At 62.4% G+C, this 53,716-nt stretch carries 54 protein-coding genes and 1 other RNA gene; 27 read left to right on the top strand and 28 right to left on the bottom strand.

Going from position 1 to position 53,716, the window contains the following annotated elements; all coding sequences use genetic code 11:
- Window positions 1–237 (bottom strand): hypothetical protein (locus GGD53_RS31490; RefSeq protein ID WP_210303370.1); only part of this gene is annotated, 237 nt, incomplete at its 3' end.
- Window positions 238–311: 74 nt separating this feature from the next.
- Here GGD53_RS31490 and GGD53_RS28115 point away from each other — a divergent pair.
- Window positions 312–977, top strand: a complete 666-nt coding sequence (locus GGD53_RS28115) for an OmpA family protein (RefSeq protein ID WP_064694663.1) — start codon at window positions 312–314, stop codon at window positions 975–977.
- Window positions 978–1,047: 70 nt separating this feature from the next.
- Here GGD53_RS28115 and GGD53_RS28110 read toward each other — a convergent pair whose 3' ends face one another.
- Window positions 1,048–1,455, bottom strand: a complete 408-nt coding sequence (locus tag GGD53_RS28110) for a DUF2000 family protein (RefSeq protein WP_184459991.1) — start codon at window positions 1,453–1,455, stop codon at window positions 1,048–1,050.
- Between the two features lie 32 nt (window positions 1,456–1,487).
- Between GGD53_RS28110 and GGD53_RS28105 the strand changes: the two genes are divergently transcribed.
- Complete coding sequence (locus tag GGD53_RS28105) at window positions 1,488–2,402, top strand: AraC family transcriptional regulator (RefSeq protein ID WP_184459990.1); 915 nt, start codon at window positions 1,488–1,490, stop codon at window positions 2,400–2,402.
- Here the strand turns inward: GGD53_RS28105 and GGD53_RS28100 are convergent.
- Together GGD53_RS28100 and GGD53_RS28095 are read right to left on the bottom strand one after the other, a co-directional pair.
- Window positions 2,362–3,456, bottom strand: coding sequence for an AbrB family transcriptional regulator (locus GGD53_RS28100; protein ID WP_184459989.1), 1,095 nt, complete (start codon window positions 3,454–3,456; stop codon window positions 2,362–2,364). The two genes, GGD53_RS28105 and GGD53_RS28100, sit on opposite strands and share 41 nt — an antisense overlap.
- A gap of 212 nt (window positions 3,457–3,668) precedes the next feature.
- Complete coding sequence (locus GGD53_RS28095) at window positions 3,669–4,571, bottom strand: LysR family transcriptional regulator (protein WP_184459988.1); 903 nt, start codon at window positions 4,569–4,571, stop codon at window positions 3,669–3,671.
- A gap of 90 nt (window positions 4,572–4,661) precedes the next feature.
- Between GGD53_RS28095 and GGD53_RS28090 the strand changes: the two genes are divergently transcribed.
- The 3 genes from GGD53_RS28090 (at window position 4,662) to GGD53_RS28080 (ending at window position 11,195) form a co-directional block, all read left to right on the top strand.
- A complete protein-coding gene (locus GGD53_RS28090; RefSeq protein WP_184459987.1) occupies window positions 4,662–5,696 on the top strand; it encodes an aldo/keto reductase in 1,035 nt (344 codons plus the stop codon).
- A gap of 262 nt (window positions 5,697–5,958) precedes the next feature.
- On the top strand, window positions 5,959–7,371 hold the full coding sequence (locus GGD53_RS28085) for an FAD-binding oxidoreductase (RefSeq protein WP_184459986.1): 1,413 nt from the start codon (window positions 5,959–5,961) through the stop codon (window positions 7,369–7,371).
- 113 nt (window positions 7,372–7,484) lie between these two features.
- On the top strand, window positions 7,485–11,195 hold the full coding sequence (locus GGD53_RS28080; protein WP_184459985.1) for an AsmA family protein: 3,711 nt from the start codon (window positions 7,485–7,487) through the stop codon (window positions 11,193–11,195).
- A gap of 58 nt (window positions 11,196–11,253) precedes the next feature.
- Here the strand turns inward: GGD53_RS28080 and GGD53_RS28075 are convergent, their stop codons facing one another.
- The 4 genes from GGD53_RS28075 to ssrA form a co-directional block, all read right to left on the bottom strand.
- The gene (locus GGD53_RS28075) at window positions 11,254–11,478 is read right to left on the bottom strand and encodes a ribbon-helix-helix domain-containing protein (protein WP_183701857.1); all 225 of its coding nucleotides are present in this window, start codon (window positions 11,476–11,478) and stop codon (window positions 11,254–11,256) included.
- A 103-nt stretch (window positions 11,479–11,581) separates the two neighbouring features.
- A complete protein-coding gene (locus GGD53_RS28070) occupies window positions 11,582–11,776 on the bottom strand; it encodes a DUF4169 family protein (RefSeq protein WP_011652756.1) in 195 nt (64 codons plus the stop codon).
- 50 nt (window positions 11,777–11,826) lie between these two features.
- Entirely contained in the window at window positions 11,827–12,342 is a 516-nt protein-coding gene (locus tag GGD53_RS28065) for an SspB family protein (protein WP_064803733.1), read from the bottom strand.
- Between the two features lie 126 nt (window positions 12,343–12,468).
- Window positions 12,469–12,831: a transfer-messenger RNA gene (ssrA, locus tag GGD53_RS28060) on the bottom strand.
- A 111-nt stretch (window positions 12,832–12,942) separates the two neighbouring features.
- Between ssrA and GGD53_RS28055 the strand changes: the two genes are divergently transcribed.
- The 5 genes from GGD53_RS28055 (at window position 12,943) to GGD53_RS28035 (ending at window position 18,700) form a co-directional block, all read left to right on the top strand.
- Window positions 12,943–13,737, top strand: a complete 795-nt coding sequence (locus GGD53_RS28055; RefSeq protein WP_184459984.1) for a thymidylate synthase — start codon at window positions 12,943–12,945, stop codon at window positions 13,735–13,737.
- 107 nt (window positions 13,738–13,844) lie between these two features.
- A complete protein-coding gene (locus GGD53_RS28050; RefSeq protein WP_184459983.1) occupies window positions 13,845–14,567 on the top strand; it encodes a dihydrofolate reductase in 723 nt (240 codons plus the stop codon).
- Between the two features lie 165 nt (window positions 14,568–14,732).
- Window positions 14,733–15,821 (top strand): FtsH protease activity modulator HflK, encoded by a 1,089-nt coding sequence (gene hflK, locus GGD53_RS28045; RefSeq protein ID WP_184459982.1) that lies wholly within the window; start codon window positions 14,733–14,735, stop codon window positions 15,819–15,821.
- A 5-nt stretch (window positions 15,822–15,826) separates the two neighbouring features.
- Window positions 15,827–16,786: a protease modulator HflC gene (gene hflC, locus GGD53_RS28040; RefSeq protein WP_184459981.1), complete on the top strand. Its 960-nt coding sequence runs from the start codon at window positions 15,827–15,829 to the stop codon at window positions 16,784–16,786.
- 201 nt (window positions 16,787–16,987) lie between these two features.
- Window positions 16,988–18,700 (top strand): DegQ family serine endoprotease, encoded by a 1,713-nt coding sequence (locus GGD53_RS28035; RefSeq protein WP_184459980.1) that lies wholly within the window; start codon window positions 16,988–16,990, stop codon window positions 18,698–18,700.
- Between the two features lie 148 nt (window positions 18,701–18,848).
- Here the strand turns inward: GGD53_RS28035 and serB are convergent, their stop codons facing one another.
- Window positions 18,849–19,739, bottom strand: coding sequence for a phosphoserine phosphatase SerB (gene serB / locus GGD53_RS28030; RefSeq protein ID WP_184459979.1), 891 nt, complete (start codon window positions 19,737–19,739; stop codon window positions 18,849–18,851).
- On the opposite strand from serB, the gene miaA reads away from it, so the two are divergent.
- On the top strand, window positions 19,738–20,634 hold the full coding sequence (gene miaA, locus GGD53_RS28025; RefSeq protein WP_184459978.1) for a tRNA (adenosine(37)-N6)-dimethylallyltransferase MiaA: 897 nt from the start codon (window positions 19,738–19,740) through the stop codon (window positions 20,632–20,634). The genes serB and miaA overlap by 2 nt on opposite strands.
- 3 nt (window positions 20,635–20,637) lie before the next feature.
- Here the strand turns inward: miaA and GGD53_RS28020 are convergent, their stop codons facing one another.
- Complete coding sequence (locus tag GGD53_RS28020; protein WP_184459977.1) at window positions 20,638–22,143, bottom strand: PLP-dependent aminotransferase family protein; 1,506 nt, start codon at window positions 22,141–22,143, stop codon at window positions 20,638–20,640.
- A gap of 94 nt (window positions 22,144–22,237) precedes the next feature.
- Between GGD53_RS28020 and GGD53_RS28015 the strand changes: the two genes are divergently transcribed.
- Window positions 22,238–22,852: a LysE family translocator gene (locus tag GGD53_RS28015; protein WP_184459976.1), complete on the top strand. Its 615-nt coding sequence runs from the start codon at window positions 22,238–22,240 to the stop codon at window positions 22,850–22,852.
- An 18-nt stretch (window positions 22,853–22,870) separates the two neighbouring features.
- Window positions 22,871–23,785: a dihydrodipicolinate synthase family protein gene (locus tag GGD53_RS28010; RefSeq protein ID WP_184459994.1), complete on the top strand. Its 915-nt coding sequence runs from the start codon at window positions 22,871–22,873 to the stop codon at window positions 23,783–23,785.
- On the opposite strand, the gene GGD53_RS28005 is transcribed toward GGD53_RS28010, so the two are convergent.
- Complete coding sequence (locus GGD53_RS28005) at window positions 23,770–25,794, bottom strand: ATP-binding protein (protein WP_184459975.1); 2,025 nt, start codon at window positions 25,792–25,794, stop codon at window positions 23,770–23,772. The two genes, GGD53_RS28010 and GGD53_RS28005, sit on opposite strands and share 16 nt — an antisense overlap.
- A 321-nt stretch (window positions 25,795–26,115) precedes the next feature.
- Here GGD53_RS28005 and GGD53_RS28000 point away from each other — a divergent pair, with 321 nt between their 5' ends.
- Complete coding sequence (locus tag GGD53_RS28000) at window positions 26,116–27,906, top strand: acetolactate synthase 3 large subunit (RefSeq protein WP_184459974.1); 1,791 nt, start codon at window positions 26,116–26,118, stop codon at window positions 27,904–27,906.
- An 80-nt stretch (window positions 27,907–27,986) separates the two neighbouring features.
- Window positions 27,987–28,559: an acetolactate synthase small subunit gene (gene ilvN / locus GGD53_RS27995; protein WP_011426035.1), complete on the top strand. Its 573-nt coding sequence runs from the start codon at window positions 27,987–27,989 to the stop codon at window positions 28,557–28,559.
- Window positions 28,560–28,725: 166 nt separating this feature from the next.
- On the opposite strand, the gene GGD53_RS27990 is transcribed toward ilvN, so the two are convergent.
- Entirely contained in the window at window positions 28,726–29,574 is an 849-nt protein-coding gene (locus GGD53_RS27990) for an aldo/keto reductase (RefSeq protein WP_184459973.1), read from the bottom strand.
- Between the two features lie 152 nt (window positions 29,575–29,726).
- On the opposite strand from GGD53_RS27990, the gene GGD53_RS27985 reads away from it, so the two are divergent.
- Entirely contained in the window at window positions 29,727–30,320 is a 594-nt protein-coding gene (locus GGD53_RS27985) for a LysE family translocator (RefSeq protein WP_184459972.1), read from the top strand.
- Here the strand turns inward: GGD53_RS27985 and GGD53_RS27980 are convergent.
- Window positions 30,312–30,788 carry a DUF2269 family protein gene (locus GGD53_RS27980; RefSeq protein ID WP_184459971.1) on the bottom strand — a complete coding sequence of 159 codons (477 nt, stop codon included), beginning with the start codon at window positions 30,786–30,788 and terminating at the stop codon, window positions 30,312–30,314. The two genes, GGD53_RS27985 and GGD53_RS27980, sit on opposite strands and share 9 nt — an antisense overlap.
- Window positions 30,788–32,059, bottom strand: coding sequence for an SDR family oxidoreductase (locus tag GGD53_RS27975; protein WP_184459970.1), 1,272 nt, complete (start codon window positions 32,057–32,059; stop codon window positions 30,788–30,790). The genes GGD53_RS27980 and GGD53_RS27975 overlap by 1 nt, the downstream gene beginning before the upstream one ends.
- A gap of 362 nt (window positions 32,060–32,421) precedes the next feature.
- Between GGD53_RS27975 and nthA the strand changes: the two genes are divergently transcribed.
- From nthA to GGD53_RS27960, 3 genes are read left to right on the top strand one after another with little or no spacing between them, the layout of a single operon-like run.
- On the top strand, window positions 32,422–32,997 hold the full coding sequence (nthA, locus tag GGD53_RS27970; RefSeq protein WP_246717904.1) for a nitrile hydratase subunit alpha: 576 nt from the start codon (window positions 32,422–32,424) through the stop codon (window positions 32,995–32,997).
- Window positions 32,994–33,653 carry a nitrile hydratase subunit beta gene (gene nthB / locus GGD53_RS27965; protein WP_184459968.1) on the top strand — a complete coding sequence of 220 codons (660 nt, stop codon included), beginning with the start codon at window positions 32,994–32,996 and terminating at the stop codon, window positions 33,651–33,653. Before nthA ends, nthB begins: the two co-directional genes overlap by 4 nt.
- Window positions 33,640–34,011: a nitrile hydratase accessory protein gene (locus GGD53_RS27960; RefSeq protein WP_184459967.1), complete on the top strand. Its 372-nt coding sequence runs from the start codon at window positions 33,640–33,642 to the stop codon at window positions 34,009–34,011. Before nthB ends, GGD53_RS27960 begins: the two co-directional genes overlap by 14 nt.
- A gap of 3 nt (window positions 34,012–34,014) precedes the next feature.
- Here GGD53_RS27960 and GGD53_RS27955 read toward each other — a convergent pair whose 3' ends face one another.
- The 3 genes from GGD53_RS27955 to GGD53_RS27945 are packed head-to-tail and all read right to left on the bottom strand — an operon-like array spanning window position 34,015 to window position 35,721.
- On the bottom strand, window positions 34,015–34,797 hold the full coding sequence (locus GGD53_RS27955; protein ID WP_184459966.1) for an anti-sigma factor family protein: 783 nt from the start codon (window positions 34,795–34,797) through the stop codon (window positions 34,015–34,017).
- Complete coding sequence (locus GGD53_RS27950) at window positions 34,794–35,309, bottom strand: sigma-70 family RNA polymerase sigma factor (RefSeq protein WP_184459965.1); 516 nt, start codon at window positions 35,307–35,309, stop codon at window positions 34,794–34,796. The genes GGD53_RS27955 and GGD53_RS27950 overlap by 4 nt, the downstream gene beginning before the upstream one ends.
- Window positions 35,310–35,340: 31 nt before the next feature.
- On the bottom strand, window positions 35,341–35,721 hold the full coding sequence (locus GGD53_RS27945; protein WP_184459964.1) for a COG4315 family predicted lipoprotein: 381 nt from the start codon (window positions 35,719–35,721) through the stop codon (window positions 35,341–35,343).
- Window positions 35,722–36,158: 437 nt separating this feature from the next.
- Here GGD53_RS27945 and GGD53_RS27940 point away from each other — a divergent pair, with 437 nt between their 5' ends.
- The gene (locus GGD53_RS27940) at window positions 36,159–36,647 is read left to right on the top strand and encodes an RrF2 family transcriptional regulator (protein WP_184459963.1); all 489 of its coding nucleotides are present in this window, start codon (window positions 36,159–36,161) and stop codon (window positions 36,645–36,647) included.
- Here GGD53_RS27940 and GGD53_RS27935 read toward each other — a convergent pair whose 3' ends face one another.
- The 4 genes from GGD53_RS27935 to GGD53_RS27920 all read right to left on the bottom strand — a co-directional run bounded on the left by GGD53_RS27935 (window position 36,648) and on the right by GGD53_RS27920 (window position 40,007).
- A complete protein-coding gene (locus tag GGD53_RS27935; RefSeq protein WP_184459962.1) occupies window positions 36,648–38,129 on the bottom strand; it encodes a cyclic nucleotide-binding domain-containing protein in 1,482 nt (493 codons plus the stop codon).
- Between the two features lie 95 nt (window positions 38,130–38,224).
- The gene (locus tag GGD53_RS27930) at window positions 38,225–38,635 is read right to left on the bottom strand and encodes a cupin domain-containing protein (protein WP_184459993.1); all 411 of its coding nucleotides are present in this window, start codon (window positions 38,633–38,635) and stop codon (window positions 38,225–38,227) included.
- Between the two features lie 69 nt (window positions 38,636–38,704).
- Window positions 38,705–39,460 (bottom strand): SDR family oxidoreductase, encoded by a 756-nt coding sequence (locus tag GGD53_RS27925; protein WP_184459961.1) that lies wholly within the window; start codon window positions 39,458–39,460, stop codon window positions 38,705–38,707.
- 67 nt (window positions 39,461–39,527) lie between these two features.
- Window positions 39,528–40,007, bottom strand: a complete 480-nt coding sequence (locus GGD53_RS27920) for a carboxymuconolactone decarboxylase family protein (RefSeq protein WP_085778718.1) — start codon at window positions 40,005–40,007, stop codon at window positions 39,528–39,530.
- 131 nt (window positions 40,008–40,138) lie between these two features.
- Here GGD53_RS27920 and GGD53_RS27915 point away from each other — a divergent pair, with 131 nt between their 5' ends.
- Window positions 40,139–41,065 carry a LysR family transcriptional regulator gene (locus tag GGD53_RS27915; RefSeq protein ID WP_184459960.1) on the top strand — a complete coding sequence of 309 codons (927 nt, stop codon included), beginning with the start codon at window positions 40,139–40,141 and terminating at the stop codon, window positions 41,063–41,065.
- A gap of 83 nt (window positions 41,066–41,148) precedes the next feature.
- On the top strand, window positions 41,149–42,276 hold the full coding sequence (locus GGD53_RS27910) for an ATP-dependent DNA helicase (RefSeq protein ID WP_088391568.1): 1,128 nt from the start codon (window positions 41,149–41,151) through the stop codon (window positions 42,274–42,276).
- 73 nt (window positions 42,277–42,349) lie between these two features.
- On the opposite strand, the gene GGD53_RS27905 is transcribed toward GGD53_RS27910, so the two are convergent.
- Window positions 42,350–43,042: a MerR family transcriptional regulator gene (locus GGD53_RS27905; protein ID WP_184459959.1), complete on the bottom strand. Its 693-nt coding sequence runs from the start codon at window positions 43,040–43,042 to the stop codon at window positions 42,350–42,352.
- 430 nt (window positions 43,043–43,472) lie between these two features.
- Between GGD53_RS27905 and GGD53_RS27900 the strand changes: the two genes are divergently transcribed.
- On the top strand, window positions 43,473–44,225 hold the full coding sequence (locus tag GGD53_RS27900; protein ID WP_184459958.1) for a pyridoxine 5'-phosphate synthase: 753 nt from the start codon (window positions 43,473–43,475) through the stop codon (window positions 44,223–44,225).
- Window positions 44,226–44,635: 410 nt separating this feature from the next.
- On the opposite strand, the gene GGD53_RS27895 is transcribed toward GGD53_RS27900, so the two are convergent.
- Window positions 44,636–45,544 carry an SDR family oxidoreductase gene (locus GGD53_RS27895; RefSeq protein WP_184459957.1) on the bottom strand — a complete coding sequence of 303 codons (909 nt, stop codon included), beginning with the start codon at window positions 45,542–45,544 and terminating at the stop codon, window positions 44,636–44,638.
- A 122-nt stretch (window positions 45,545–45,666) separates the two neighbouring features.
- Between GGD53_RS27895 and GGD53_RS27890 the strand changes: the two genes are divergently transcribed.
- Window positions 45,667–46,083 carry a winged helix-turn-helix transcriptional regulator gene (locus tag GGD53_RS27890; protein ID WP_184459956.1) on the top strand — a complete coding sequence of 139 codons (417 nt, stop codon included), beginning with the start codon at window positions 45,667–45,669 and terminating at the stop codon, window positions 46,081–46,083.
- 99 nt (window positions 46,084–46,182) lie between these two features.
- On the opposite strand, the gene GGD53_RS27885 is transcribed toward GGD53_RS27890, so the two are convergent.
- From GGD53_RS27885 to GGD53_RS27870, 4 genes are all read right to left on the bottom strand, one after another.
- On the bottom strand, window positions 46,183–47,397 hold the full coding sequence (locus GGD53_RS27885) for an MFS transporter (RefSeq protein WP_184459955.1): 1,215 nt from the start codon (window positions 47,395–47,397) through the stop codon (window positions 46,183–46,185).
- 108 nt (window positions 47,398–47,505) lie between these two features.
- Window positions 47,506–48,129, bottom strand: a complete 624-nt coding sequence (locus GGD53_RS27880) for a TetR/AcrR family transcriptional regulator (protein WP_184459954.1) — start codon at window positions 48,127–48,129, stop codon at window positions 47,506–47,508.
- Between the two features lie 60 nt (window positions 48,130–48,189).
- The gene (locus GGD53_RS27875; protein ID WP_184459992.1) at window positions 48,190–49,107 is read right to left on the bottom strand and encodes a bifunctional helix-turn-helix transcriptional regulator/GNAT family N-acetyltransferase; all 918 of its coding nucleotides are present in this window, start codon (window positions 49,105–49,107) and stop codon (window positions 48,190–48,192) included.
- 236 nt (window positions 49,108–49,343) lie between these two features.
- A complete protein-coding gene (locus GGD53_RS27870; protein ID WP_184459953.1) occupies window positions 49,344–50,063 on the bottom strand; it encodes an aspartate/glutamate racemase family protein in 720 nt (239 codons plus the stop codon).
- A gap of 155 nt (window positions 50,064–50,218) precedes the next feature.
- Here GGD53_RS27870 and GGD53_RS27865 point away from each other — a divergent pair, with 155 nt between their 5' ends.
- The 3 genes from GGD53_RS27865 to GGD53_RS27855 all read left to right on the top strand — a co-directional run bounded on the left by GGD53_RS27865 (window position 50,219) and on the right by GGD53_RS27855 (window position 52,964).
- Window positions 50,219–50,683, top strand: coding sequence for an Lrp/AsnC family transcriptional regulator (locus GGD53_RS27865; RefSeq protein ID WP_184459952.1), 465 nt, complete (start codon window positions 50,219–50,221; stop codon window positions 50,681–50,683).
- A 241-nt stretch (window positions 50,684–50,924) separates the two neighbouring features.
- Window positions 50,925–51,452 carry a BA14K family protein gene (locus GGD53_RS27860; RefSeq protein WP_184459951.1) on the top strand — a complete coding sequence of 176 codons (528 nt, stop codon included), beginning with the start codon at window positions 50,925–50,927 and terminating at the stop codon, window positions 51,450–51,452.
- A gap of 246 nt (window positions 51,453–51,698) precedes the next feature.
- Window positions 51,699–52,964: an NAD(P)/FAD-dependent oxidoreductase gene (locus tag GGD53_RS27855; RefSeq protein ID WP_184459950.1), complete on the top strand. Its 1,266-nt coding sequence runs from the start codon at window positions 51,699–51,701 to the stop codon at window positions 52,962–52,964.
- A 158-nt stretch (window positions 52,965–53,122) separates the two neighbouring features.
- Here GGD53_RS27855 and GGD53_RS27850 read toward each other — a convergent pair.
- Window positions 53,123–53,716: transposase (locus GGD53_RS27850; protein WP_184459949.1), on the bottom strand; the 594-nt coding region annotated here is incomplete at its 5' end.

Here is a 53,716-nt window from a genome sequence, read left to right as displayed (position 1 = left end):
ATGCGGAAATTCATCATCATGATCAACACTATTCTCAAAAGACGAACCCCATGGAGCGAACCGCAACAACACGGTTGCTGAGGTGCCCCGCAGGGCCTCGAAGGACGGGCCGGCCACCGGCGTTCCATGCGGTGATATCAGATGCAGCCCAGCGGCCTGCCTGTTGCTAAAAACTGGTGATATCAGCGCATTGCTGCAACATGGCTGCTGTTTCGGCGCCTGAAATTCGCCTATCAAGAGAACATCTTCATTTTCTTGCCGTAATCCTTGCCATTTGCTCGCATCAGTTTTGAACGGAGACTGTCCTGTCCATGATCAAGAAATTCATACTTCTGGCTGTCGCAGCAAGCTATCTCAGCGCCTGTACGACGACCGATCCCTATACGGGTGAGCAGAAGGTTTCCAATACGGCGGGTGGTGCGGCGCTCGGCGCGCTCGGCGGCGCCCTCGTCGGCGTGGCCGTCGGCGGCGGCGGGCACGGCAAGCGCAACGCAGCGCTGATCGGCGCCGGCATCGGCGCGCTGGCCGGCGGCGCGATCGGCAACTACATGGACCAGCAGGAAGCCGAGCTTCGCGCCCAGCTCGAAGGCACCGGCATCTCCGTCACCCGTCAGGGCGACAACATCATCCTCAACATGCCCTCGAACATCACCTTTGACGTCGACCAGGATGCGGTCAAGCCGGGCTTCTATCCGACGCTGAATTCGGTGGCGATCGTGCTGCGCAAGTTCAACCGCACGCTGATCGACGTCAACGGCCATACGGATTCGACCGGCAGCCTGCAACATAACCAGGACCTGTCACAGCGCCGCGCGCTGTCGGTTGCCGATTATCTCGGCGGCCAGGGCATCGACCAGCGCCGCGTCTCCGCTGTCGGCTTCGGCCCCTCCCAGCCCGTCGCCTCCAACGCCTCCGAGGCCGGCCGCGCCCAGAACCGCCGCGTCGAAATCCAGATCGCGCCGATCACCCAGGGCTGATGCAGGCACTCTCTTTCAGACGACAGAAGGCCGGGTCATCGCCCGGCCTTCTTCGTTTCTGCCGATTGCATCAATGCTGCATCGTCGCGCCCTTGGTGATCTTATCGACGACCTTCTTGTCGGCGCGCAGCGCGATGCCGACGACCTTGGCGTCGTCGGGGGCATATTCGGCGAAAACGGCGCGGTTGGCGGCATCATGGCCGGTAGCAAACATCTCCTCGATGAAGATGGAGGAGGTTACCTCGCGCTCCAGTGCGCGGCGATGGATGGTCGAGATTGTCGCTTCGTCGGCGGACAGCACGATGATCGGCTGGATCGATAGCGGGTTGTAGAGATTGCCGGCGCGGTCCTTGTAGGGCTCGCCGATGATTTCAGGATGTTGCCCGGCGATGCCTGTCGACAGGAAGGCTGTGACGTTCAGCTTCTGCCAGCCGGCAAGATTGTTTCGCAGGACGATCGCAATTTTGGTATCAAACATTCCAGTCTCTCTCATCAGGGTATCGAAACGCGTTGAGCCAGGATTTAACGCCGCAGGTCTTCGAGGGTCTTGAACGTTTGTGCGAGCCGCAGCGGGGCAGCGGCATGCTGGCCGCGCCCGCCACCAGCGGTATCCTGACGGCGCCCGCCTTTCCCGGCATCGAGCGGATCGAGGCGCAGTTTTCCGGCAATGTCTTCGAGCCGCACCGGCACGATACTTATGCGCTCGGGGTGACGCTGCACGGCGTCCAGACCTTCACCTATCGCGGCGAGCGACGCTTCAGCCTGCCGGGGCAGGTGATCGTTTTGCATCCGGACGAGGAGCACGACGGCGGGGCGGCGACCGAGGCCGGCCTGCATTACCGCATGCTCTACCTGGAGCCTTCGTTGCTGATGGAATGCCTGGAGGCGGAGAAGATCGGGCTTCCCTTCGTCGAGGAGCCGGTCATCGGCGACGGGGCCTTGGCTGAGGTGCTGCTGGGCGCGCTCGGCGAACTCGATCGGGAGCTGGACGAGCTTTTCGTCGACGATTTCGTCAGCCGCGTCGCCGGCGGCTTGTCGCGACATTCGCAGGTGCGCCGCCGGCCACTGCGCGCGGTCGCCTGGCGGCAGGTGCGGGCAGCGCGCGATTATCTGGAGGCGCATGCGCTCAGGCCCGTGCGCTCGGGCGAACTGGAGAAGATAACCGGCCTCGACCGCTTCACGCTGTCACGGCATTTTCGGACGGCCCTTGCCACCAGCCCCCACCGCTACATGCTGATGCGGCGCCTGCAGCAGGCGAAGGCGCTGATGGGCGCGGGCGAAGGTTTCGCCGATGTGGCGGCTGCGACGGGTTTTGCCGACCAAGCGCATTTCAATCGCCATTTCAAGAAGGCCTACGGCATCACGCCCGGCCAATGGGCCAGCCTCAGACGGGGTTTTCCGCAAGGCCGGAACGGCGCGCGATAAAGCGGGCAAGCGCCGGCCCGATCAGCAGAATGACCAGGAAACCGCCGGTCTGCATCGCCATCACGAAGGGGACGTCGACATCGCTTGAGGCAGCGATGATGGCGACGGAATCGGCGCCGCCGGGGCTGGTGGCGAGATAAGCCGTCAGCGGATCGATGCCGGCGAAGACATGAAGTGCCGCCGCCATGCAGCCGCAAAGCGCCATCAGCAGCACGATGCAGGCGGCGACCCGCGGTAGGGCCCGCGCCACATGGCTGATGATCGAACGGGTGAAGCGCAGGCCGATGCTCCAGCCGACCAGCGCATAGGCGATGGCAAGCAGCCACATCGGCAGCTCGATCTTCAGGATGCCGATGCCTTGCAGGAAGGCGCCGAGAAAGAGCGGCACGATGATCATGCCGCCCTGGATGCGCAGGCGGCGCACGCCATAGGCGCAAAAGCCAGCAAAGGTGATGGTCGCCGCAAAGGCCGGCCAGTCGACTGCGGGGAAGAGGACGAGCGGCGGCGGCTCGCCGCCGTCGGTCGCCACCCAGAGGCGCGAGATCACCGAAGCGCCGACGGCGACGAAGACGACGCGCAGATACTGCATGAAGGCGACGAGGCGGGCATCGGCGCCATAGGCTTCCGACATGATGACCATGGCGGAGGCCGCACCTGGCGACGAGCCCCAGACGGCGGTCGTTCCCGGCAGCACCTGCCAACGCGTCAGGAGCCAGCCGAGACCGGTGGCGATGGCGATGACCGAGAAGACGAACAGCAGGAAGAGCGGCGCGTCCTTCGCCATGGCGCCGAGAATATCAGGGGTGATGGTGCGCGCCATCATCAGGCCAACGAGGACCTGACCGAACTGCAGCGGCTGAAGCGGCACGCGAAGCTTTCCCTTGCCGACGGTCAGCGCCAGCACGATGGCGGCAACCATCGGTCCGATCAGCAGCGAGGCGGGCAGGGCGAAGAGTTCGAGAACGACGGTGAGGGCCGTGGAAAGCGTGAGCAGCAGCGCCCATTTCGGCAGGCCGGCATCCCGCATCAGGCGGCGTGCGTGGCTGAGTGGCATGAATCCCCGTATGTTTCCAGGCCGGTGCCAAGTCCTAAGGGTGAAGGTGGGAGGAAGCTCCGGCATGACGAAGAGAGGCCGGCTCAAGGGCCGGTCGGCGCGGCCTCGGTATAGGCGGGGGCTGCGAGGGCGGTCAATTGCGAAATCTGGCTTCCGGCGACGCAGCATGCGAATTTGATTCAAGCCGCCGCCCTCAAGCCTTTGTTATCTCATCAGAGTCGAACATGCTCGACGAGGAAATCGAGCAGGGCGCGCACGCGCGCCGGCAGCGGTCCGCCCTGGCCCATGTAGACGGCATAGAATTCCTCGATATCGCCGGGATTGGCCGCTTCCAGCACCGGCACCAGCCGGCCGGCTTCGATATCGGCGCGCACGGTGAAGGCGGCCAGCCGCGCAAGGCCGGCGCCGACAAGCGCCAGATGGCGCATGGCTTCGCCATCTCCAACCTGCACGCCCGGCGTGATCGGCACCGTCACCGTTTCGTCGTCCTCGCGCAGCGGCCAGCCCTCGACGGCGCGGACGTAGGAAAAGCCGATGCGGCAATGGCGGCTGAGATCGGCGACGCTGTGCGGTTCGCCATGACGCCTGAGATAATCGGGCGAAGCGACGATGAGCTTGCCGGTGGCGCCTAGCTTGCGGGCGATCAGGCTGGAGTTCTTCAAGGGGCCGGTGCGGACCGCAACGTCGGCGCGCTCTTCCATCAGATCGACCACCCTGTCGGTGTGGGTGATATCGAGCGTGACAGCGGGATGAAGCGCCATGAAGGCGGGCACGAGCGGCGCCAGCAGATGATTGCCGAAGGAGCCGCTGGTGTTGACGCGGATGCGGCCCGAGGCCTGTTCGCCTGATGAAGCCTGGCGTTCGGCCTCGGCGATATCGGCAAGGATGGCGATGCTGCGCTCATAGAAGGCGCAGCCCTCCGGCGTCAGTTGCAGCTTGCGGGTCGAGCGGTTGACGAGGCGGGCGCCGAGGCGCGCCTCCAGCCGGGCGACGAGCTTGCTGACGGCCGATGGCGTCATGCGTCGCGCCGTGGCGGCTGCGGAAAAACCGCCGCGCTCGACGACATTGACGAAGACTTCCATCTCGCCGGAGCGGTTGATGTCCTGACGGCTCATGATGAATTCAAGTCACAGATGATGTTCTGTCAGGCAATCTATATCAACAGGATGGCCGCGTCTATCTCAGAGGAAACACGGAGACAGATCATGGAATATCGAAATCTCGGCGCATCCGGCCTTAGGGTGCCGGTTTTGAGCTTCGGCGCGGGTACGTTCGGCGGCAGCGGCCCGCTGTTCGGCGCCTGGGGCAATACCGATGCCGAAGAGGCCCGGCGGCTCGTCGACATCTGCCTTGAAGCCGGCGTCAATCTCTTCGACACGGCCGATGTCTATTCGGCCGGTGCGTCCGAAGAGGTGCTCGGCCAGGCGATCCGCGGCCGGCGGGATGCCGTGCTGATTTCGACCAAGACCGCGCTGCCGATGGGCGAGGGGCCGCAGGACTGGGGCACCTCGCGGGCGCGGCTGATCCGCGCGACCGAGGATGCGCTGCGCCGGCTCGGCACCGATTATATCGACCTCTTGCAGCTTCACGCCTTCGATGCCTCGACCCCGGTCGAGGAGGTGCTGTCGACGCTCGACGGCCTCGTCGCCGCAGGCAAGATCCGTTATGTTGGCGTCTCGAATTTTGCCGGCTGGGAGCTGATGAAGTCGCTGGCGGCGGTCGAGCGCTGGGGCTATCCGCGGTATGTCGCCCATCAGGTCTATTATTCGCTGGCGGGGCGCGACTATGAATGGGAGCTGATGCCACTCGGCGCCGACCAGGGCGTCGGCGCTCTCGTCTGGAGCCCGCTCGCCTGGGGGCGGCTCACCGGCAAGATCCGCCGCGGTGAGCCGCTGCCGGCCGCAAGCCGCCTGCACGAGACGGCCCAATACGGCCCACCTGTCGACGATGAGAGGCTGTTCGATATCATCGAGGTGCTGGATTCGACCGCAGCGGAGACCGGCAAGACTGTGCCGCAGATCGCGATAAACTGGCTGCTCGGCCGGCCGACGGTATCGAGCGTCATCATTGGCGCCCGCAACGAGGATCAGCTCAGGCAGAACCTTGCCGCGGCCGACTGGCGCCTGTCGAAGGATCAGATCGAAAGGCTCGACGCGGTTAGCGCGGTGACGGCGCCTTATCCTTATTTCCCTTATCGACGGCAGCAGGGCTTTGCGCGCCTCAATCCACCGATCGTCTGAGGCGGCCGCGGGCCGGCCTGTCCATGGCCTCTGGTCTACAACAAAAGGGGAGTGAAACTTTTCCCAATCTTAACTGGACAGCCGCTTTGACTTGCCCCATACCCAGCCTGCTGCATATCTCCTTAAATCGGAATCGATGTAAGACGAAATTATGCAGCAATTTTAAAGTTCTACAGTGTCCATGTACGTCTGAACGGACGTGCGGCGCAGTAGTCTGCGGGACGCGGTCTCGTCTACGCTGAATGGCAGGGAGATCAAAGGGATGGCGCTGAAGGACGCAAAGGCTGGAACACGCAACGAGGCGGGGATATCCGCCGTGCTCGGTATTCTCAAACAGAGCTTCGGCGAGCGCTTCCAGACCGGCCAGTCCTTCCGTGAACAGCATGCGCATACGACGACCTATATCCCGTCGCAACTGCCCGATGGCGTTCTCTTTGCCGAAAACGCCGATGACGTGAAGATGGCGGTCAGGGCCTGTGCGGCGCACAAGGTGCCGGTGATCGGTTTCGGCACCGGCTCCTCGCTGGAAGGTCAGGTCAATGCCGTAAGCGGCGGTATTTCAATCGATTTCAGCCGCATGAACCGGGTGCTTGAGGTCAATCCGGAGGATCTCGACTGCACGGTCGAACCCGGTATCACCCGCGAGGCGCTGAACGTCCACCTGCGTGATACCGGCCTGTTCTTCCCAATCGATCCCGGCGCCAATGCCTCGATCGGCGGCATGGCGTCGACGCGGGCCTCCGGCACCAATGCGGTGCGCTACGGCACGATGAAGGACAATGTGCTTGCCGTCACGGCAGTCACCGCCAATGGTGAGGAGATCCGCACGGCGCGGCGTGCCCGCAAGTCTTCGGCCGGCTATGACCTGACGCGGCTCTTTGTCGGCGCCGAGGGCACGCTCGGCATATTGACCTCGGTGACGCTGCGCCTGCAGGCGATCCCGCAGAAGATTGCCGGCGGCGTCTGCGCCTTTCCGAGCATCAAGGCGGCTTGCGATGCCGTCATCATGACGATCCAGATGGGGATCCCGGTGGCGCGTATCGAGCTGCTCGATGCTGTGCAGATGCGAGCGTGTAATGCCTATTCCGGTCTGTCTTATGCCGAATGCCCGACGCTTTTCCTCGAATTTCACGGCACCGACGAGACCGTGCCGCTGCAATCGGCAGCCTTCGCTGAGATCGCGGCCGAATGCGGCGGGGGCGAGTTCCTTTGGACCGCCAATGCCGAGGAGCGGACGAAGCTCTGGAAGGCGCGTCATAACGCCTACTTTTCCGCGAGGGCGCTGGCGCCGGGGCTTGCCGCACTTTCGACCGATGTTTGTGTTCCGATATCGAGGCTTGCCGATTGCGTTTCCGAAACGCAGGCGGATATCGAGGAACATGGGCTGCTCGGCCCTATCGTCGGCCACGCCGGCGACGGGAATTTCCATGTGCTGCTGTTGTTCGACGACAAAAGCGCCGGCGACATAGCCAGGGCCGAAAGCTTCGTTGAGCGGCTCAACCGCCGGGCACTCGATATGGACGGAACATGCACCGGCGAGCACGGGATCGGGCAAGGCAAGATGGCCTTTCTGGAGCAGGAGCTCGGAGGCTCGGTGGATCTGATGCGACAGGTGAAGCAGGCGCTCGATCCAGACGGTATCTTCAATCCCGGCAAGATTTTCCACCAAGGCTGAAAACGGAATATTCTCATGAACTTGGGCCTTGCCCATCGCATGAATAGCGCTAGTGTCGACAATAGAACCCTGAACATTGTCGGCAATACAATCCCGAATGGAGAATCCTTGCATTGGTAGGCCGGTTCCTCGTCTTTCTGGGGGGAGTGATCGTCGTAGTGCTGTTTGTGGCGCTGCTTGCGCCGCTGTTCATCGACTGGACCGATTTCCGCAAGAACTTCGAGGATCAGGCAAGCCGCATCATCGGCAAGAAAGTCACCGTCCACGGCACGGTGGATGCCCGTCTGTTGCCGTTTCCGTCGGTCACGCTGCATGACGTGCGTGTCGGTCAGGAGGCTGACGGCACGCCGATCGTCAAGGTCGAACAATTTTCCATGGATGCCGAGCTTGCGCCTTTCCTGTCGGGCGAGGCGCTGATCTTCGACATGCGCGTCGTCAATCCGAAGGTGCGCCTCAGATTGCTCAAGGACGGCACACTCGACTGGATGCGCGGCAGCCGCGCCGAAATACCGGCCAAAACAGTCGTTCTCGAAAATGTGCATGTCAGCGGTGGCGAAGTCGACTTCCTCGACGACCAGTCGGGCCGGGCGCGCCGCATCACCGGCCTGAATGCAGAGATGTCGGCCAAATCGCTCGCCGGCCCCTGGCGTGTCGAGGGCGATGCGGCCCTCGACGGCGAGCACGGCAATTTCTCGATATCGAGCAGCCAGCCGGACGAGAAGGGCGTGCTGCGCATGCGCACGAAGCTGTCGCCGGATAAACATCCGGTCAGTATCGATCTCGACGGCGAACTGAAGCTGGTCGACCGCAAGCCGAACTATCAGGGCCAGCTTTCGGCGGCGATCGAAACCGGCAACAGCGCCAGGTCCGCCAACAAGAACGAGCAGCCGCCGAGGCTCAAGGGCCGCTTCGAGCTTACCAACGAACGTATCCGCATTCCCGAATACCGGATGGAGATCGGCCCGACGGACGATCCCTATGTGATAACCGGGGAGGCGACGCTCGATACCGGCAACGCGCCGGAATTCCTGTTGACCGCCGACGGGCAGCAGATAGACGTGAACCGCATCGGCAATCAGGGCGCGGCCGGCAAGACGACGCGGGATGCCGCAGTTTCGGCGCGCCAACGGTTGAATTCTCTGATCGATATCGTCGCGCAGGTGCCGATCCCGCAGGTGCCGGGCAAGGCAAGCGTCAAGTTGCCGGCCATCGTCGCCGGCGACACGACGCTGCGCGATGTGCAACTGGAGCTGGAGCCGGCCGGTACCGGCTGGATGATCGACAGCGCCGTCGGCACGCTGCCGGGGCGCACGCAAGTGGAAGGCAAGGGCAAGCTCCTGCTTCAGGGAGAACCCTCGTTCAACGGCCAGATTGTGATGGCCTCGAACCAGCCAACGGGGCTAGCCTCATGGCTGGCCGGCTCGGTCGACCCGGCCATCCGCCAATTGCGGCAGGCGGGCTTTTCCGCCAATGTCAGCCTCACTCATGAATTGCAGCGTTTCGAAAATCTCGAAATCGCCGTCGGATCGGCGACGCTGAAGGGCCGGCTGGAGCGGCAGGCGATCTCCGGCCAGACGCCGACCCTGTCGGTGGCGCTGAATGGCGACACCCTCGATCTTGACGCGCTGCAGGCGCTGGCCGGTCTCGCGACCGGGCAGGAGAGCGGCGACAATGTCCTCGACCATAAGATCGCCGCACAGCTCAAAGCCGACAGGTTCACCGCCTTCGGGGTCGACGCCGAGAATGTCGAGACCACCTTCACCATCGCCGACGGAGCGCTTGCGGTCGACCGGCTGTCAGTCAAGAATGTCGCGGGCGCCGAGCTGACGGCGACCGGCCGGGCCGAAGGCTCGCTGCTCGACTATAAGGGTGCGGGCGAGATCACCTTCAAATCGGCCGATCCCGGCGGCTTCTTCACCATGCTGCGCGAGCATCTTCCACACCACCCCGTGCTCGACCGGCTGGTGCGCAATGCCGGCTGGTATGGGAATACGGCGTTGCGCGGCGCGCTGACGCTCGGTGGCGACGAGGGCGATGCGCTGACGGTGACGCTGGCCGGCGTCTCCAACGGCAGTCGCGTCAACCTCGATTACCGCATGTCCGATCTCCTGGCGCTGACCGGCAACGGCACGACGAGCCTGGAGGCGACGCTCGAAAACGCTGTGCCGTCGATCCTGTTCGGTCAGGCCGGGCTCGACCCGCTGCCGGTCGATGTCGGCGCGAATGGCCGCTTGACGCTCAAGGTGAAGGCGTCGGGCAACGATCCTGCCGATGCGGCGCTGACCTTTGCGACCGACCGGACCTCGTTTACCGCGAAGGGCAAGGTTGACGTGCGGCCGGAGAGCTTCATGAACGGTCAGATCGCGCTTTCGCTCGACAGCGCCGATATCGACCCCTATCTCATCATGAACGGCATCGCTCTGCCGCAGACCGGAACGGGGTTGCCGTTCGGCCTGCAGGTCAACGCCGCCGTCGATAGCGACAAGATCGTCTTGTCCGATCTCAAGGGACATGCGGCCGACAACGCGTTTTCCGGTGCGCTGACCTTCGACCGCAAGGCTGCGAAGACGACAGCGAGCGGCGAGCTGACGCTCGCCAAGGCAGATGCAGGCTGGCTCGGCGAGGCGGTGTTCGGCCAGATCGTCGATCCCGCCAACGGCACGCTGTCGAAGGCGCCGCTGGGCCTGCCCACCTTCAAAGATCTGGACGTCAAGGTGAAGCTGTCGGCCAAGGAGTTCTGGCCCGGACTGCCGGAAACGGCAGTGTCCAATTTCACCAGCAACGTCGCCTATAAGGGCGACGAGTTGCAGCTCAACGACATGGCCGGCAACTGGGATGGCGGCAAGCTCTCCGGCAACCTGCTCTTCACCAATGCCGATGGAACCGGTTTCTTGCAGACGAAGCTGGCGCTCGCCGATTCCGATCTTGCCGGGGTCATCTGGCTGCGTGACGGCGCGCCGATTGCCAACGGCAAGTTCGGATTGTCGCTGTCGATGGAGGCCTCGGGCAAGACGGTTGGCGAGATCGCCAGCTCGCTCAATGGTTCGGGGGAGCTGAGACTCGGCGATACGAGCATACGCGGACTGAACCTTGCCATCCTTCCGCCGCTGCTTGCCGCCACCGACCCGATGCAGGAACAGATCAATGCCGGCAAGGTGCATCCGATCGTCGAGACGTTGCTCAACAACGGCGAGGCGAAGCTGCCGCCACTCGGAATTCCCTTCAACATCACCGACGGAACGCTCAGGGTGCAGAATGTGACCGTGGCCAACGATCTGGCCCGGGTTACCGCTGACGCACAGATCGCCTTGCCGGAGGAGCGGATCAGCGCGACGGTCGGCATCGGCCTCAATCCAGGCGCGGAGGCGCTTCCGGGTGTCGAGCCGGCGCTGAGGCTGAACTTTTCCGGCATGCTGCCGTCACCCGGCAAGACGATGGACGTGACCGATATCACCAGCTACCTGTCGCTGCGTGCCTTTGAGCGCGAGCGGCGGCGCGTCGAGCGGCTGCAGGCGATCGTGCTCGAAAAGCAGCGGCTGCGCCGCGAAGTGGCGCTCTATCGTTTCAATGACGCCGAGCGCGTCAGAGCGGCCGAAATCGAACGGCAACGGCAGGCGGAGGAAGAGCGGCTGCGAAGACTGGCGCAGGAGGCGGCTGCACAGAAGGCCGCTGCCGCGGCGGAGGCCGCACGTGCAGCGGAGGCAAAAGCCAAGGCTGATGCGCAGGCGAGGGCGGCCGCCGAGGCGGAGGCGGCCCGGCGCTCCGGGCAGATGCAGCCCGGTCAGCTCGATTTCGACCATCTGCCGGGCATTCAGGCGCAATGAAGACGCGTGGGGTTTGCGTCGCCTGAGATGTTTCAGGTTTTTATTTGAATTCCCGGCGTCACGGCCGGCCGCCACAGCCGGCCTTCGCCCATGAAAGCACATGGAGCCGCAGCGCCGAGGACAGGTTGCTGTCCGGCGGGCGGTGGTCGTCGATCTCGGAAATCAGGGCGGCAAGCGACATCGAACGGCTTGCCGCAATCGTCTTCAGCTCAGCCCAGAATTCATCTTCCAGCGAAAAGCTGGTGCGATGGCCATGCAGTGTCGCCGAGTGCTTGCGGATCATCAGCCGGATCACATCGCAGTCGGCTTGGAGGATCGATTCAAGGAAATCGCGCAAGTGGCTGATCGCCGATTCGTTTCCGGCTCTTCAAGCTTTGCGTGAAGCTTCATGCGCCGTCGTCGTCCGTCTCGATCCGGCCGTCGCGGTGAGCCTTGTCGGCCTTCTCGTTCAGGCTGCGGGTGAGCTGCTTTTCGGTCTTGGTGCGGCCGAAGGAAATGCGGTTCTGCTCGGCCTGCTTCTCCTTTTCGGAGCGGGCCTGCTTTTTGCGGAACTGACGCAGATTGATGATTTCGGCGCTCATGCGCGAGGCTTGATCCTTATGAAAAAGGGAGGCTCGGCCTCCCTTTGAAATCACTGTTTCTTGCGGAAGGAGTCGAGCGAGACGACGGAGCCCGGCTTCTTCTCTTCGCCGTCGGCCGGTTTTGCGCCGGCGGCTTCATCGGGCTTTCCTGCCGCGTCAACGGGATAGGCGGTGATCTCACCGGACGGCAGCTCTTCGCCGTCGGCAAGCGGCACGTCGAATTCGAGCTCGAAATTGACGGAGGGATCGTAGAAGCCGCGGATCGCATTGAAGGGTATGACCAGCTTCTCCGGAACGTCGGAGAAGGAGAGGCCGATTTCGAAATGCGTCTCGGTGATCTTGAGATCCCAGAACTGATGCTGGATGACGATGGTCATCTGCTCAGGATATTTGGACTTCAGGTGCTGGGAGATGCGCACGCCCGCGGCACCCGTGAGGAAGGTGATGAAGAAGTGGTGGTCGCCGGGCAGACGACCCGTCGTTGCTACCTCCGCCAAAACCTTGCGGATGACGCCGCGAAGTGCATCCTGCGCCAGAATGTCGTAGCGGATATGATCCTGCCCCATGCTTTACCTGTCTTTCGTCGGTTCTGAAGTCTTTTCACAAGGTATATGGCACGTTCAGGCGCCTTGGGAAAGTCCGGAGCCGAGTCACGCGTAGATCAGCATACATGATTTCAGTGTGAGGGAGAAGGTGAAGGCTTCTGTTGCCAGGTGCCTTCGGACCCCGCCTAGAGGTGCGAACCACTAGGACTTTGATTGAAGTGTCACACCGCGATTAAGCAGCGAGACGAGCTTCCGCATAGTTGTCGTTTGCAACTACAATTTTAGCCCGATAACGGCGGTACAATGCCGAGCAAAAAGTCGATCTTTACACCCTTGTCGATCCTATTTCGCCCCCATCAAAAGCCGGCCTTCGATCCCGCCGGTTTTTGGTGGAGGCGCCGGGTACCGCCCCCGGGTCCAATAGGTTTATTACACCGCTCATTTATTGCCATAGCCGGCCCGAGAGCCGGCAAGGCTGATATAATGATTTCCTTCGCCCAAGAAAAGGGCAAACGTCATAAAAGCTTTATGTCGGGCGGCAGAAAGAACGGGAAAATATCCGACTGCGATTGGTTTCTTCAAGCCGACGGCATAAATTGGAGAAAATGGAATCAGCGCGACATGCAGCAATATCTCGATCTCCTCGCCCATGTGATGGAAAAGGGCTCCGACCGGGGCGACCGCACCGGCACCGGCACGCGCTCGGTCTTCGGCCATCAGATGCGCTTCGATCTCGAGGAAGGCTTTCCCGTCCTGACGACGAAGAAGCTGCATCTGCGCTCGATCATCCACGAGCTTTTGTGGTTCCTGAAGGGCGAAACGAATATCCGCTATCTCAAGGAGAACGGCGTCTCGATCTGGGATGAATGGGCCGACGAGAACGGCGATCTCGGCCCGGTCTACGGCGCTCAGTGGCGCTCCTGGCCGGCGCCTGACGGCGGCCATATCGACCAGATCGCCAATCTCGTCAAAGGCATCGTCAACAATCCGAATTCACGCCGCCACATCGTCTCGGCCTGGAATCCGGCCGAAGTGGACCAGATGGCGCTGCCGCCCTGCCATTGCCTGTTCCAGTTCTACGTGGCCGACGGCAAGCTCTCCTGCCAGCTGTATCAGCGCTCCGCCGATATCTTCCTCGGCGTGCCCTTCAATATCGCTTCCTATGCGCTTTTGACGATGATGGTGGCTCAGGTGACGGGGCTGAAGCCCGGCGATTTCGTCCACACGTTCGGCGACGCGCATCTCTATCACAATCATTTCGATCAGGCGAAGCTGCAGCTGACGCGCCGGCCAAGGCCGCTGCCTTTCATGCGCATCAACCCTGATGTGAAGGATATCTTCGGCTTCAGGTTCGAGGATTTCGAGCTGGCGGGCTATGAGGCCGATGCCAGCATCAAAGCGCCGATCGCCGTCTGAAGCTTCACTCGCAGTTTTAATTTTAATTAGCCACATTCGACTTGAATGCGATCTCTTCGTAATATAACCAGACTGCATAAGGGAGTTGCAACCAAAGATTGCAGTCAATGAGAATCAAGAGAAAACGCGTAAAAATGCCGTCGGCAACATCAATTGTTGCTCGCAGCTATCCTGACAATATAATTGGCGTTGAGAATAGATTGCCGTGGCATCTTCGTACCGATCTTCAGCTTTTCAAGAGAAGAACGTCTGGTCATGCCATCATCATGGGTCGGAAGACCTTTGAATCGCTTGGAAATAGGCCCCTACCAAATCGAACAAATATTATATTATCGCGGTCCGAAATCCTTTCTAACTCACCTGATATTAGATGGGCGAGGGACGTCGAGACGGCTTTACTATTCGCTGACGTAAGTTCGATAATAGCTGGCAAGCTGGAATTTTTTGTTATTGGTGGAGAGCAGATATATAAGATATTTGAGCGTTATATAAATCAGGTTTTTCTGACTGAAGTCTTCTGCGGCCCTATTAATGGGGATGCTAAATTTGAAACTGACTTCGAGAAGGATGCCGTCGGATCAAAGTCCGAATGGAAACGTGGGTTTGAGGACGAGTACCCAAAGAGTGAACATGATCAATTTCCGTTTCGCATAACCCGTTACGAGAGGCGAAAGCCAGAACATAGATTCAAATCTAAAGAAGAGTTTATGGGTCGGGAGCCGGATTTCGATAAATACTTTGAGTTGTACGAGAAGAAAGTTGTCGCTTCGGACAGTGAAGGCGTGCAGTTCGAGTTCTTCCCAGAGGATACGCGTTCCACTAAGTCTTGAACGCGGTCGCGCCTGAAAACGAACTATTTTCCAATTAAATTGACCAAGTTTCTCACGCTGCGTTGAAAGCCGGTGCGGTGATACCTATAACGGTCACCAACGCATCCACCGGTCAGCCCCCACGGTCCCGGATGCGGGGAAGACTTAACGAATAACGAGGTTTTGATGCCCTGGAGCAATCAGAATGGCGGCGGCGGCCCTTGGGGCGGCGGCGGTAACAATCAGGGACCATGGGGCCAGGGGCCGAACCGCCCGCGTGGCGGCAAGGGCGGACCGCCTGATCTGGAAGACATCATCCGGCGCGGCCAGGATCAGCTGCGCAATATCGTTCCCGGCGGTTTCAATGGCGGCGTGGCCGCGATCGTGGTGGCGATCGTCGCCGTTTTCTGGCTGATTCAGTGCGTCTACACCGTCCAGCCGGACGAACGCGCCGTCCAGCTGCGCTTCGGCAAGCCGAGAGAGGAAATTTCCATGCCGGGCCTGCATTTCCGCATCTGGCCGATGGACGCGGTCGAGATCGTGAAGGTGACGGAGCAGCAGCAGAATATCGGCGGACGCAACAACAGCAATTCGACGGCTGGACTGATGCTTTCCGGCGACCAGAACATCGTCAACGTGCAGTTCTCCGTGCTCTACACGGTCAACGACCCGAAATCCTATCTTTTCCGTCTCGAAAATCCAGCTGAAACGCTGCAGCAGGTTTCCGAAAGCGCCATGCGCGAAATCGTCGGCCGGCGCCCGGCACAGGATGCCTTTCGTGACAATCGCGGACCGATCGAAACCGAAGTGCGCAACATCATCCAGGATACGATGGATCGCTACGGCGCCGGCATTGCGATCAACCGCGTGACCATCGAGGACGTCGCACCGCCGCGTGACGTGGCCGATGCCTTCGAAGAAGTGCAGCGTGCCGATCAGGACAAGCAGCGCCTCGTGGAGGAGGCGAACCAATACGCCAACCAGAAGCTCGGCCAGGCCCGCGGTGACGCGGCCCGCATCCGCGAAGCAGCAGCGGCCTATAAGGACCGGATCGTCAAGGAGGCTGAAGGTGAAGCGCAACGCTTCGTTTCGATCTACGACGAATATTCCAAGGCTCCTGACGTGACGCGGGAGCGGCTGTTCCTGGAAACCATGGAACAGGTGCTGAAGGGTTCCAAGAAAGTGATCATCGACCAAAAGGCCGGCGCCGTGCCCTATCTGCCTCTCAACGAGATAAACAGGCCGACGCAGCAACAGCAGCAACAGGGAGGCTGAGACCCATGTCGAACAGACTTCCCGTAGTTCTAATCCTCCTGGCGGTCGTGTTGGTCGGGGTCTATTCCTCGGTCTTCGTCGTGACCGCCCGCGAACAGGCTATCGTCGTTCGCTTTGGTGAAATCCAGTCGGTCAAGACTGACCCCGGCATCTATTTCAAGCTGCCTTTCGCCTTTGCCGATGCCGACAGGGTGCAATACGTGCCGAAGCAGGAGCTGCGCTTCGACCTCGACAATATACGCGTCCAGGTTTCCGGCGGCGCCTTCTATGAGGTAAATGCCTTCCTCATCTACCGCATCAACGACGCGCGCCGTTTCCGCGAAACGGTGTCGGGCGACAGGGAGGCGGCGGAAGCGCGGCTTCGCACGCGCCTCGATTCCGCCTTGCGCAGGGTCTACGGCGTGCGCAGCATCGAGGCCGCTCTCTCCCGAGAGCGCGTGGCGATGATGCTCGAGGTGCGCAACGAGCTGCAAGCCGATGCGGAGACGCTCGGCATCACGCTCGACGACGTGCGCATCAGCCGGACCGACCTGACGCAGGATGTTTCCGAGCGCACCTATAACCGCATGCGCGCCGAGCGACTGGCGGAAGCTGAGCTTCTGCGCGCGCAGGGCAACGAGGAAGGTCAGCGCCGCCGCGCCGTTGCCGACCGCCAGGTCGTCGAGCTGACTGCCGGCGCACAGCGCGACTCCGAGATCCTGCGTGGCCAGGGCGATGCCGAACGCAACCGCGTCTTCGCCGATGCATTCTCAAGAGACCCCGGTTTTTTCGAGTTCTATCGCTCGATGGCAGCCTATTCGGCAGCGCTTTCATCGCAGGACACAACGCTGGTCCTGTCGCCGGATTCGGAATTCTTCCGCTATTTCAATAAGGCTGCCGGCGCCGCGCCGGCCAGCCCGTCTACGTCGGTTCCCGCAATGCCCGGAGCAACCGCTCCGGCGGCGCCAGGCCAGCCGGCGAACTGAAAACACGGGATCTGTTTCCCGGCAAGATCGAGAAAGGGTCGGCCCAGCGCCGGCCCTTTTCGGCTTCAAGAGCCAAGGCCGGACTTTCGTGACGGTCCATCGGATTGCACGGGGATTTCGCGAAAAGGTGATTTCACCCTCCATCATTCCGCCTTATGCTGGTGCTGAATATGCGCATTTACCCCCTTATGAGGAAGCTTGATGGCCCCCACGATTCGCTTGCCCTTCAGACGAACGCTCGCGCTTCTGGCCAGCGCCACCATGCTGGCGCAAGCTGGCATGAGCGGTATTGCTTTTGCGCAAACCACGCCTGAAACAGCAGCGCCCGGGGTTGCCGCGCCTGTTCCGGCTGCTCCCACGCCACCTGCATCTGCCACGCCGCAGCAGACGCCACCGGTTCAGACCGTCGTGCCGACCAACGGTCCGGCTTCCGTTGCCGATCTCGCCGAAGGGTTGCTCGATGCCGTGGTCAACATCTCGACCTCGCAGAACGTGAAGGATGACGAAGGGGTCGGTCCGGCGCCGCGCGCCCCTGACGGGTCACCATTCCAGGAGTTCTTCAACGACTTCTTCAACAAACAGCAGGGCAACAAAGGCCCCAACCATAATGTCAGCTCGCTCGGTTCCGGTTTCGTCATCGATCCGGCCGGCTATATCGTCACCAATAACCACGTGATCGAGGGCGCCGACGACATCGAAGTCAATTTCGCCAACGGCTCGAAGCTCAAGGCGAAGCTGATCGGCACGGATACGAAGACCGATCTTTCCGTGTTGAAGGTCGAGCCGAAGACGCCGCTGAAATCGGTGAAATTCGGCGATTCCAGCGAGATGCGCATCGGCGACTGGGTCATGGCGATCGGCAATCCGTTCGGATTCGGCGGTTCGGTGACGGTCGGCATCATTTCCGGGCGCGGCCGCAACATCAATGCCGGCCCCTACGACAACTTCATCCAGACGGATGCGGCGATCAACAAGGGCAATTCCGGGGGGCCGCTCTTCAACATGAAGGGTGAAGTGATCGGCATCAACACGGCGATCATCTCGCCGAGCGGCGGCTCGATCGGCATCGGCTTCTCGGTACCGTCCGAACTTGCTTCCGGCGTCGTCGAGCAGTTGCGCCAGTATGGCGAGACGCGGCGCGGCTGGCTCGGCGTGCGCATCCAGCCGGTGACCGACGACATCGCCGACAGCCTCGGGCTCGACACCGCCAAGGGCGCACTGGTCGCCGGCGTCATCAAGGGCGGCCCCGTCGACGACGGCTCGATCAAGGCGGGCGACGTCATTTTGAAATTCGACGGCAAGGCGGTCAATGAAATGCGCGACCTGCCGCGCGTCGTGGCAGAAAGCACGGTCGGAAAAGAAGTCGACGTCGTGGTGCTGCGCGACGGCAAGGAGCAGACCGTCAAGGTGAAGCTCGGCCGGCTCGAAGACAGCGATCAGGCGGCATCCGGCGATGCAGCGCCCGATGGCTCGCAGGACGGCGTGATCACCCCTGATCCCGACGAGAACAACGATATGGATCAGCCGGATACTGGCGATCAGGCAGCGCCCGCACCGGGTGCGCCGGCGCCGGACCAGCACCAACAGGGCCAGGTATCGCCGGATGAGGCTACGCCGAAGAACGTGCTCGGATTGTCGCTGTCGCTCCTCAGTCCCGAAACACGCAAGGCTTTCGGCATCGCCGAAAGCGTCGACGGTGTCGTCGTGACGGAGGTGGAGCCCGGCTCCGCCTCGGCCGAAAAGGGGTTGAAGCCGGGGGACGTTATCGTCGAGGTGGCGCAGGAGTTCATGAAATCCCCGGATGCGGTCGCGGCCAAGGTGAAATCGCTGAAACAGCAAGGCCGTCGCAACGCCCAGCTGATGATCGCATCGGCAAACGGCGATCTGCGGTTCGTGGCGGTGCCGATGGAATAGGAGAACTGCGGCGGTGGGGACCAGGTGCCGCCTTCCTGTTCTCGCTCAACCTCTCCGCCCTCATTCCTGTGACAAGCACAGGAATGAGGCGGAGAGGGGTTGCCGCGCCGCCTTTGTTGTACATCCGTCTCCTGTTGAAATCGGACGTTCAAGCCGTCACAAAATCGGTCTTCCGATAACCCTGAATATAAAGTAGCGCCGTCAGGTCGGCGTGATTGATGCGCATCTGCGCCTGAGCGGCGACGGTGGGCTTGGCGTGGAGGGCGACACCGGAGCCGGCGAGCTGCAGCATGCCGAGATCATTGGCGCCGTCGCCGACGGCGATTGCCTCCTGTGGCGAAATGCCGAGGCTTGCTGAAATCTCGTTCAGCGCATCCACCTTTGCCTGCTTGCCGAGGATAGGTTCGGCGACGAAGCCGGAGAGAATACCATCCTCGTCCAGCAGCGTATTGGCGCGGTTTTCGTCGAAGCCGAGGGTGGCGGCGATGCGGCGGGTGAAGACGGTGAAGCCCCCGGAGACGAGAGCGGTGTAATGACCTTTCGCCTTCATCGTGGCGATCAGCTCCGGCCCCCCCGGCGTCAGTGTGATGCGCTTGGCGATGACCTCGTCGACAACCGAGATCGGCAACCCTTTCAGGAGGGCGACGCGCTCCCGCAGGGCGGGCTCAAAGGCGATCTCGCCATTCATGGCGCGAGCGGTGATGTCGGCGACCCTCTCCTTCAGGCCGACTTCGGCGGCAAGTTCGTCGATGCATTCCTGGCCGATCATCGTCGAATCCATGTCGGCGATCAGCAGCTTCTTGCGGCGGCTGTCCTGCTCCTGGATGACGAGGTCGATGGGGGCGCTTGATATGACGGCGAGAAGATTGGCCTCGGCGGCTTGCGCATCCGTGCCGTCGCGCAGTGCGATGTCGCAGGCAACGCCGTCGGCCAGCCAGTAGAGGCCGGAAGCGGTTACTGCCTCAGCCGCTTGTTCGGCGATGCCAGGAGTAAGCACAGGATTTGACGGATTGGCAACAAGCGTGGCAACGAGGGCCATGATGGAAAACCTTCTGAGCGTAGAGAACGCGATCCTGATAACCGGGCCGACCGCCAGCGGCAAGTCCGCGCTTGCCGTCGAATTGGCCAAACGCCATGGCGGCGCGGTCGTCAATGCCGACAGCATGCAGGTCTACGACACATTGCGGGTGCTGACCGCGCGTCCGTCGGAGGAGGAGATGCAAGGCGTGCCGCATCATCTCTACGGCCACGTGCCGGCTGGGGCCGGGTATTCCACAGGCGCCTGGCTGCGCGATGTCTCGGCGCTTTTGCCGGCGCTCAGAGCCGCCGGGCAGCTACCGGTCTTCGTCGGCGGCACGGGGCTTTACTTCAAGGCGCTGATCGGCGGTCTCTCCGACATGCCGGATATTCCCGAAGCGCTGCGGGAAGAATTGCGCACGCGACTCGTGGAGGAGGGGCCGGACGTGCTTTACGCCGAGCTTTCTGACGTCGATCCCGCGATGGCGGCAAGCCTCAACCGCCAGGACGGCCAGCGCATCGTCCGGGCGCTGGAGGTGATCAAAGCGACGGGACGCTCGATCGCTGATTTCCAGGGTCGGTCAGGGCCTGTGGTGATCAATGCCGACGAGGCCCGCAAAATTGTCGTTCTGCCGGACCGGGCGGTGCTGCATGCCCGCATCAACGGCCGTTTCGAAAAGATGCTGCAACAGGGTGCGGAAGACGAGGTAAAGGCGCTGCTTGCGCTCGGCCTGCCGGCCGAGGCGCTTGTCATGAAGGCCATCGGTGTGTCGCAGATCGCGGCGATGCTGAAGGGCGAGATGACGCGCGATGAGGTGTTGAAGAAAGGGGCTGCGGCGACACGGCAATATGCCAAGCGGCAAATGACCTGGTTCCGCAATCAGATGGACGAGAGCTGGCAAAGGCTGAGCGCCTAGGCCTCATCCCCGTTGCGGACCTTCCGCACCAGTATACGCGATATGCGCCTGCAGCAGTCTGGCGAGATCGCTGACCGCTGCTTGCAGTTGCGCCTCCGGAAAGCCGCCGAAACCCAGCATAAGGCCAGGGTGCGCCGGCGGGTCCGCATACATGGGGGAGATGGCGCGAACCGCGATGCCGGAAGACAGCGCGCGCGCCGCGAGCCGTACATCGTCGATTTCTGCGGGCAGCCACAGGAGAATGTGCATGCCCTGGTCGCTCGGCTGAATGCGGCACCCCTCGGGCAAGGCTTGTTCTAACGCCGACAGCAGGAATGCCCGACGTTCGGCATAGAGGCCGCGGATCCGCCGGATATGGGCTTCGAAATAGCCTTCCTTCATGTAAGCGGCGAGAACATGCTGTTCTGATGTCGGCGAATGCCGGTCGAGAATGGCGCGCGCACCGGCGAAGGCTTCCGCGAGCTGAGGAGGGGCGATGACATAACCGAGGCGCAGCGAAGGAAAGAGGACCTTGCTGAAGGTGCCGAGATAGATGACGCGTGAGGGGCAGAGGCCCTGCATCGAGGGGAAGGGGTGGCCGGCGTAACGCAATTCGCTGTCGTAATCGTCTTCGACGATCCAGGCGCGGGCCTGGTCGGCCCAGGCGATCAGGGCGTTGCGTCGCGCCATGCTGAGCGGCATGCCGATCGGATACTGGTGCGACGCCGTCACGAATGCGGCGCGCGCCTGCGGACAGAGTTCGAGGCCGCGCTCCACGTTCATTCCCTGCGTATCGACCGGGATGCGGTGCGTGCGCAGGCCGAGATCGTCGAGCACGGCGGTGAGGCCGGGATAGGCCGGGTCTTCGGCCCAGACAGGATCGTCGCGCGACAGCAGCACGCGGCCGGCCATGTAGAGGCCCTGCTGGGTGCCCGATGTGACGACGACCTGTTCCGGTTCGCAATGAACCGCGCGGGCGCGGCGGACGTGTTCGGCAATGGCGAGGCGCAGCTCGAGCAGGCCCATCGGATCGTGATAGCCTGATGGGGCAGCCTCTTTGGACGCACGCACCCGATTGCCGAGACGGCGCCAGTTGTCGTCAGGCGCAATGCCGGAGGCCGGGACTGATACGGCGAAGGGAACGGGCGGGTGAGGGACGAGCGCGCGGGCGACTGATATCAGCCGGGCGGCCGGGGCGGGCAGATCCAGAGTATCCGCAACCGGCGCTGCCGGTGGCGGCGGAAGCACGGGCGTCGCATCCATCAGAGCCGTGGCAATACGGGTTCCGGCTCCGACTCTCGCTTCGAGATAACCTTCGGCGGTCAGTTGGTCGAATACCTCGACGACGGTGCCGCGGGCGATTTTCAGGGAGGCTGCGAGCGTGCGCGTCGAGGGAAGGCGCTCGCCGGGCCTCAGCTCGCCGCGGGCAATGGCGCTCCTGAGAGCCTGTGCAAGCTGGCGGCTGATATTGGCGGTTCGATCGATCGCATGGAGCGAAGGGATCTCGATGTTGCTGCGCCGCTTGGACATTGAAAATGGTCCATGAAGATTCTTGAAAATGGCGCTTCATGATGAACCAATTTTCCGCAAGAAGGAAGCGAGTGGCGGCCTCTGGAAAATGGAAATGCAAGATCTTCTCGTCGTTTATATCGCCTATGTCATCGCGGCAGGCAGTCCCGGGCCAAGCAACATGGCCATCATGAACGTGGCAATGCGCCAAGGGCGCCGGCCGGCGCTTGCACTCGCCGCCGGGGTGATCACCATGTCGACCTGCTGGGGTCTGATCGCGGTCACCGGCATTTCCACATTGTTGGTCCGCTATGCTCAGGCCCTCATCGTCCTCAAAATTGCGGGTGGGCTCTATCTCCTCTGGCTCGCCTGGAAGGCCGCTCGCTCGGCCGTTGCCGCGGATGGGCCGGCAGGTGAGTTCTCCCGGCCTGCTGCCGCGCTCGGCGCGCTGTATCGGCGTGGAATCCTGATGCATCTCGGGAACCCGAAGGCGGTGCTGGCCTGGGTGGCGATCATGTCTCTCGGCCTCAGGCCTGGCGCGTCGCCTGAAATGGCCGTCATGGCTTTCGCCGGCTGCGTGCTTCTCGGGATCTCGATTTTTTCCGGTTATGCCGTGCTTTTCTCGACGGCGCCGATGGTGCGCGGGTATGCGCGGGCGCGCCGCTGGATCGAGGGAAGTCTTGCCGTCTTCTTCGCCGGCGCGGGTTCGCGCCTGCTGTTCTCCCATTGACCGCCCTTTGAGGATTGCATCATGTCTCCTTCGCCGTTTCATGGCCTGTCGGCCTTTCCGCCAACGCCTGCCGATCCGCATGGCCGGATCGACACTGAGGGGCTTGGCCGCTTGCTGGAACGCCTGTGCGAGTCAGCTGTGGCCTCCATCGGCCTTCTCGGCAGCACCGGGATTTACGCCTATCTCACGCGCGAGGAGCGGCTGCGGGCCGTCAAGGCGGCGGTGGAATGCGTCAATGGCCGCGTTCCGCTGGTTGTCGGCGCCGGCGCTCTGAGGACGGACCATGCCCTGGATCTGGCGAGGGACGCCGAGGCTGCCGGCGCGGATGCGCTTCTGCTTGCGCCTGTGTCTTATACGCCGCTGACCCAGGAAGAGGCCTACCAGCATTTCCTCGCAGTGGCGAAGGCGACCAGGCTTCCGCTTTGCATCTACAACAATCCCGGCACGACGCACTTCACCTTCAGCCGCGAGCTTCTGCAGCGCCTCTCCGATATCGAGACGATCAAGGCGGTGAAGATGCCGCTGCCTGTTGACGGCGACTTACGAGGGGAGCTTGCGCTATTGCGGGAAAGGACCGATCTCGCGATCGGCTACAGCGGCGATTGGGGCGCGGCGGAGGCACTGCTTGCAGGCGCAGACGCCTGGTATAGTGTCATCGGCGGCCTGCTTCCGCGCACGGCGCTCGCTCTGACGAAAGCGGCCATGGCCGGCAATGACGGCGAGGCGCGGCGGCTCGATGATCTGCTGCAGCCGCTTTGGGAGGTGTTCAAGGCGTATGGAAGCATTCGCGTGGTCTATATGATGGCCGAGCATCTCCTGGATATCCGGGCGGAGCTTCCGCGTCCCCTCCTGCGGCTTGGGCCGGCGGACCGCGAGCGTGTGCTCGACATTGTCCGGCCGCTGATCGAGCTGGAACATCAATCCTTGTTGTAAAGGCTGCTCAGCGGCTTTTTCAGTATGCTTTCGCGCAGCGACGGGCCGGGTTCCCGGCGGGTGATCGGTGGCTGATCGGCCGGCGGCGCCGGCCGGGGAAAGACCGGTTCCTCGCGACGCAGTTCGCGGCGCAGCGCGTCCAGCCGCGGATCGATCGGGGCCGGCTCGGCGGGGTCCAGCCGCGGCGCCTGCGGTAGTAATTCGCGCCGGTAGGATCCGAGTGGCGCCGAAGCCGGCGCGAGCGGGGGGACGGGCTTTGTGTCGAAAGCCTCGTCGGCTTCCTCCGCCTCATCAGAACCCGGCATGGATGCCGCAACGCTCTGCTGGAAATTTGAAATGTCGGGGCTGACGGTCACCGCCCGCATACGGGTGACGATCTTGCGTAGATCGACCGTGTCGGGATCTTCCTCACTGTGCTTGTTATTGGCGCTGGCGGCCTTCGGCAGGAGGCTTTCGTCGACATGGGAGAAGCGCATGCGCATCGGCACGCTGATCGCCTCGCCGAAGGCGATCGCTTCGCCATTGCCGATCGAGGAGATGAAGCTCGTCGTCGAGATCGACGAATTCGGGATGGCCGAGCGGATGATTTCCTGGTCACGGTCATTGGCAAGGCGCATGGCAAAGAGCGTCGAACATTGCGACAGGATCGTCTGGTCGAGCTCGCCCGGCCGCTGGGTGATGATGCCGAGCGAGACGCCGTATTTGCGGCCTTCCTTGGCGATGCGGGCGATCGCCTGGCGCGTCGGGATGAAGCCAAGGTTCGGATCGGACGGGATATAGCGGTGCGCTTCCTCGCAGACGACGAGCATGTGGATGGCGCCATCGCTCCAGAGCGCCACCTCGAAGGCCATGCGGCAGAGCACCGAAGCGACCGAATTGACCACCTCGGAAGGGATGCCCGCCAATTGGAAGGTGCAGATCGGCCTGCTATCGCCGGGAATACGGAAGATCTGCGCGATGGTATCGGTGATCGTATCGCTGATCGTATTGTTGGAGAACATGAAGTGATAGCGCGGATCGTTGATCGCAGCGATGAGGCGCATCTTCAGCGACCGCAGGGAAGGCTTTTCCGTACGGCCTTCCAGGCGGCCAATGCGCTCGTCGATCAGCGCCAGCAGGTCGGCCATGCGGTAGGGGACGGGTGTATCGGCAGTAATTGAGCTCTTTTCCGTCGTGCGGCGCACCAGAGAATTGTCGCTGCCACGGAAGGCCCGCTTGGCCTCCGGCATGATGTCGCGCAGCATGTCGAGCTCGTCGGGCACCGGCGGACGGCCGCGGAAGACGACTTCGGCAAACTCTTCGAGCCGCATCAGCCAGAAGGGCAGGTCGAGCGTATCGGTATCGATGGTGACGGCGTGTTTGGGAAAGGCGGCGGCGAATTCATTGTGCGGATCGAGGATCAGCACGCGCAGCTTCGGATCCGCCGCGATCGCCTTGTGCAGGAGCAGCGACACGGCCGTCGATTTGCCGACGCCGGTCGAGCCGACGACGGCGAAATGCTTAGAGAGCATCGAGGGGATATGGATCGCCGCATCGATGCTTTCGTCCTGCGTCAGCTTGCCGATGACGGCGGTCGTCCCCGTTCCGGCATCATAGATGCGCATCAGGTCGGCGGCGCGGATGCGATGGGCGATGGCGCCGAGATAGGGATAACGCGATATACCGGTCGAAAATTCCTCGCGCCCGTCCTCATCGACGCGGACTTCGCCGAGAAGCTCCGTCTCGATCTTGAAATAATTGTCCTCGCCTTCGCCCCAGGCATGGCTGCCGGTATTCATGGAATAGACGAGGGCGACGACGCGGTTGCGGCCGACGCTGATCGAAATCAGCCGGCCGACAGACCAGAGTTCGGTGAGATCGGTGCCGCCCTGTTCGGCGACGGCGGCAATGGTCGCCCTGGAGCCGCTGCATGCAACGACGCGGCCGAGAAAGCGATTTCCCGGCGTATGGCCGTCGCGTCGATCGTGCTCGCCTGCCTTGCCAGACATGCGCAAGTCGTTGTTGAGCAAAGGCTACTCCTTGCAGTAGCGTTAAAGGATAAAGTCGATCCTTTAACAAATCCTTCATCCTATCGATTTTGAGAGGCGCGGACGCGGGGCAGTTTTTTATTGCGGCATGCGTTGACGCTGCGAAATTTTCTGTCTATCACTTCCCGCCATGAAAATCGCAACGGCTCTTATCGTGGTGGGAAGGCGCATGGGCAGGATGGTGTAACCATCCGGCGATAGCCACCCATGCGCTAGATGACAGGTCCTCCGGGGCCTTTTTTTGTGCCCGAAATCGGGCTCCCGGCCACAAACGCAAATCCCAGCATCAAACGGAAAAGACAGATGAGCACGGACAATCAGGCGGCAGGCAATCGGATGACGGGGGCGGAGATCGTTCTCAAGGCGCTGAAGGACAACGGCGTCGAACATATCTTCGGCTATCCCGGCGGCGCGGTCCTGCCGATCTATGACGAGATCTTCCAGCAAGACGACATCAAGCACATCCTCGTCCGCCACGAGCAGGGGGCAGGCCATGCGGCCGAAGGTTATGCCCGCTCCACCGGAAAGGTCGGCGTCATGCTGGTCACCTCAGGTCCGGGCGCTACCAATGCGGTCACGCCGCTGCAGGATGCGCTGATGGATTCGATCCCGCTCGTCTGCCTGACCGGTCAGGTTCCGACCCCGCTGATCGGCTCCGACGCCTTCCAGGAATGCGATACGGTCGGCATCACCCGGCCCTGCACCAAGCACAACTGGCTGGTCAAGGACGTCAATCAGCTCGCCGCCATCATTCACGAGGCCTTCCGCATCGCCCAATCCGGCCGTCCCGGGCCCGTCGTCGTCGATATTCCGAAGGACGTGCAGTTTGCGACCGGCACCTACACACCGCCCGCCGATTACGCGATCCAGAAGAGCTACCAGCCGAAGATCCAGGGCGACCTCAACCAGATCCATGCAGCGATCGAACTGATGGCGAATGCGCGCCGTCCGATCATCTATTCCGGCGGCGGCGTCGTCAATTCCGGCCCCGAGGCCTCCAAACTGCTGCGCGAGCTGGTCGAACTCACCGATTTCCCGATCACCTCGACGCTGATGGGCCTCGGCGCCTATCCCGCTTCCGGCAAGAACTGGCTGAAGATGCTCGGCATGCACGGCTCCTACGAAGCCAACATGGCGATGCATGATTGTGACGTCATGGTCTGCATCGGCGCCCGCTTCGACGACCGCATCACCGGCCGCCTCAACGCCTTCTCGCCGAGCTCGAAGAAGATACATATCGATATCGATCCGTCCTCGATCAACAAGAACGTCCGCGTCGATATCGGCATCCGCGGCGATGTCGGCCATGTCCTCGAAGACATGGTCCGCCTGTGGCGGGCGCTGCCGAAGAAGCCGGAGAAGAACCGACTCGAAGGCTGGTGGAGCGATATCGCCCGCTGGCGGGCGCGTAACTCCTTCGCCTATACGAAGAACAACGACGTGATCATGCCGCAATATGCGCTGGAGCGGCTGTTTGCACATACCAAGGACCGCGACACCTACATCACCACCGAAGTCGGCCAGCATCAGATGTGGGCAGCACAATTCTTCGGCTTCGAACAGCCGAACCGCTGGATGACCTCGGGCGGCCTGGGCACGATGGGTTACGGCCTGCCGGCGGCCCTCGGCGTCCAGATCGCTCATCCCGGCAGCCTCGTCATCGACATTGCCGGCGATGCCTCGATCCAGATGTGCATCCAGGAAATGTCGACGGCGATCCAGTACGATGCGCCGATCAAGATCTTCATCATGAACAACCAGTATATGGGCATGGTGCGCCAGTGGCAGCAACTGCTGCACGGCAACCGCCTGTCGCATTCCTATACGGAAGCGATGCCCGATTTCGTCAAACTGGCGGAAGCCTATGGCGCCGTCGGCCTGCGCTGCGACAAGCCGGACGAGCTCGACGATGCCATTATCGAGATGATCGAGGTCAAGAAGCCGGTCATTTTCGATTGCCGCGTTGCCAATCTCGCCAACTGCTTCCCGATGATCCCCTCGGGCAAGGCGCATAACGAAATGCTGCTGCCCGACGAAGCCACCGACGAAGCGGTCGCCAACGCGATCGATGCCAAGGGCCGCCAGCTCGTCTAAGACTTAATAATTGCGCATAATTCCTTTCCGAAAATCGTGGCCGATTTTCGGGGTTATGCGGCGAGAGGAAACCCAGGACCATGAACGCACACCTTCAGCCCACGGGCTCTGCCTATTTCATCTCTCCGGAAACGACCGCGGTCGAGAGCCACACGCTCTCGGTTCTCGTCGACAACGAGCCCGGCGTCCTTGCTCGTGTCATCGGCCTGTTCTCCGGCCGCGGCTACAATATCGAGAGCCTCACCGTCTCCGAGACCGAGCACCAGGCGCATCTGTCCCGCATCACCATCGTTACCCGCGGGACGCCGCATGTGCTGGAGCAGATCAAGGCGCAGCTCGAACGCATCGTGCCCGTGCATCGCGTCGTCGATCTGACGGTGCGGGCCCGGGAACTCGGCCAGGATCGGCCGATCGAGCGAGAAGTGGCGCTGGTTAAGGTGATCGGCGAAGGCGAAACGCGCGCCGAGACGCTGCGGCTTGCCGATGCCTTCCATGCCAAGGTGGTCGACGCGACGATCGACCACTTCATTCTGGAGATCACCGGCAAGTCGTCGAAGATCGACCAGTTCATCGCGATCATGAAGCCGCTTGGGCTGATCGAGGTCTGCCGGACGGGTATTGCCGCGATGAACCGTGGTGCGCAGGGGATGTGAGTTCCACCCGGCTTGTTAGGTTTACGCCAATGGGTGCCCCTCACCCTAACCCTCTCCCCGTTCTGACGGGGAGAGGGGACGTGCCAAACGAGCTGTCAAAGGGAACGAAGGATTTGCGGCGTGTTCCCTTCTCCCCGCAAGGTGCCGGCAGGGGCAAGCGCCGCGCTCACAGCATCTCCAGCGGCTTTTTCCTGGACGGCGGCGGGAAGGCGGCGTCGAGCGCTTGCCAATCCTCCTCGGTGATATCAAGCGAGATACAGTCGCGGTTTTCGCGAACGCGTTCGGCATTCGAGGTCTTCGGGATGGCGATGACGCCGTCGCGTTTCAGGAGGAAGGCGAGCGCCAATTGGGCGGGTGTCGCCTGGTAGGCCTTGGCGATATGAATTAGTTCCGGATGATGGAGGACGTGTCCCTGCTCGATCGGCGAATAGGCCATAACGGGGATGCCGCGGCTCCGGCACCAGGGCAAAAGGTCGAACTCGACGCCGCGGCGGGTGAGGTTGTACAGCACCTGGTTAGCGGCGACATTGGCGCCGTCGGGCACGCCAAGCAGTTCCTCCATGTCGTCGGTATCGAAGTTGGAGACGCCCCAGGCGCCGATCTTGCCGGAGGCCTTGAGCATCTCGAAGGCAGCGACGGTCTCGGCGAGCGGATAGTTGCCGCGCCAGTGCAGGAGATAGAGATCGATACGATCCGTGCCTAGGCGCTCGAGGCTGTGTTCGCAGGCCTCGATCGTGCCTTTCAGGCTGGCGTTCCAGGGGTAGACCTTGCTGACGATGAAGACCTCGTCGCGTCGTCCTTTGACCGCCCGGCCGACGATCTCCTCGGCGCCGCCGTCGCCATACATTTCGGCGGTGTCGATCAGCGTCATGCCGAGATCGATGCCGGCTCTGAGGCTCTCGATCTCGGCCCTGGCATGACCGGCATCCTCGCCCATGGCCCAGGTTCCCTGGCCGAGTGCCGGCACGGCTATGCCGTTCGGAAATTTTACGGAGGGGATGGGGTCTTCCTGCATGGCTCTTCTTTCTGCTCAAGAGATTGGGCCGCGTCGCCATCTTTCAAGTAATCCTGTCACCATGACAATGATGCAATGGCATCGGCGATTTAGGACAGTTATGCTGACCTAAATAAAGCGGGCTGCTGGAAAAGCCGGCTTCGGGAGGTCGCATGCCGCTGGATACGTTTCTCGCCCTCGTTCTCTTCGCCTTCACGACGTCGATCACACCGGGCCCGAACAATATGATGCTCTTCGCCTCGGGCGTGAATTTCGGCTTCCGCAGAACGATCCCGCATATGTTCGGTATCGGTGCCGGCTTCTTCCCGCTGCTGATCGGCGTCGGTTTCGGGCTCGGGGCGTTGCTGCACACGATGCCCGTTGTCTATACGGCGCTAAAGTTTGCGGGCGGTGCTTATCTCGTCTGGATTGCCTGGAAGATCGCTTCGTCGCGCTCGCTCAGCGAAGGTCAGAGCGGTGCGGCGCCGATGTCCTTCGTCTCGGCGGCGGCTTTCCAGTGGATCAATCCGAAAGCCTGGGTGATGGCGGTGACCGCGATGGCGACCTGTACCAATCCCGAGCTTTACCTATTGAGCGTGCTGATCGTCGGCCTGGCTTTCGCGGTGGTCAACGTGCCGAGCGTTTCGACCTGGGCGGGTTTCGGCTCGGCGCTCCGGGAATGGCTTTCCGATCCGGTGCGGCTGAAATGGTTCAATATCACCATGGCCGTGCTTCTGGTGGCGAGCCTCTGGCCGATGCTAAAATAGCGCGATCGACGGTTTCGTCAGCATCAGCCAGAAAATGCCAAGGACGGCCGAGAAGGCCGGAAAGCCGAAAACGAACCAGATGCGATAGAGACTGAAATAACGGGGCGGCAGGGCACTTCCCGAGCTTGCCGCGGCGCGCGCGAGGTCGCGCAGTTGGATTTGAATCCAGACGACAGGCAGCCAGAACAGGCCGGTCACCACATAAAGCAGCAGCGACAGCGCAATCCAGCCCTCCGAGAGGTCCCAGCCGATCGATCGCGCCAGCAAATAGCCGGTGACAGGCTGGAGAAGGGCAGCGGTCGCCGTGAAGATGGTGTCGGCGATGACGACGGTTGCGGCGACATGGGCGATGAGCACGGGATCGCGCGTGCGATGCGCCATCACCATGAAGAAGGCGATGCCGGCGCCGGTGCCGAAGAGCACGGTCGCACCGATGACATGGGCAAGCAGCAGCCATTCTTCGAGCATCAGCGTTCATCCAGGGTGGCAAGGGCCGTGAGCGTCAGCAGGATCGATGGCAGCACCTTGACGAGCGGACCGAGCGGATCGAGCCAGAGGGCGGGTTCGAGAAGTGTGCCGCCTGTGAGATAGGCCAACGAGACGGCTAGCATGCCGAGGAGGGCGCGTCCGGCGAGCGGGCGGACAAGGACGGCGGCGCCGAGGGCGATGTCGATGAGGCAGGTGACAAGCGTCAGCGCCATTGCCGCCGCCGCTGGCATGAAGGGCAGGAAATGCGCGGAGGCCTTCTGCACCGCCAGCAAAGGGATCAGGCCGGAGAGCAGCCAGAAGGCCGACAGGCCCGCTATGACGAGCGGCTTCAGGAGATAGAGCCGGGCGAACCAGAGATCCTGCACGCCGGAGGGATTGGCCGAAAGCGTTGCCGCAGCTGATGTCGCGGCAGGGCCACTCTCCGCCTTCGCGCTTTTGACGCCTTCGGACATGACGGTCATTGCCGTCGAGCGCAGCGGCGAACGCCAGCCGAGCAGGCCCGCGCCATCGGCGAGCCAGGTCACGGGCCGCGCAAGCCAAGGCGCAAGAGAAAAGACGCGGGCCGGCGGCAGGCCCAGCCATTGCCGGTGCAGGCGCACGAGATCGGCGAGCGTCAGCACCTCGTCGGCGGCAAGAACGATATCCCCGTGCAGATCGCCCGCAACCGCCTGCGACACGGCCTCCGCCACGCCATCCACGGAAAGCGTTTCGACCGGGCTTTGCGCATGAGTGAGTGGCAGCGCCAGCGGGAAGGCGGCCAGCGCCCGGATGAGCGACGAGCCGCCATGGGCATTGCGGCCGAGAACGAGGGCAGGGCGCAGGATGAGGTGAGGCAGGCCGCTTGCCGCCAGCGCCTCGTCGGCTCGCCGCTTGGTGGCGAGGAAGGGAAGGTCTCCAGCCGCGCCCGCCGTCCTTGCCGATATCTGGATGATCAGGGGACGCGAGCGTTTCGCGGCGGCATAGAGCGCCAGCATTGCATCCGCCTGAGTGGCCGCCAGATCGTCCGACAGGCCATCCTGCAGCGCGCCGGCGCAATTGACGACGACATGCTGGTCGTTCAGGAGCTTCTCCCAATCCTCAGGCTTCGTCATGCGCGAGAGATCGGCCCGCCGCCAGTTTATGTCCGGCTGCTTCAGGTTCGCCCGCGCGGGATTGCGGCCGAGCCCGGTCACGGCATGCCCATCGGCCGCGAGTCGGGCTGCCACGACGGAGCCTATGAAGCCGGTTGCGCCGAGAATCAGGATGTTCATGGCAGGAGATTAGCGGAAAAGTTTGAACGGGATAGGAGGGCTTGGCGGGGGCGTGGGGTGTGATAGAAGGGGAGAAGACGTTTCCATGAAGGGCGAGACATCTCCGCGATTCCGCTTCTCCCCAGCGGGGAGAAGATGCCGGCAGGCAGATGAGGGGGTGAGCGGCACAGGCCGCGAATGCACGAAGCGTCAGCGAAGGGCAACAATGACGGGTGTGCCCTGCGGCCCCCTCATCCGACCCTTCGGGCCACCTTCTCCCCGCTGGGGAGAAGAGGGAGCAAGACGCCGTTTGGGAGGAGACTGCCTTGCACGACGACCACAATCACGATCACGGGCACGATCACGACAACCACTATTCCGACATGCAGGCGCGCGTCAAAGCGCTGGAGACGCTGCTGACGGAGAAGGGGTTGATCGATCCGGCGGCGATCGATGCGATCGTCGAGACATATGAGACGAAGGTGGGGCCGCGAAATGGTGCGCGTGTCGTCGCGAAAGCCTGGAGCGATCCTGAATTCGCGGACTGGCTGAAGCGCGATGCGACGGCGGCGATTGCGAGCCTTGGGTTTACCGGCCGGCAGGGCGAGCATATGCGCGCCGTCTTCAATACATCAGACATCCATAACCTCATCGTCTGCACGCTCTGCTCCTGTTATCCCTGGTCGGTGCTCGGCCTGCCGCCGGTCTGGTACAAGGCGCCGGCCTATCGCTCGCGCGCCGTCCTCGATCCGCGTGGCGTGCTGGCCGAGTTCGGGCTGGTGCTGCCTGAAGAGAAGAAGATCCGCGTCTGGGATTCAACGGCGGAGTTGCGTTATCTCGTGATCCCCGAGCGGCCCAAGGATACGAAAGGCATGGACGAGCCCGCATTGGCCGGTCTCGTCAGCCGCGACGCGATGATCGGGACGGCGATCGCAGGCAGCCCGGAGGCTCTGTCATGAATGGACCGCACGATCTCGGCGGGCAGATGGGTTTCGGGCCGGTCGCGCCTGAGAAGGACGAGCCCTATTTCCATGCCGAATGGGAAAAGCGGGCGCTCGGCATCACGCTTTCCTGCGGCGCTTTCGGGGCCTGGACGATCGATGAAAGCCGGCATGCGCGCGAAAACATTCCGCCGGCCGATTATCTCGCGGCGAGCTATTACGAGATCTGGATTCGCGGCATCGAGATCCTGCTCGAACGACACGGTTTTGCGACGCGCGAGGAATTGCTGTCCGGGCGTAGGCTGCAGGATGGGGCGGCGCCCAAGCGGGTGCTGAAGGCAGAGATGGTACCGGCGGTTCTTGCCAAAGGCGGGCCATGCGATCGTCCTGTCGAGGCCGCGCCGCTCTTTGCTGTCGGCGAGACGGTGCGGACGAGGAATTTCAATCCGGCCACCCATACGCGCCTGCCGCGTTATGCCAGAGCCAAAACTGGCGTCGTCGAAGCGGTGCAGGGTTCCTTCGTCTTTCCCGACGACAATGCGCATGGCAAGGGCGAGAACCCGCAATGGCTCTATACCGTCGTCTTCGACGGCACTGAGGTCTGGGGCGAGGGTGCGGACCCGTCGCTGACCGTATCGATCGATGCATGGGAGAGCTATCTTGAGCGTGTGTGAAATACCCTCTCAGCTCTCGCAATCGCCGGGCCTACCGAAGTCGCCGGAGGGTGATCCTGTTTTCCCTGAGCCCTGGGCGGCTGAAGCCTTCGCCATGACCGTGCATCTGCATGAGAAGGGGCTGTTTTCCTGGAGCGAGTGGGCAGCTGCTCTCTCAAACGAATTGCATCAGCCCGGCCGGACCGAGGACGGCGGCGACTATTTCGACTGCTGGGTGGCGGCGCTTTCGGACATGCTGGTCAGTCGCGGCGTGGCGAATGCATCCGCCATCCTCGATCTGCAGAAGAGCTGGCAGCGGGCGGCGGAAGCGACGCCGCATGGCAAGCCGATCGAACTTGCCAACGATCCGCTGCGCTAAAGCTCATGACGGGAACTGCCGATAGCACTCCTCGGCCACCGCGCGCAGAGTCTCGCGCGAGATTTCGCCGGTGACGGCGTAGCCGAGTTCGCCGTCGATCCAATAGAAGGTCTCGAGATTGCCCGACGAGGCGAAGCGGAAGCTCGTCGTGCGGTTTTCCGTGTTGCGGCCGACCATGACGGTCAGGCGCTCGCCGGCCTGGTTCTCGTACATGAACATCGCGCCTGGCCGGCCATCGACCGGCAGCAGGCGACCGCCGACCAGCTTGAAGCCGAGCGGCTGCAGGTTCGGGATCTTGAGGTTCTCGATTGCCAAGCGTTTGCCAAGCCAGATGGCGAGATGGGCCTCCTCGTCGGCGAAGACCTCGACGGGATGGCGGACCTCGGCGGCATAGACTGTAAAGGCGGTCTCTGCCTGTTGCGGCAAAGTTTCCAAGCCGGCAAGCTGCAATTCGGGCTTTTCCAGAAGGGTTGGTCCGTAATGGCCGCTGACGGCGCCGAGGGCGAAGACGGCGAGCATTGCGGCTGCGAGTGCCCAGCGCCTCCGCGTGGGCGCGACCGCGCGTGGGGGCGCGACCAGCAGGGGATCAGTGTCCCTGGCCTTCTCATACCCGGCAAAGAGGGAACGGATGCCTGAGTTCTGCGCCTGCCATTCGGCGATCATCGCGGCTTCATCCGGGTTGTCGGCGAGGTAGGCCTCGATGCGGGCACGCGAGCTTTCCGGCAACTGCCCATCGGCATAGGCGTGGAGATCGGCTTCGGTGACGATCGGGTTGGTCTCGTTCATTTCGGTCTCCGAAGCGTAATCACGTTATCGGCCTTCAGGTGCTCGGCCACGCGCCGACGGGCGCGCGACAGGCGCGACATGACGGTGCCGATCGGGATATCGAGGGCGGTGGCGACCTCGCTGTAGCTATAGCCCTCGATGACGACGAGCATCAGCACGGCGCGGTGCTCCTCCGAAAGGCTGTTCAGCGCGTTGTCGAGCCGCGCACGCTCCAGCGGATCGGCCGGCGGTTCTGGAGCGGCCATATTCTCTGCTGCGTCGAGCTCGACCAGGCCGTCGTGCGCCTTGCCGCGCCGGCCGTTGCGATAGAGATTGGTCATGATGGTCAGAACCCAGCCGCGCAGATTGAGGCCGCGCCATTGGCCGCGGCGCGTCAGGATCTTCTCGACACAGTCCTGGAGCAAGTCCTCGCCGTCGGCATCCGAGCGCGTCAGGCTGCGCGAATAGCGCCTGAGCGAGGGCAGGAGGGCCAGGATCTGGCCCTCGAACGTTTCGGGTGCAGGTGTCTTCACGCCGACCCTCTTGCGATCGGAGCCTCTGCCATCAAGGTTTGGCGAGTTCCCAGTTGCCGCCGACGCCGTCGCCGGTGATGTCGCCGGCCTTCTTGTCCTTGACCCAGTAATAGAGCGGCATGCCGTCCTTGGCCCATTGCTTCTTACCATCCTTACGGTCGATGATCGAATATGCGCCTTCTGCCTTGGCATCGGAAGCGGCCATCAGCGGCGGCCAGTTCTTGGCGCAATCGCCGTTGCAGTTGGAAACGCCCTTGGTGTCTTTCTTGAAGGTGTAGAGGGTCATGCCGTTTTCGCCGGCAAGTACCTTGCCCTTGGCGGATTCGACTTCCTTGACGGGAGGGGCGGCGAAAGCAGCGGTCGCGGCAAGGGCGGCTGCGGCCGCGACGGACAGGAATTTCACGGATGTCATGATGTCTCTCCTCAGGTTGGGCACGCAATGCTGCGATACCTGAGATGAGACACGGGACGAGGCGATTTTATTCCCGGCTGGGGGAAAGTTTTGTTGAGGCAACGGTGCGTTGCGGCAAGCACACCGATCAGCCCTCATGTTGAGGAGGCCCCGTGGGCCGTCTCGAACCACGAGGGCAGGGTGATTAGCATTTGTTGCATGCAGATATTGCTGGGGCCAGCGCCGGTGGCCAGCCCCGTCCTTCGAGGCCTCTACGGAGCATCTACGGGATGAAGCTGGAGAGAGGTCGCGTGAGAGCAATCGCAGCGAGGGATGAGATCTGCTCGGCGAAGGTGGACGTCTTCGCTGTCGCCGCCGGCCATTTACATCATGACGTTTTGCGGATATTCTATATCCTTAATTCCGGCCGCGAGCCGGCCCATGACACGAGTTGCTGAATGATCCTGAAAAGCCAGGTCGAGTGGGCGCTGCATTGCTGCGCCATTCTCGCGGGCCTGCCCGAGGGCAGGTATCTCTCCACCAAGGCGCTCGCCGAGCTTCATGGTCTGCCGAAGGAATATCTCTCCAAGGCGCTGCAAAGCCTTTCACAAGCCTCGCTCGTCGATACCACGCTCGGCCCGAGCGGCGGCTACAGGCTTGCGAGATCCCCGTCCGAGATCAACTTCCTTGATATTGTCGAGGCGGTGGAGGGAAAGGCGCGCAGCTTCGCCTGCACGAATATCCGGGAGAACAATCCGTGCCGGCCGGCAGGCTATTGTGACAGCAAGCCTTGCGCGGTTGCGCGCGTCATGTGGGAAGCCGACGAGGCTTGGCGAAATACGCTGAGAGCCGTGCGGCTCTCCGATCTCGTAGGCACCTTATCCGAGGAGGTGCCGGCGGACATCTGGCAAGACACGTTCCAATGGGTGCTCCAGCGTGCCGGCTGATCATGCCCTGAAGATGGTCCTGATGGTCTTCAGGATTGCGTGCGCGTTGCGTGCTTGTTCCGGGGGCAGGGCAACGCCGTCGCGGAAGCGTTCGGCGCGGCCAGCGAGGGCTTCGGCGATCTCTTCGGCCAGGGCTGGGCGTTCGCTAAGGAGCGGCGCGAAGGCCGCCTGGCCGATTTCATAGATCGTCACTGGGGTCAGGGCCTCCAAGGTGCAGACTTCCTGCATGCCGGCGAGCAGGCCTGTCTCGCCGAAGAAATCACCTGGCGCAAACCGTCCGCGCTCTTCGCCTTCGCGCCGCGCCACGATGATGCCGGCGCGCACCATCATCAGCGAAGGCAGCATTTCGCTCTCCCGCACGATCACATGGCCTTTGCGGAACTGCCGGACAATCGTGGTCTCGGCGAGCCTCTGCCTCTCATCTGATGTCAGTGTTGCAAAGACCGGAATGGCTTCAATCAGCGCAAGCGGCGTGACGGTCGGCGGCTTGGCGTTTTCTTCCGTCGGCAGATCGGCGGTCAGTACCTGGGCCGCGGGCGGAACGGCCAAAAGCAGGCCGGCGGATTTGCAATGGCGATAGACGAGATCGAGCACCTCGTTTCGCGCCGTCACGCGCTGGCTGGGGCTCGTCACCCGAAACAGCAGCTCGACCTCGAGTCCGGTGGCATCCAGCCCTTTCAACGAGACGACCGGCGCAGGCTCGCGGACAATCGAATTGCAGCTCGTGAGCGCGGCGAGCATGACCTGGCGGATCGATGCCGGCATCCGCGTCGGGGCGATGCGGACGGTCAGGATCAGCAGATGGGTCTCGTCCGGCCGGCTGACATTAGTCAGGCCGAGTTTCGCGAGAAAGCTGTTCGGCAGGACGACGACATTGTTGGCGCTGGTCAGAATGTGCGTCGCGCGCCAGTTGCTTTCGACGACACGCCCTTCCGTGCCGTCGCTCAAGAGGATCCAGTCGCCGATGACATAGGGCCGGCCGAGCGTCAGGGCGATGCCGGAAAAGACGTCGGCGAGTGTGTTCTGGAGTGCCAGGCCGAGGATAATGGCGACCACGCCTGATGTCGCGACGAGAGTGCCGATCGGTACGCCGAAGACGAAAGCGAGGACCGAGAGCGCCATGCCGATATAGACGATGCCGATGACGAGATCCTGCAGCAGGCGGGCCTCACGCGGGCTTCCCTCCAGCACCAGATAGAGCCTGATGAAACCGATCACGGCCCATGCCAGGTGGACCCACCAGAGCGATTTGGCGAGGATGACGAGCAGGGCCTGCGGGTCTTCGGACTGATATCCCTGAAAACGGTGGGGTTCGATGCCGCTGCCGACGAGGATCAGCGTCATCACCGCAAAGAAGAGGATCTGCACCACCAGCCGCGTTGTCGGCCGCTGACTGGAGAGGAAATACCAGACGATGATGCCGGCAAAGCCGACGACGATGAGGGATATCAGCGGCTTGCCGAACAGCGCGTCGTAGAGCATCTCTCTGTCTCCGGAAGGGGCGGGCGGCACATGATTTAGCATGTCGGCCGCCCGCGCAAGCGGCGGCCTCTGCGCGGGCGGCCGTCGGCGAATACTCACTTTTTCAACGGGAAAGTCAGTTCTTTCTGCTTGGTGTCGACGACGAAGACGGCGAGCAGGCGGGCAGGCTTGCTCTGGCTGCCATTGGCGCTGACGCCATGGCGGTCGCCCGGCATTTCGGAGAAGCTCTCTCCGGCCTGATTCTTGACCGGGCCGTCATTGACCTGGCTGCGGATCGATCCCTCGAGAACGGTGGCGTAGATGAAGGCCGAGTCCGGGTGAGTATGGCCTTCAGAGAAGCCGCCGGGGCCGTATTCGACCAGCACGCCCTTGATGCTCTTGCCCGGCACGTTCGGCAGCTCGTGCTTATAGACGAGCGTCACCGTCGCGGATTTGCTGCTGTCATGGGCGGCAGCACCCGTGATCGCCAGAAAGGCGAGCGCGGCGGCGATGATTGATAATCTGATCGTGGGAATCTCCTTTGTTGCTGAGGTGGAGAGGACGCGTCCGAGCGGCCGGGTCCTGAGGCAAGCCAATCACTTCGACTGGGCCGATTTGGCGAACCACTCTTCGAAGGTGATCGTACCGAGCCGCGGATTGTCATCGGAGACGAGTGACTGATCGTTCAGTCTCGCGCCGAAATATCGCGCCTCGGCATCGGCCTCGACGGTCCTCGGGTCTTTCACCGCCTTCAGGTAGCGGGCGACGAGCTCGCTGAGGCGGGCGCGTTCCGGACCTGCTATCTCGACCGTCGTATTGGCGGGGGCGGAGAGCGCCACGTCGGCCATGGCGTCGGCGACGTCATCGGAGGCGATCGGCTGCACATAGGCCGGCGACAGGCGGACCGTCTGACCGACCGTGCCGGACTGGGCGATACCGTTCAGGAATTCCATGAACTGCGTCGAATGCACGATGGTATAGGGAATGCCCGAGGTCTCGATCAGCTTTTCCTGGGCGAGCTTGCCGCGGAAATAGCCGCTTTCCTGCAGGCGCTCGGTGCCGACGACCGAAAGGGCGATATGGTGCTTGACGCCGGCGGCCTTCTCGGCAGCGAGAAGATTGCGTCCCGAGGTCTCGAAGAATTCGAGCACGGCCTTGTCCTCGAAGGAGGGCGAATTGGCAAGGTCGAGCACGACCTGGGCGCCGGCAAGCGCTTCCACCAGCCCCTCTCCGGTGATCGTGTTGACGCCGGAGTTCGGCGAGGCGGCAATCACCTCATGGCCGCGCTTGCGCAGGCGTTCGACAGTTTTCGAACCGATGAGGCCGGTTCCGCCGATGACGACGATTTTCATAACGATCTCCCTTCGCTGCCGGGGCTCGGCAGCGTCAAAATTGAATCTTCTCAATGAATTGCGAGGGTTAGTTCAGACCCGCCTTATCGAGACCGTAGGCCTTGTCGGCCGTGCCGGGCACGGTCTTGAAGCCGACATTGACGCGGTTCCAGGCATTGATGGCCATGACCACGAAGGTCAGGTCGGAGATTTCCTTTTCGGAAAGCTGGCCGCGAACCCGCTCATAGATCTCGTCGGGAACGCCGCCCTCCGGCAGTTTCGTCAGGGCTTCGGTCCAGGCCAGCGCGGCGCGCTCGCGGGGAATGAACAGGTTCGATTCCCGCCAGATAGCGACGTGATAGATCCGCAACTCGCTCTCGCCGAGGATTTTGGCCTGCTTCACATGCATGTCGAGGCAGAAGCCGCATCCGTTGATCTGCGAAGCGCGGATTTCGACCAGGGCCTGCAGCTTCTCGTCGATCACGCTGCTGCGAAGCGCCATGCTGAATTCCATAAATTTCTTGAATAGCTCGGGGGACTGCTGGGCGTAGTTCAATCGCTGGGTCATGTCTTTCTCCTTTAATTAAGGATATTTGATATCCTTATGGATAGAAGATATCCTTAATCGCTGGACTGTAAAGCCATTCTCGCTTAGTCTTGCCGCATAAAGCCTATGCGCAAAAGTATGAGGAGGAGGGGATGGATATCGTTTCGGCATTACGGACCTTTCAGCGCGTCGTGGAGACGGGCTCGTTTTCAGCCGCCGCGCATGATCTCGACGTCACGCAGCCGGCAGTCTCGCGGCAGGTTGCGGCGCTCGAAGGCCATTTCAATATGCGCCTCCTGCATCGTACGACGAGCGGCCTTTCGCTGACGGCGGAGGGGGAGAGGATGCTGCCGATGGCACTGAGGATTCTCGAGGCGGTGGAAGAGCTCGGCGATGCGGCGGGATCGGATGGAGCGATCGCTTCGGGGAAGGTCAGGCTCAGTGTCCCCGCGCCGCTCGGCCTCTATCTCAGCGAGCGGCTGGGCGATCTTCTCGCTGCACATCCGAAGCTCTCGGTCGAGCTGCTTTTCAGGGAGCAGAGCTCGGACATGATCGAGGAGCGCCTGGACCTCGAAGTACGCCTTGGCCCGGTCGCCGACAGCAGCCTCGTCTGCCGGCGGATCGGCTGGACGACGGCCTTCCTCGTCGCGTCTCCCGCCTATCTCGCACGCAGGGCGGCGCCGCGCGTCCCGAAGGACATCAAGGACCATGAATGCCTGTGCTACAGCAGGGCAGGCGAGGCCAACATATGGTCCTTCTCGAACGGCTCGGAAGACATGACCGTCCGGATCTCGCCGCGGCTGACCGCCTGCAACGCCGTCGCCATCCACAGGGCAGCCGTTGCCGGCGCGGGCCTTGCGGTGCTCTCCCACATCATCGCCAAGCCCGATATCGCCGCCGGCCGGCTGATCCCGGTGATGAAGGATTTCCAGCCGAGCCGGCTGCCGGTCACCGTCGTCTATCCCTCACGACGTAACATGCCGCTGCGCGTCAAGACGGTTCTGGATTTTCTGATCCATGCGATGGGGCAGGACCCGTCGATGTGCGCAGGCGGGGTGGACCGGGGCTGGGACCGGTGAGTGCAAGGATCTGCGGCCATCGGCCGTGCCGCGTCAGTTTCCGCCTTGCCTAAGTCAGGCGAATCCTGCCAAGTCGTCTGATCATGCAATTTGCGCCGCAACAAGACGAAGCCCTCAAGGCTGTTTCGAAATGGCTGAACGAAGGGCGCTCGCCGCTCTTTCGCCTGTTTGGCTATGCCGGAACGGGCAAGACGACGCTTGCCCGGCATTTTGCCGAGAATGTCGATGGCGACGTTCTGTTTGCCGCCTTCACCGGCAAGGCGGCGCAGGTGCTGAGATCCCGCGGCGCCTCCAACGCCAAGACCATCCATTCGCTGATCTATCGCCCGCGCGGCGAGGAGGCGGTGGAAGACGAGGAAACCGGCAAGACCTCGATCGCGCCGATGTTTTCGATCAACCGGCAGAGCCCGGTGGCGAAGGCCGCGCTGATCATCGTCGACGAATGCTCGATGGTGGACGAGGCGCTCGGCAAAGACCTGATGAGCTTCGGGACGCCGATTCTGGTGCTCGGCGATCCCGGCCAGCTGCCGCCCGTTTCGGGCGGCGGCTACTTCACCAATCAGGAGCCGGATTACCTTCTGACGGATATCCACCGGCAGGCGCGCGACAATCCGATCATCAAGCTCGCCATGCAGGTGCGCGAAGGCAACGAGATCATGTATGGCGACTACGGCACGGCCAAGGTGATTTCGAAGAACGAGGTGACGCAGCAACTCGTGCTCGACGCCGACCAGGTGCTCGTCGGCACCAACAGGACGCGGCGGCGCTACAATCAGCGCCTGCGCGAATTGAAGGGTTTTTCCGCCGATTATCCGCAGACCGGCGACAAGCTCGTCTGCCTGCGGAACGATCCGGCCAAGGGCCTGCTCAACGGTTCGCTCTGGCAGGTGATGACCTCGTCGAAGGAAACGACGAAGCCCGGCATCAATTTGCTCGTCCGTCCCGAAGACGACGACATGGACCGCGGGGCGGCCAAGATCAAGCTGCTCAAACAGGCCTTCGAAGATGTCGAGGGCGAGATTCCCTGGAACACCCGCAAGCGCTACGACGAGTTCGACTACGGTTATGCCCTGACCGTTCACAAGGCGCAGGGCTCGCAGTGGAACGACGTCGTGCTGTTCGACGAGAGCTGGGCTTTTCGCGACACGCGGGAGCGCTGGCTCTATACGGCGATCACACGCGCGGCGGAGACGCTGACGATCGTGCGCTGATGCCGATCGCGGCTGGCGATCCCGATCAAGATGGGGAAGGGACGGTGGCGGCCATCGGGGCGTTGTCTGTGCGTCAAGCTTGCACGATGCCGAGCAGGACGGCCTTGGCGATCGCCTGAAAACGGTTATTGGCGCGGAATTTCAGGATGATTCCGGCTTCGATATCCCTGGTTTCGTCATGCTTCAGGTCAAGCGCCCGAGCGATGCGCTGGGTGGAATAGCCCTCTGCCATCAGTTCCAGGCAACGGCGTTCCTGCGCGGTCAGGTTGGAACTGTCCTGATTGTCGTTGAGCGGCTGCGTCTCCATGCCGTCGTCGAAATCCAGGAGATCGCCGACCTGCTGGAGCTGGCGGTGCAGCGTCGACATTTCGGCCGTCAGCTCGCGCTTGCGCACCTGCAAGGCCTCGCGAAACATCGCCTCGGCCGATTCCTGCGAATCGGCGTTGCGAAGTTCGTCCATCAACTCCTGGATAACCGCGATCGGCATGCCCGTCTCGCGGCAGACTGTGATGACAGCCATGCGCATCACGTCGTCTTGGCCATAGACCCGCATCAGGCCGATGCGATTGGCCGAGATCAATCCCTTTTCTTCGTAGAAATGCAATGTCCTGTGCGTAACGCCGAATGCATTGGCCATATCGGCGATAGGCACCGGACCTTCCGGTAGATCCGGCGGCAGCGCGGCCGAAGGCAGGAACCGGTATTTCGACCGGGCCTCCGAAGCGATACCGGCGGCAGCAAACAGGCGTTTGGAACCGTCTGGCATGAACCCTCCTAGGGCATCTTGTTGCACCTCATGCGGTTTGCCAGTTGCTTCCCGGTCGCGGCGAGTGGGGTTTCCTCTGAGCGTCTTACATGGGAAAGAAGCAGTACGCGGCCTACGTTTACGCGACACAATGTCCACGTTATGCGCGAACGATCTTTTTTAGAAGTGCTAAAAATAATCTCTTTTAAATGGGATAGCAACGCGACGGCGTGCTTTGCAGGCAATGCGCGAAGGTTCTGGCAAGATACGCGCGGCGCCGGCCGCATCTTCGCAGCCGGCGGGAACCGCTACTCCTGGTACGCCCCTCACTGTTGTAATGCCGATCCATCAATGATCGGTGTCGCATTCATCTGCGATTCTCGTTGGCCATCGCCGGGCACTTGGCTTAAAAGCGGGGCCTCCCGTTTCCGAGACCGATGGATAATCCGCCATGCCAGCCAAGCTCTCCGTCAACCTCAATGCCATCGCCATGCTGCGCAACCGGCGCGATCTGCCCTGGCCGAGCGTCGAAGCCCTCGGGCGAATCGCCCTTGCATCAGGCGCCAGCGGCCTGACGGTGCATCCGCGCCCCGACCAGCGCCATATAAGATTTTCCGACTTACCGGTCATCCGCAACCTGATCGACGACGAATTTCCGAAGGCCGAGTTCAACATCGAGGGTTATCCCACAAAGGAATTCCTCGAACTCTGCGCCGGCGCCGCACCCGAGCAGGTGACGCTGGTGCCCGACGATCCGTCGCAAGCGACCTCCGATCACGGCTGGGACTTCCGCAAACACCAGCCGTTCCTCACCGATGTCGTCGCGCGGCTGAAAAAGATGGGATGCCGGGTCTCGCTCTTTGCCGACGGCGACGGCGATGCGGAAGCGGTCAAGATCGCCAAGGCGGTCGGCGCCGACCGGATCGAACTCTATACCGGCCCCTATGGCGGCTGCTACGACGCGCCGGAGCGGGCGGCTCCCATCCTCGAAGCGCTGGGAAAGACTGCTGACGCGGCGCTGGCGATCGGTCTTGGCGTCAATGCCGGGCACGATCTGACAGTCGCAAACCTGCCTGATCTGGTGAAGCGCATTCCCAATCTTGCCGAAGTTTCCATCGGCCATGGATTGACTGCCGATGCGCTGGAATATGGCATGGCGGAAACGGTGCGGCGGTTCTGCAGGGCTTGTGGGCAGAAGGTTTGAGGAAGGCGTCAAGCGACGGTACGGCGGTATCAACTGGTTTTGCCGTCGCATCGGTAGCGCCTGGGGTTACCCCCCTCTGTCCTGCCGGACATCTCCCCCACAAGGAGGGAGATCGGCTGGGCGAGATGGCTTCTCCAAACAACTACCTTATAGCTGCCGCGCTACGGTAGCGAGGGAGCGATGGTCCAACCTCCTTCCAATCTCCACCCTTGTGGGGGAGATGCCCGGCAGGGCAGAGGGGGGTGTCACACGGCACTCCCTCTCCTCCGTCATTCCTGTCCTCGGGGCTTTACCGCGCGATGCTACAGGAATTCGCGCACGGCGCGTCCGCGCCGTGAGCCACTCATTCGAGCTGAAGCTTCCTCACTCGCACTGCATCCCTGCGGCAAGCGCAGGGATAAGCAGAACGCTCAATGACCCCCAGCGCCGCCAGCAGCCGTCAACGCACCTTTATGCGCCACGAAGAAATCCTTCAGCGGCTGCGGCTGTTTACCCGTCAACTTGGTGAAGTCTTCGGTCACGATCTCGAATCTGCCGGCGCGGATGTTGGCGTCGGCGGAGACCAGCATGTCGGCGATGAAGCCGGGGAGGCCGGCGCCGCGGATGCCCTGGCCGAGCTGTTCGTCATTGACGTCGACCACGTCAAGCGGCTTGCCGGCTGCCCCGGAGACGGTGGCGGCGACCTGCCGGTTGGTCAGCAGTTCAGTGCCGGTCAGCGTATAGGTGGCGCTTTCGGAGGTGCCGGAGGCAAGGGCTGCGGCGATCGCCAGGGCGCAGTCATCGCGCGCAATGGTCGAGATCTTGCCGTCGCCCGTGGCGCTGTACCATTTGCCGCCTTGCAGGTTGTGCGGCATGCCGTGCAGGTAATTGTCGTGATACCAGGCGTTGCGGAAGATCGTATAGGCGATGCCGCTTGCCTTGATAGCGTTTTCGGTGCCGAGGTGGTCGGGTGCGAAGATGACGAGTGAATTGTCCGGGGCCGGCATCGAGGTATAGGCAATGTGTTTGACGCCTGCCTTGGCGGCGACAGCGACGGCAGCCTTGTGCTGGGTGAGGCGCTTGCCGGGGGTATCAAGCGCGTCGGTGCTGATGATCAGCAGCCGGTCGACGCCGGCGAAGGCCTTCTCCAGGCTGGCCGCATCATCGAAATCGGCCTTGCGGGTGACGACGCCCTTGTTCGCCAGCTCTGCGAGCTTTTCCGGGCTGCGCGTCGCCGCGACGATCCTGCGCGGGGCGACCTTATAGGTGTCGATGAGGTGGTGGATGACACGCTGGCCGAGCTGTCCGGCGGCGCCGGTGACCAGGATGGTTTCGCTCATACGTCATTTCCTTCTGCGTTTGACGGCGGTCTCAGAAAGAGACTAACACTAGAATAGGAATTGACTTCGCGGTGTAAAGGAGGCAGTTTTTCGGCTGTACGTTACCAAAAGGGAACCAGCAGATGAGCGGCGAGGTCCTCAGTCTGAAGAACAGGATGCCCGGGATGCGGCGCGAGATCGATCTCGCCGGTCTCGATTTTTCCAACTGCCCGGTCAGGGACATGATGCAGCATATCGGCGGCAAATGGTCGACCCTATTGCTCGAGATACTGGCGGCTCGGCCTTGCCGGTTCGGCGAGTTGCGGCGGATGCTCCCCGATATCTCGCAGCGCATGCTGACGCAGACGCTGCGCGACCTGCAGAGGGATGGTTATGTCAATCGTGAAGTGTTCCCGACCAAGCCGCCGAGCGTTGAATATTCGATGACCGATCTTGGCCGCTCGCTCTACCAGCCGCTGTCGCAGCTCTTGAATTGGGCAGAAGCGAACCACGAAGCGGTTCGTGACGCCCGCTCGCGCTTCGATTCTGCAGAGAGCTAAAGCATGTCGCGATCTTTCAGATTCGCTATCATGCTTTAGGTCTTTGTTTTTCCGCATGTCTTTATCGCAAAACCGCTGCACGCTTTTGCGAGACATGCTCTAGGCTTTGTTGCCACGCCCTTCCGTCAGGAACAGCAGGAAGGCCAGCGCAGGGAAGGCGAAGCCTATCCACGCCGTCATTGTCCAGCCGCCGGTCGCATAGGCCCAGCCGCCGAGCGCCGAGCCGAGCGCGCCGCCGGCAAAGAAGGTGGCCATGAAGAGGCCGTTCAGCCGGCTGCGATGTTCCGGGTTAAGGCCGTAAATGGCGCGCTGGCCGCAGACGAGATTGGTCGTGACGCCGAAATCGAGCATGATCGCGGCAACGGTGAGAAGGATCAGGGCGGCGAGCGAGCCGTTACTTGCGAAGTGGCTGATCAGGAAGGAGGCCATGCCGAGCAGCATGGCGATCGTCGAGGCGATCCTGGTCATGCCGCGGTCGGCAAGGCGGCCGGCGATTGGCGAGGCGACGGCGCCGGCGGCACCGGCAAGGGCAAAGAGGGCGATGCCGTTCTGCGTCAAGCCGAAAGCCGGGCTCGCGAGCAGCAGCGGCGTCGTCGTCCAGAACAGGCTGAAGGCGCCGAACATGCCGGCCTGGTAAAGGGCGCGGCGCTGCAGCACCCGTGAGGTGAGGGCCAGATGGGCCATGGAGGCCAGCAGTTCGCCATAGCCGAGCTTCGTCCTCGGCATACGGACCGGCAGGTTGGCGCGCAGCACGATGGCGAGCACGAGCATCAACGCTGCCGTGACATAATAGACCATGTGCCAGGAGGAGGCCTCGGCGACGAAGCTCGCGAAGGGCCGCGCCAACATGATGCCGCAGAGCAGACCGCTCATGACATTACCGACGACCTGGCCGCGTGTGGCATCCGGCGCCATGTTGGCGGCAAAGGGCACGAGGACCTGAACGGCGACCGAGGCGAGGCCGATGGAGAGCGAGGCGGTGAGAAACATCGCAGGCGTCGTCGACAGGGCGCCGCCGATCAGTGCCACGGCAGAGATGGCGATCAGCAGCAGCACCAGCCGGCGGTTTTCCGTGAGGTCGCCGAGCGGCACGATCAGCAGCAGGCCGAGGCCGTAGCCGATCTGCGTCAGCGTGACGATCAGGCCGGTTGCGGCAGGGGAGAAGCCGAGATCGGCGCTGATCGGGCCGGCAAGCGGCTGGCCGTAATAGAGATTGGCGGCCACCAGCCCGCAGGCGGCGGCAAAAAGGAAGGTGAGCCAGGGGGACAGTGCGCGTGGAATGGCTTTATCCGGCGTGGTGGCTGAAATGCTCATCAGAAACTCCGGTATTCAAAGATCGTGAGAATTGAATGCAAAAATGCTGGCTGCGGCCACCCGATCCTTGAGCGGATGCCACTATTTCGATCGTCTGGGCGTACCCGCTCAGGTCATGAGCTTCATCGCCGCTTCGGCTGCGGCAACCATCTCCTGCCTGCTGCGTCCTGTTTTGCCGATGACGCGCAAGCCCTTGGTAAAGCAGAGAAAGGCGAGGGCAGCGGCATCAGGGTCCACCGTCTTCGGGATGGTGTGGTCGGCCTGGCCGATGCGGATGAGATCGGCCATCAGCTTCTCGTCAGCGGCAAAGGCAGTGGCGACATGGGCGGCTGTTTCATCGTCGAGCAGGGCGAAGTCATTGGCACCGCCGACGACGAGACAGCCTTTGCGGCCGGCCTCGCCATGCGAGAGCTCCGTATAATACATCACCATCTGAAAGAGCTTTTCGCGGCCTGTTTCTGCCGACGCGATCATCGCTTCCAGGCGCCGCCGGCCGAGCTGGCGATAACGGGCAAAGGCGGCGATGAAGACGCCGCGCTTGTCCTTGAACGCCTTGTAGATGCTGCCCGAGGCAAGGCCCATCGCCTCGGCCAGCTCGCTGATCGAGGTGGCGTGGTAGCCGCGCTCGGAAAAGACCCGCAGGGCCGCATCCAGGGCTGCGTCCATATCGAATTCGCGCGGACGGCCGCGGCTGCGGTTTTTTTGATCTGATGTGAGGTCGGCAGCGTTCATGGCCCCTAATTAGGGAATGATCGTTTCCAAATCAAGCAGAATTTCTGCGATGCAGCAAATTCAGAGATCGAGCACCCAGGTCTGGCCATTCGCCTCAGGGCCGAACATCTTATGTCTCTCCTCGGAGACAAGGCGGAAACCGGCCTTGACGTAGATGCCACGGGCCACCTCCAACATGTCGTTGGTCCAGAGCGAAAGCTGGCGATAGCCCTTCTGCCTGGCAAAGCGGATGCATTCGTCGACCAGCAGCTTGCCGAGCCCCAGGCCGCGTGCCGATTTGTCGACATAGAGCAGGCGCAGTTTGGCGATGCCGTCGCCGCCATTGGTGAGGAGGATCGAGCCGACATTGCCGCCGCCGCGCTCGGCGATCCAGCAATATTCCTTCTCGGGATCGAAATTGGCGAGGAATTTGCTGGCGACTTCGGCGACCAGCGCCTCGAAGCGCAGGTCCCAACCATATTCCTCTGTGTAGAAGCGGCTCTGGCTCTCGACGATCCAGCCGATATCGCCGGCGCGATGGGCCCGGATGATCGCCGGCGCGGGCTTCGCAGCCGGGTCCAGCAGGGCGCGGATCGTGTTCATGGCCGAGACGACCGCCTTCGGCTCCCCGATTGCGAGCGTGTCGAAACGGGCGGCGATCTGCGCATTGGCGCGCCGTCCGAGTTCCTCGAACTCTTCTCGTCCTTGGTCGGTGACATTAATGATCTGGCTGCGCAGGTCGGCCGGGTCGGGGCTGGTCTCGATCAGCCCTTCGGCGCGGAAACGCTTGAGGATGCGGCTGAGATAGGCCGGGTCGAGATGCAGGTCGCGGGCGAGTGCGGTGGCACTGACGCCTGCATGTGAGCCGATTTCGAAGAGGATGCGGGCGTCAGTCAGTGTGTAGGGCGAGTCGAGATAGGCCTTGTTCAGGAGGCCAAGGAAATTCGTGTAGAAGCGGTTGAAGTCGCGGGCGGTTTCGATGAGGGCGATGTCGGACATGGTGATCTCCAGGGTGAGATCTCGCAAGACTGCTGACAAGGCCCGCTCCTCGCTCGTCGTCATCTCGGCCTTGTGCCGAGGATCTGCTGCCCTATCGACGGGAAGCAGATGCTCGGGACAAGCCCGAGCATGACGAAAGAAGGGTTGGCCGACTGTGTCAACACACTGACAAAGTCTCCCTATGAAGACCTTTGTCATACATTTATTTGACTGAGTCAACTAAATTGTCAGCCACGTCAGGCTGCTTCCTCTTCCGCCTCTTCCTCGGCGCCAAGGGCGAATTCGACCGCCGCGCGGGCATGAATCGCCGTCGTGTCGAAGCCCGGCAGCGGCAGACGGTCGGGATCGAGGATCAGGCAGATTTCGGTGCAGCCGAGGATGATGCTGTCAGCGCCGTTTTCCATGGCGCGGTCGATGATATCGATGAGCTTTTCGCGCGAGCTGTCGCGCACCCTGCCGGCGCAGAGCTCGTTGAAGATGATGTCGTGCACGGTGGTGCGGTCGGCAGCGTCGGGCACGATGATGTCGAGGCCGAGGCTCTTCATACGGTCGGCGTAGAAGCCGTGCTCCATCGTGTAGCGGGTGGCGAGCAGCAGCGGGCGCTTGCGGCCGGCGGCATGCAGCGATTTCGCTGTCTCGTCGATGATGTGGATCAGCGGCACGGAAATCCTTGCCGCGACCTCCTCGGCGATCAGGTGCATGGTGTTGGTGCAGATGAGGACGCAGCCGGCACCGCCAGCCTGAAGGCGTTCGGCAACATCGCCGAGGCGGCGGGCGGCGCCCCCCCAGTCACCGGCCTTCTGAAGTGCGACGATCTCTTCGAAATTGACCGAGTGCAGGATGATCTCGGCCGAGGCGAGGCCGCCCTTGCGGGCGCGTACCATCTCGTTGACCAGGCGATAATAGACCGCCGAACTTTCGAAACTCATGCCGCCGATCAGGCCGATCGTTTCCATCTCTTTATGCTCCCATGCTTTGAGTTTCGAAGATCATGCCGTATTTCCGGCGCGACATGTTTGCTTTGTTTGTTCTTCACGCGGAATTTGTGCCGCTATTTTGCGTGGTGTGGTAAGATGGCGCAAGTTCAAGGCGCAAGGCTGACTTCACGCACATGCTGGACGATCGCGACAGACGTATTCTCGACATGCTGCAGACGGATGCAGGCATATCCGTGACCGATCTGGCCGAACGTGTGGCGCTTTCGGTCTCGGCCTGCTCGCGGCGCATTCAGCGACTGGAGGAGACCGGCTATATCGCCAGGCGCATCGTCGTGCTCGACCGCGAAAGGATGGGGGTGCCGACGACGGTCTTTGCGCTGGTCAAGACAGCCCATCATTCAGACGAGTGGACGGAGAGTTTTCGCGGGATCATCAGCGATATTCCCGAGATCGTCGAGGCGCACCGGTTGACCGGCAACCACGATTACATCCTGAAAATCGTGCTGCCGCGCGTCGAGCACTACGACGTGATCTACAAGCAAATCGTGCGCAAGCTGGAACTCTTCGACGTCTCGGCTTCGATCTCGATGGAAGAGTTGAAGCATGGAATGGCGATACCCGTGGGTTACGTCCGATGAAAAGTCATGTGCCGAGGCATGGCAGTATGAACGACGGAGATATTCGTCGCTTTTTCATGCCGGAGAAAACTTCTCTGGTCCGGGCGCCCAGCACGATTGCAGGCGGAACCGATAATCTCTAGCGCCGGCGATAGCGATTCATTTGTCCCGGTACGGAACGTTTTTCGACATATTGCGTTCACCTTTGGTTCAGGAGGAGGGGAGGATATTTCCTCCAGTTGGAGGATAGAGGAGAACAGTCATGAGAAAGCTAACCGTCGCCGCGTTATGCTTGATCATAGGTGCCCCTGGCATCACGCCCGCTCAGGCGTTTCCGGCTATGAACCCACCCAAGATCGAGGCACAGCAGCAGCAGATAGAGCAAGTACGATGGCGTGGCCGAGGCGGACATCATCGACGAGATAACTGGGGCTGGGCCTTAGGCGGTCTAGCCGTCGGCACCATCATCGGCAGCGCATTGTCACAGCCTTATTACGGCTCGCCCTACCGCTATTACGGGTCGCCTTACGGCTATTACGACTCACCGTACCGCTATTATGGCTCGCCTTACCGGTATTATGGCTCGCCTTACCGATACTATGGGTCGCCCTACCGCTCCTATGGCCGGTATTATGCTCCGCCCTATCGGAACTATGGATCGACCGTCTATTATGGGCGGGGGGGCAGTCATGTGAGCTGGTGCTACGCGCGTTATCGTTCGTACAGGGCTTTCGATAACACCTTCCAGCCCTATTATGGACCCCGTCGCCAGTGCATCGGTCCCTATTGATCGGCACTTGCGCATCGGCGCCGTGAACTGGTTCAGGCCGACCAACGAGATGATCCGCTCGGACGGCTAATAACTTTGTGTGATTTCCGCTCCGCAAGCTTCGCAGGCTTGGGCTGCAGGCGGAGTTTTGCGCGCACGCTCTGTCGACTGCGATCGGTGCAGGGGAGGCATTCCAAAACGGCAGTTGCAACCTTTGCGCTGAAGCCCACATTGGCTTTCAGCAAAATGGCGGAGAAGGGGCAGGGCATGAGCGATCATCACGTCGTCGTTGTCGGAGGCGGTTTCGGCGGGCTGCAGCTCGTCAACGGATTGAAGGGTGCGGGCGTGAAGATCACGCTCGTCGACCGGCGCAATCATCATCTCTTTCAGCCGCTGCTCTACCAGGTGGCGACGACCATTCTCTCCACCTCCGAGATCGCCTGGCCGATCCGCCGCCTCTATGCCGAACGGCCCGACGTGACGGTGCTGCTCGGCGAGGTCACCGATGTCGACAGCGGCGCGAAGACGGTATCCCTACGCAACGGCATGACTCTGGGTTACGACACGCTGGTGCTGGCGACAGGGGCGACGCATGCCTATTTCGGCCGTGACGAATGGGAGCCGGTGGCGCCCGGCCTGAAGACGCTGGAGGATGCGACGACGATCCGCCGGCGGGTGCTGCTCGCCTTCGAAAAGGCGGAGATGGAGGCCGATCCGGCCATACGCGACGCGCTGCTAACCTTCACCATCGTCGGCGCTGGACCGACCGGGGTCGAGCTTGCCGGCATCATCGCCGAGCTTGCGCATTTCACGCTGCCGAAGGAATTCCGCAATATCGACACGCGCAAGACCCGCGTCGTGCTGGTCGAGGCCGGCCCGCGGGTGCTGCCGACATTTGCCGAAGAACTTTCGGCTTATGCGCAGAAGGCGCTGGAGAAACTCGGCGTCGAGGTCCTCCTCGGCAAGCCGGTGACCGAATGCCGCGCCGATGGCGTGCAGATCGGCGAAACCTTCGTCCCGAGCCGGACGATCGTCTGGGCCGCCGGCGTTACCGCTTCGCCGGCCGCCCGGTGGCTTGACGTGCCGGCCGACCGGGCGGGGCGTGTCATCGTCGAAAAGGATCTGAGCGCGCCCGGCCTGCCCGATGTCTTCGTCATCGGCGACACCGCCTCGGTCATGCGCGAGGACGGCAAGCCGGTACCGGGGATCGCGCCCGCCGCCAAGCAGCAGGGCGGCTACGTCGCCAAGGTCATCCGTGCGCGTCTTTCGGGCAAGCCGGCGCCGGCGCCCTTCCGTTACCGGCACCAGGGGAGTCTCGCGACGATCGGCCAGAGTGCGGCGATCATCGATTTCGGCCGGATCAAGCTCAAAGGCTGGATCGCCTGGTGGATCTGGGGCATTGCCCATATCTACTTCCTGATCGGCACCCGCTCGCGCTTCTCCGTCGCCTGGAGCTGGCTGTGGATCTATCTGAGCGGCCAGCACAGCGCCCGGCTGATCACGCAGCGGGACACGATGCGGGAGGAGGGGTAGGCTGCTGCGTTGCCTCTCCGGCCTCATCCTGAGAGCTTGTGAAGCTTTTGAATCTGGCGCGTTTCTGGCCGGTCTTGGTTGGCCGATGTAATCGATCGTCAGACGATTGCGCGGTGCGTTCGGATGTCGCTTGTTGGCGTCAGGGTGACTGCACTGGCTTAGCCATTGGCAAGCCGATGGCCTTGCAAGATATTGTTGGTGAGTGCGTAGCAGAGTACGACGGCACGGACCTTTTCGATGCCGCGCACCGTCAATTGTCGCAGATTCCAGTTGCGCCAGCGGGCATGGATGCATTCGCAGATCGAGCGGGGTTTGTACTGAGCCTTGCCCGCCTCGCTTGCCATACGGGCCCGCCAGGCCGACACACCCGGACCGTCGCCGTGCCGCGGCAAGAAGGGATCGGTTCCGTGCTTGGACTGCGTGGGCGGACAAAAGACCTCGACCCCCTCGCCGTGCGCCCACTCGATATCGTCAGCGCTGCAAAAGCCGCCATCGGCCAGATAGTGTCGCGGCAGATGGCCGCTCAGCGCGCGCAACCGTTCCAGCATCGGCCGCATGAGGCCGCGAACGGAGCCGGCATTGGTCACCGCGAGCCCGGCCACGAACTGCTCACCGGCCGTGCTGGCAACCTGCACATTATAACCCGGACGGAAGCCGCCGTCGGCCATCTTCATCACCCGCGCCTGGGCATCCGTGCTGGAAGCGCGCGGCTCCTTCGGCTTTTTGCCATTGCCGCGCTTTTCTTCGCGCGC

Origin of the sequence: Rhizobium aethiopicum (genome assembly GCF_014197535.1) — a bacterium.
In the GTDB taxonomy this organism is placed as follows: domain Bacteria; phylum Pseudomonadota; class Alphaproteobacteria; order Rhizobiales; family Rhizobiaceae; genus Rhizobium; species Rhizobium aethiopicum_A.
The sequence above is the reverse complement of the archived record's forward strand: the minus strand, read 5'-3'. Positions and strand labels throughout refer to the sequence as shown.

What these genes read in the sequence shown, in the direction of transcription:
- GGD53_RS28115 (WP_064694663.1), top strand. Translation starts at nt 312, where the DNA reads ATGATCAAGAAATTCATACTTCTGGCTGTCGCAGCAAGCTATCTCAGC.
- GGD53_RS28110 (WP_184459991.1), bottom strand. Translation starts at nt 1,455, where the DNA reads ATGTTTGATACCAAAATTGCGATCGTCCTGCGAAACAATCTTGCCGGC.
- GGD53_RS28100 (WP_184459989.1), bottom strand. Translation starts at nt 3,456, where the DNA reads ATGCCACTCAGCCACGCACGCCGCCTGATGCGGGATGCCGGCCTGCCG.
- GGD53_RS28095 (WP_184459988.1), bottom strand. Translation starts at nt 4,571, where the DNA reads ATGAGCCGTCAGGACATCAACCGCTCCGGCGAGATGGAAGTCTTCGTC.
- GGD53_RS28090 (WP_184459987.1), top strand. Translation starts at nt 4,662, where the DNA reads ATGGAATATCGAAATCTCGGCGCATCCGGCCTTAGGGTGCCGGTTTTG.
- GGD53_RS28085 (WP_184459986.1), top strand. Translation starts at nt 5,959, where the DNA reads ATGGCGCTGAAGGACGCAAAGGCTGGAACACGCAACGAGGCGGGGATA.
- GGD53_RS28075 (WP_183701857.1), bottom strand. Translation starts at nt 11,478, where the DNA reads ATGATCCGCAAGCACTCGGCGACACTGCATGGCCATCGCACCAGCTTT.
- GGD53_RS28070 (WP_011652756.1), bottom strand. Translation starts at nt 11,776, where the DNA reads ATGAGCGCCGAAATCATCAATCTGCGTCAGTTCCGCAAAAAGCAGGCC.
- GGD53_RS28065 (WP_064803733.1), bottom strand. Translation starts at nt 12,342, where the DNA reads ATGGGGCAGGATCATATCCGCTACGACATTCTGGCGCAGGATGCACTT.
- GGD53_RS28055 (WP_184459984.1), top strand. Translation starts at nt 12,943, where the DNA reads ATGCAGCAATATCTCGATCTCCTCGCCCATGTGATGGAAAAGGGCTCC.
- GGD53_RS28050 (WP_184459983.1), top strand. Translation starts at nt 13,845, where the DNA reads ATGAGAATCAAGAGAAAACGCGTAAAAATGCCGTCGGCAACATCAATT.
- hflK (WP_184459982.1), top strand. Translation starts at nt 14,733, where the DNA reads ATGCCCTGGAGCAATCAGAATGGCGGCGGCGGCCCTTGGGGCGGCGGC.
- hflC (WP_184459981.1), top strand. Translation starts at nt 15,827, where the DNA reads ATGTCGAACAGACTTCCCGTAGTTCTAATCCTCCTGGCGGTCGTGTTG.
- GGD53_RS28035 (WP_184459980.1), top strand. Translation starts at nt 16,988, where the DNA reads ATGGCCCCCACGATTCGCTTGCCCTTCAGACGAACGCTCGCGCTTCTG.
- miaA (WP_184459978.1), top strand. Translation starts at nt 19,738, where the DNA reads ATGATGGAAAACCTTCTGAGCGTAGAGAACGCGATCCTGATAACCGGG.
- serB (WP_184459979.1), bottom strand. Translation starts at nt 19,739, where the DNA reads ATGGCCCTCGTTGCCACGCTTGTTGCCAATCCGTCAAATCCTGTGCTT.
- GGD53_RS28020 (WP_184459977.1), bottom strand. Translation starts at nt 22,143, where the DNA reads ATGTCCAAGCGGCGCAGCAACATCGAGATCCCTTCGCTCCATGCGATC.
- GGD53_RS28015 (WP_184459976.1), top strand. Translation starts at nt 22,238, where the DNA reads ATGCAAGATCTTCTCGTCGTTTATATCGCCTATGTCATCGCGGCAGGC.
- GGD53_RS28000 (WP_184459974.1), top strand. Translation starts at nt 26,116, where the DNA reads ATGAGCACGGACAATCAGGCGGCAGGCAATCGGATGACGGGGGCGGAG.
- ilvN (WP_011426035.1), top strand. Translation starts at nt 27,987, where the DNA reads ATGAACGCACACCTTCAGCCCACGGGCTCTGCCTATTTCATCTCTCCG.
- GGD53_RS27990 (WP_184459973.1), bottom strand. Translation starts at nt 29,574, where the DNA reads ATGCAGGAAGACCCCATCCCCTCCGTAAAATTTCCGAACGGCATAGCC.
- GGD53_RS27985 (WP_184459972.1), top strand. Translation starts at nt 29,727, where the DNA reads ATGCCGCTGGATACGTTTCTCGCCCTCGTTCTCTTCGCCTTCACGACG.
- GGD53_RS27980 (WP_184459971.1), bottom strand. Translation starts at nt 30,788, where the DNA reads ATGCTCGAAGAATGGCTGCTGCTTGCCCATGTCATCGGTGCGACCGTG.
- GGD53_RS27975 (WP_184459970.1), bottom strand. Translation starts at nt 32,059, where the DNA reads ATGAACATCCTGATTCTCGGCGCAACCGGCTTCATAGGCTCCGTCGTG.
- nthA (WP_246717904.1), top strand. Translation starts at nt 32,422, where the DNA reads ATGCAGGCGCGCGTCAAAGCGCTGGAGACGCTGCTGACGGAGAAGGGG.
- nthB (WP_184459968.1), top strand. Translation starts at nt 32,994, where the DNA reads ATGAATGGACCGCACGATCTCGGCGGGCAGATGGGTTTCGGGCCGGTC.
- GGD53_RS27955 (WP_184459966.1), bottom strand. Translation starts at nt 34,797, where the DNA reads ATGAACGAGACCAACCCGATCGTCACCGAAGCCGATCTCCACGCCTAT.
- GGD53_RS27945 (WP_184459964.1), bottom strand. Translation starts at nt 35,721, where the DNA reads ATGACATCCGTGAAATTCCTGTCCGTCGCGGCCGCAGCCGCCCTTGCC.
- GGD53_RS27940 (WP_184459963.1), top strand. Translation starts at nt 36,159, where the DNA reads ATGATCCTGAAAAGCCAGGTCGAGTGGGCGCTGCATTGCTGCGCCATT.
- GGD53_RS27935 (WP_184459962.1), bottom strand. Translation starts at nt 38,129, where the DNA reads ATGCTCTACGACGCGCTGTTCGGCAAGCCGCTGATATCCCTCATCGTC.
- GGD53_RS27925 (WP_184459961.1), bottom strand. Translation starts at nt 39,460, where the DNA reads ATGAAAATCGTCGTCATCGGCGGAACCGGCCTCATCGGTTCGAAAACT.
- GGD53_RS27920 (WP_085778718.1), bottom strand. Translation starts at nt 40,007, where the DNA reads ATGACCCAGCGATTGAACTACGCCCAGCAGTCCCCCGAGCTATTCAAG.
- GGD53_RS27915 (WP_184459960.1), top strand. Translation starts at nt 40,139, where the DNA reads ATGGATATCGTTTCGGCATTACGGACCTTTCAGCGCGTCGTGGAGACG.
- GGD53_RS27910 (WP_088391568.1), top strand. Translation starts at nt 41,149, where the DNA reads ATGCAATTTGCGCCGCAACAAGACGAAGCCCTCAAGGCTGTTTCGAAA.
- GGD53_RS27905 (WP_184459959.1), bottom strand. Translation starts at nt 43,042, where the DNA reads ATGCCAGACGGTTCCAAACGCCTGTTTGCTGCCGCCGGTATCGCTTCG.
- GGD53_RS27900 (WP_184459958.1), top strand. Translation starts at nt 43,473, where the DNA reads ATGCCAGCCAAGCTCTCCGTCAACCTCAATGCCATCGCCATGCTGCGC.
- GGD53_RS27895 (WP_184459957.1), bottom strand. Translation starts at nt 45,544, where the DNA reads ATGAGCGAAACCATCCTGGTCACCGGCGCCGCCGGACAGCTCGGCCAG.
- GGD53_RS27890 (WP_184459956.1), top strand. Translation starts at nt 45,667, where the DNA reads ATGAGCGGCGAGGTCCTCAGTCTGAAGAACAGGATGCCCGGGATGCGG.
- GGD53_RS27885 (WP_184459955.1), bottom strand. Translation starts at nt 47,397, where the DNA reads ATGAGCATTTCAGCCACCACGCCGGATAAAGCCATTCCACGCGCACTG.
- GGD53_RS27880 (WP_184459954.1), bottom strand. Translation starts at nt 48,129, where the DNA reads ATGAACGCTGCCGACCTCACATCAGATCAAAAAAACCGCAGCCGCGGC.
- GGD53_RS27875 (WP_184459992.1), bottom strand. Translation starts at nt 49,107, where the DNA reads ATGTCCGACATCGCCCTCATCGAAACCGCCCGCGACTTCAACCGCTTC.
- GGD53_RS27870 (WP_184459953.1), bottom strand. Translation starts at nt 50,063, where the DNA reads ATGGAAACGATCGGCCTGATCGGCGGCATGAGTTTCGAAAGTTCGGCG.
- GGD53_RS27865 (WP_184459952.1), top strand. Translation starts at nt 50,219, where the DNA reads ATGCTGGACGATCGCGACAGACGTATTCTCGACATGCTGCAGACGGAT.
- GGD53_RS27860 (WP_184459951.1), top strand. Translation starts at nt 50,925, where the DNA reads ATGAGAAAGCTAACCGTCGCCGCGTTATGCTTGATCATAGGTGCCCCT.
- GGD53_RS27855 (WP_184459950.1), top strand. Translation starts at nt 51,699, where the DNA reads ATGAGCGATCATCACGTCGTCGTTGTCGGAGGCGGTTTCGGCGGGCTG.